The sequence below is a fragment of the Paenibacillus vandeheii genome, assembly GCF_030433635.1.
Classification (GTDB): domain Bacteria; phylum Bacillota; class Bacilli; order Paenibacillales; family Paenibacillaceae; genus Paenibacillus; species Paenibacillus vandeheii.
In genome coordinates this window covers 1-57,671 of sequence record NZ_JAROCD010000007.1, presented here as the reverse complement: position 1 = coordinate 57,671, position 57,671 = coordinate 1, and the positions used below count along the sequence as shown (strand labels likewise).

The following is a 57,671-nucleotide window of genomic DNA, read 5'->3' as shown; positions in this document are numbered from 1 at the left end:
ACAGCCTCATGCATTCCCCTAAATCCTTTAATCCAAATAGAATATGGATCAGCGAAATCATTCCCGTAATTACAGCGACCACTACAGCCAAAACCAGCATGCATTAATCCCCTCAAAATTTATTTTAAATTCAACACTACCAAACTATTCCTTTAAATTACAAATAATGATAGATTAAAAGGAGAGTAATATGGATATACATTCCAAAGGAGGATATTAATATTGAGTAAATCTATTGTTCTACGCTGTGTCTTAACCTGTCTGTTATTTCTGAGTTCATTATCTGCCCTGTCCACCCCAGCCAATGCAGAAGCTTCAGCGGCTGCCAATGGGCGCAATCCGATTGTTCTTGTACACGGTATTGGAGGCGCGGGATTTAACTTTGCCAGCATCGAAAGAGCGCTAATAAACGAAGGATATTCCCGAAGTGACCTGTACGCCATCGATTTCCTGGACAAGTCGGGAAACAATGTCACCAATTCACGTCAGTTATCTGCCTATATTGATGATGTCCTGCGGAAGACTGGCGCCAGCCAGGTCGATATCATTGCCCACAGCATGGGCGGAGCCAACACCCTGTATTATATCAACACCCTCGGTGGTGGTAAAAATATAGGCAAAGTCGTTACGCTCGGTTCTCCCAATCGGCTTGTAGCCCGTTCCGCTCCAAACGGTATTGATTATACCTCCATCTACAGTACGTCGGACTTTATTGTAAATAATACGTTATCCCCTCTGAACGGGGCGAACAATATTCGCATTTTCGGGGTAACCCATATCGGCCTGTTGACTGACCGTGGTGTTCAAAGCCATATCATGAACGCTTTAAAGTAAAAACAAAATATAAAGAAGGCGGGTATCCATACGGAAACCCGCCTTTTATTTGTACTTTTACTTTATCTGCGCTTTTCTCGGAGCATTCGGGCAGAAGGGTTCAGGAGACGTTAGCGTTATTTCTTAAAATCTCCTAAAAAAGACGCTAAAAACAGCTTCAAAATTCGATAAAGTTTACCCGCGCAGTCTCCGGGAACTCAGCGCATGATGACCATTTTGCAGGAACGTGCTTCGTGTATTCTTCATCAGTTCAATCCGGCGTTCAGCCAGACGATCTGCGGCAATATACGTTGCGATGCCTTCGGTCCGCGACGTGTCGAAGATTTTCTCCAGGTTATTGTAAATCTCCCCAACCTTGCTCCAAGCTCGATCCGCGTTATAGCCGTTCAACTCGTCCGCGATATTGATTACGCCGCCTGCATTAATCACGTAGTCTGGTGCGTATACAATCCCCATCTCATGAAGCTTGTCACCATGACGTGGCTCCAGCAGCTGATTGTTGGCACAGCCTGCCACGACCTTGGCCTTGAACTGTTTTAACGTATCATCATTAATTGTCCCGCCCAAGGCACACGGAGCATAAATATCACAATCCACTCCAGTAATGTCGGCAGGGTCTACCGCCTTAGCACCGAATTGATCCACAGCCTGCTTCACGGAATCCTTACGGATATCGGTCACAATCAGATGCGCACCTTCTTCGTACAAATGTTTGCACAGACGCATCGCCACGTTGCCCACACCCTGTACAGCCACAGTTTTGCCTTCCAGCAAATCTGTGCCGAAGGCTTCCTTCGCCGCGGCCTTCATGCCCTGATATACCCCCCATGCTGTTGCCGGGGAAGGATTACCGGAGGAGCCGTAGCTTGGCGATATACCTGTAACATAGTCGGTCTCCTGATAGATCAGATTCATATCTTCCTCAGTTGTTCCCACATCCTCTGCGGTGACATAACGTCCGTTCAGTCCCTGAATGTATCGGCCAAAGGCCCGGAACATCGCTTCATTTTTGTCACGGCGCGGATCTCCGATGATTACGGCTTTGCCTCCGCCCAGATTCAGTCCGGATACCGCATGTTTATATGTCATTCCCCGCGCAAGGCGCAAGGCATCTTCAATGGCAGCTTCCTCCGAAGCATAGGTCCACATCCGTGTGCCTCCCAGCGCAGGACCGAGTGTTGTATCGTGAATAGCAATAATTGCTTTTAATCCAGAGGCTCTATCCTGGCACAGTACCAGTTCCTCATAATCGTGATGTTCCATTGCTTCAAACCAGTTCATGTGTTAACCGTCTCCTCCAACCATTTTTGCGATCCATTCGCCTTCTTCAGTTCGTCTTCCATCCTCTATTGTACCCATGAATATCAAGTTTGTGCAAAATCACATCTGGATGTACAAAAAGACCTTTCTCCCTCCACAGGGAAAAAGGTTCATATAATCCAGCACAGCATGGAATTTGTAAAAAGGCGGTATCAACATGTAATCATGACAAGGTTTCAACCACGTTAATGGGATGCAAATCCCCACTCACGGCGAATGACGCTTGCCCGGTCTCTTCCGAGACCACCAGTACAACCGCATCCGTCAGTTCACTCAATCCGAGAGCAGCCCTGTGCCTTGTGCCAATCTTCCGTTCACGGGCAATCGCCTGTGACAAAGGCAGTACATTACCGGCAGATACAATCTGATTGCCTCGAATCAGTACAGCCCCATCATGCAGAGGTGCACCCGGTATAAATAAAGACTCCAGCAACGCATGAGTAACCCGGGCATCGACTGCAACTCCTGAATGGATAATCGGTTCAAGCGGCACTTCCCGTTCAATCACAATGAGAGCACCATATCTGCGATCAGACAAATGCTGTATACTGGCAGTCAGTTCGGCAAATTTCTCCGTGAAGGGTGACAGATAACAATCCAGATAAAAGGAAGACGCAAGCACCTCGATCTGCTTGATCTCGGCCCGAATCTCCGCAAATTGGCCCAGCAAACACACACTGTCATTATCAAAGGTGGATAACGTCAGGTTCATTCGCTCTGCCACACGATGAAGATCTCTTTTGAGTTTTTGCCTCATGGACGAGCTGTCACAATCTGCTTGCCGATTCATCATGGTCTTCCTCCTCACCTTGGCATCTCGCTCATCATTCATCATTACCCATACGTTTCCCTCAGCTCCGGGCATTTATGCAAAATAAAGCCTGTCCGCAATGATTGCGGACAGGCCGATTATCCGTATATTTACCTTACTGCTTATCTTATTGCGCTTTACCGTACGAACCTGCCTTGAACGTTGCAGGATCATACCATTTGTATCCGGCAGCCGGTACAGCCCATGGCTCCGTTTGCGGCTCGGTGGATGAAGCTGGAGCTTCAATCGCAAGCAGACTGGTCGGTGTATCCAATGTCAGTCCAGACACCTGAGCCAGACTCGTATAGCTTTCTTTTACAGCAAGCCATTTCACGGTATTCACAAGGAATACACCGTCATTCACTTCCTTGAAGCCGTCATACGTTGTTTTGGCAGCGCCCGTTTCCTCACGACGATATTTTGGAGTGGCATCCTCAACAGGTGAGGAGTCACCAATAAATGCCGCTTTACCTGCTCCTACCTTGGCAATCGCTGCGTAGGCTCCTTCAGCCCGTCCGCCGCCATTGTATACGCCCTGATCGACCGCGTTGCCCCATTTGGATACACCGCTAGGCACATATACCAGGCCTTTAGCTTTGTTTGGATCAATAATGGCAAGGGTAGAACCTGCATGCATGGCTACAGCACTCACTCCGGTTGTAATGCCGAACGACTGCGAAGGTGCAACGATATCCGTTGCATTCACGTCACCCAGTGCATTGTAGCGGAAGCGAATACCGAAGTTGGATGCCAACCAGTCGGAGCTGGTCACGCCTTGCATGGCTGGAGATTCGGCTTCTGCCGACGACATGCCTTTGGCCGGATTCAGGAATGCACCACGGCGATAGCCGTTGAACACTTCGGAGGAATCCCAGCGGTTTTTGTTCCGGTCTGCATTATAATGATCGGCAATGAAGAAGACACTGCCACCATTCTGCACATATTGCAGCAGTGCTGCCTGCTCAGTAGCTTTGAACGGTACGTTCGCTTCGCCGATAACGAAGACATCATAATCTTTCAATTTATTAAAGGTGATGGCTTGCTCACCGAAGGTATACGGGATGCTGCGTTCCAGCTGATCCACGGTAAAGCCTGCGTTTCGCAAACCATTCGCAAAGTCCGAAAATGCCCCATCAATAACCCAGTCCGCAGCCCCGGCTGTCTGAGCATGCGCATTGTCGAACAATACTTTCTTGCCTGTACCATCCGGCAGTGTCGTGCCTGGATCAGGATCAGGATTGGTTGTTCCAGAGGAGAGCGCGATGGAGGTAGGATTCTTCACCCCGGCGTAGCTGTTATACGCACCCAGCGTTCCGGTTACGATCACCTTCTGCCCTATAAGATTCGGATTGGAAGCCAGTCCATATTGCGAACGGTACGACGCTGGAATTTGCACGTCGAGCAGCTTCGCGTTAGTCTTCTCTGTCGCTGAATCTGCAATCAGGAAGTTGAAATCATTGGCGTATGGAGATGTAAATTTGGCTGTAAGCGATCCGGTAGCATGTCCAACAATATATCCTTCCACCGTTGCTGTTGCTCCGCCACTCTGGGCAGCGATGGCCTGCGATACCGTAATTGGTGCTGCAGCCGCCTGAACAGGACCTTGCGAACCAGGTTGAAGCAGTGCTGTTGCCATCATAATAAAGATCAGGAATGCGCCGATCCAATGCTGCCATACCGCTTTCTTCATACTTGCCTTCTCCTCCTCATAATTACCTGATAATGGGTTATCCACCTTTAATTTAATCGTTCATATGCTGAATTCCTCTTTCTTTTTGTAAAATCTTTGAAAAAACTTTTGGAAATCATGACCATTGCCCATACTGATTAACAAAAGACGCCAAAGGAGATTTCTTATAATGAAGCTTCTATTCCTTCTGCTTCTGCTGATTGTTCCACTTATTATGGCTTTTGTTGCGCTTCGATCCCGGACGGTGACCCGTATTTTTCACGTACTTGCCCTGCTCTGCTTTTATAGTGCAGCCACAGTCATTGCAGGCGATGTGTACGCTACAAATGCCCATATGACAACATTCACCACGGAAATCCATCATTTTCTGTTGAATGGATGGTTTCTTTATCCGTCCGCATACCTGGGTGTGTACATTCCATATTTGCTGTGGATGAGCCTTTTTTCGAAAAAAAATTGAGGAAATTCAAGCTTGGCATTGCATTTTGTCAACGTTCATTGCATAATGATAATATAACTGTGATAATGATTATCATTCTTGAGCTTGTCTCAACTCTTCTGCCTACTGTACATGACTTAACGATTTTATAGATAAAGGGGAACGAACATCGAATGAACACAACTCTGCAAAAAACTGATCTGCAGCTCGACGATTATTTGGATCTTCTGAACCTGGCAACCAATTTGGGTGATACCAAATGGCAAAAGGAAATTATTCGTAAGCTGGCTTATACTTATCCCGCAGTCGAATGTAAACAACCACAATAGCATTTCTACATTTCCATAGCTCATAACCCCTCCTTTACACGGATCGGTTATTGGGCTATTTTTGTTTTACTAGGAGGGGACAGCGATGCAATTGGAAACAGAGCGACTTATCATCCGGGATATTCTGGAGACTGACTGGGAAAGCATACATAGCTATACATCCATGACAGAGGTTACTCAGCATACGGCATGGGGACCGAATACGGAAGAAGATACGCGGGCTTATGTGGAGTCTGTTTTGGATTCTCAGCACATGCAACCACGAGAGGGCTTCGAACTGGCGATATGCTTGAAAAATGAGGGCATCCTAATCGGCGGTGTTGGCCTTCACATCGAAAAGACGAACGCAGAGATCGGTTATGTCCTCAATCCCGTTTATCAGGGGAAAGGGTATGCTGCCGAAGCAGCCCGAGCCATACTTGGCTTTGGCTTCAATACACTTGGCATACACCGGATATATGCGAAATGCCGCCCGAACAACAAGGCTTCAGAGAACGTTATGCAGAAGATTGGCATGCAGCGTGAAGGTCTGATGCGGGAGCATTGGTTCTACAAAGGGAAATATCATGATTCGTGTCTATATTCGATTCTAGTAAAGGAATATGCGGGCGCGAATGTTGGACGCTAATCCCCCGTGCGGCGGGCTGCTATCTCAATCGGGGGCTGAGTGAATAACCTGGGTATGATGCAGGGAGGGCGATAACGCATCCTCGTGCCCTCCTTTTTATCATGTATTAGTTGTCTTGGATGGGAGTCATTAACCATAAGAAAAACCACCTCATGATCAGGTGGCTAATACGGCTATCGTTTCCCGTTACTTTAATGACGTTTCGCTTTGCATGATCTCTTCTAATATTTTTTTACCTGTAAAGTCTATCATCATTCCTTGAGAAGGTTCTTTTTTAGTAATCCATTTTTTTAATTGAGCAACATAATTATCTATAAGAGAATTTGAGAAAAAAGAATAATTGGATAGCAATACAACTCCTACACGGAGTTCCTTGTTGAAAGCTAGATAACTATTAAAACCAGCTGAACCCCCGTTATGCCAAAGGATACCTTTATCTAGAAGTTGATCCTCACCCCAGCCAAAATAACGGTTTGAATCCCCGATCCATATAGGGAGATGACTTTTTTGTAGTGTAGAGGCTATCGGACTATCATCATTTAGATTGGCTTGGACAAATAAACTCAAATCCCTAACCGATGACTTAATCCCCCCAGCTCCTTCATGTATAGAAAGATCCCAATGAGGGACTCTTTTCCCAGTTGAAGCATGTCCATTCAAAAACCTGCCATTCTGTTCTAAATCAAGCATAACGGCTGTCTCATTCATCCTTAATGGGCTTGTGATATATTTTTTCAACAAATCGTCATACGTACTTCCTGACACCTTACATAATATGTATCCTAATAAACCCACACCGATATTGGAATATCCAAACGAACCAATGCTATCCGTGTAATCAGCATTCGATAAAAAAGCAGTTAAATCTTGCTCGGTATACATTGAATAAGGATTCGATCTTTTTTTAGCCAAATTGTGGTTGGTTGCCAATATCGGTAATCCAGAGGTATGAGTAGCAAGGCTTCTCAAGGTAATCTTGTTCAAATAATCGTTTTCAACGTTTTGCACGAACTTACCAACCACGTCATCCGAGGAAAGCAGTTTTTCTTTTTCCATCTCCAATAAGAGTATGGATGTAAAAACTTTGGTTATGGAGCCGATTTCAAACAACTTATTTTCAGAAGGGATCAACCTTTTCTTTTTATTATTATTAAATGAGAAGTATTCAATATCTCCCTCCCTAACAACCCCGATAACAAGCTGTAAATGTTTCTTATCTTTTGTGTAATCTGAAACACAACTTTGTAAATCCATCATAGTAAAATTTACTCTTTTTTTATGAATCATTCATTACTAGAATGTTGAAATCAGGTTAATCAACCTATTTTGGGCAAGCAAACTATGTATTCGTTTCCAATTCCTGATTTCCCTGCCCCGTTAGCTGAACCCTCTAAACTTTTTGATTCATTACCACTGCTTCAAGCCACTCATATCACGCCAAAAAAGCTGACCCCGAGTAAATCGGACATCAGCTTTTTCCACCTCTCCGTAACGACCCCAATCGCCATCGAAGGTACAACCCTATTCACATTGCTTCCATTACAATCGGCACAACTCTACCGGGCAGCTTGGGAATGTGGGACATCCGCACATGCAGCGCAAGGCTGCCAGGTCCCGAATCATCAACTTTCCATCCATGGTGTCCAGCGTCCCCTGTTCTTTCCAGGCTCCCAACATACGCGTTACACTCTCCCGCGTTGCACCAATCATCTCCGACAACTCGGTATGATTCAGCTTCATGTCGAGCACGATGCCATCCGGCGTAACTCTGCCATACGAGTTGCTGGCACGAATGAGCGTCGATGCAAGCGCACCTGCCTTGCCATAGAGCAGCAGATCCCGGAAACGCGATTGGGTGATGCGCTGAGCGAGCGCCATCCATTGCAGGAATTTCAAGGCAAGATCGCCATGTTTGCTAAGCACACTTTCCAAGTCACTGAGCGATACGATCCCCAGCTCTCCTTTGCCTGTCATCTCTGCACTGTAGCTATGAGTCAACCCGCCGATACCGCCAAACTCTCCGATCAGATCCCCGGTTTGCTGAATCGATAAAATAATTTCTTTGCCGTCTTCGGTCGACTTGGTCAGCTTCACTCTTCCCGAGCGAATGTAGTACAAGTATCCGGCTTCATCGCCTTCCAGAAAGAGACTGTACCCCGACTTTACCCGTTTTGGCTGCATCTTCGCCTCGATCAAGCCCCATTGTTCAGCTGTCACGAACGAAAGGATTCCACCTGTCTCCCGTGTCATCTTGCTCGCCTCCGTCTGTTCATGTTGTGTCGCCTGGGTTGTTCTTTCTTTAAATACCGTACCCATTACCATCGTCCCCCTCGGTGTTTCCTTATGTATCCATCATACCGCGGATTTAGCGTGGTGGTTATCGGGGGATTACCTGAACCTCACCGGGAAACTCCCTGAATTTGCTGTGAGATAAATCACACTTATGAGGTACCTTTACGACTCCGCAATCGAAAAAAGCCTTACCCTACAGGGCCTGGATGCCTGTCCACACACAGGATCAGCAAATTGCAGAACGGAAATAGGGGTTTTCCCTGAATTACATTACGGAAGAAAGGGGCTACAATAGAAGCAGTGGCGAAATACCCTTATTTTAAGATGTTCCCTGACCACAGGTTAACGATATTGATAATGATTACACCGTAACGCACGGTATGATTCCAAAAAAGGAAGTGTCCTCTCATGCATGATGAACTGCCATCTGGCATTCAGGAGATGATCGACGGCCTACGCCTGACTACCTCCAGCGATTTTTGCGGACTGGCCTGCCTGTCCGGGACGATGCTGCGCTGGAAGTATACATCCGGCGCCAGCAACGAACGGGTGAAACGCATGGAGATGCGTCCCGGACAAGACCTGGTAGGCACAGCCCTTCGGACTGGACGCACCGCTCTATCTGATGCACAATCCACCGGGGAGCATACACCCGGTCGTTGCCCGTTAATGCTTGCGGAGCGGTTGGTCTGTGCCATAGCAGTCCCTGTGTTCCAGCAAGGAAGCGTACCTGGTGCTGTGCTGCTCGTTGGCAGCAGACTGCCTTGCACGTTCTCCCCGGAGATCGTCCGTCAGACTGAACAGGTCGCTATACACTTGCAGCCAAAAGTATTTGGATAAATACAGCTGTCTGTAATACGCTAAGAAGTCTTGTTATTTCCTTATGGGAGTAACGAGACTTTTTTGATTATGGTTTATTCTTAGTTGAACAAGCCTTAATTAATCAAATTGCCATCGCTCCTCTGTGTAACTCGACGTCACTCACACAGATTGATATAATCGAGTCCATACATCGATATGTTCAAGATAGAATATATCGCTAGGAGGCTACTAATATGCTCGTACTGACAAATGCCCGTGTGATTCCTTCGGAAACAGCCCAGCAAACGGGCCCTATTTCCATAGAATCTCCTTCCCTGGTAACCTGTACAGCCACGGTGAATTTTCGTTATGGTCAGGTGCATGGGGTTTTACATAAAGGCCATACTCTTTTCTTGCATCCCCCATGCTCCCTGGAGCTTATACACACTAACTCGGCTTCTACCTTCACGGTATATCATATCGGCTTTCTCGAATACGGATTAACGAAAGAGACTCATGAGAAGCGTGTCTATGAACTTACAGCAGAAAATTTGCCTGTACATGGATCAAAGACTGGAGCAAGTTCACAAGGACTGCGGATTCTTGCCATTATCCAGGAACTTACCAACAAATGTTCAGGTAGTATCCAAACCGAAGAAGCCCGATCCCATTTTCTACTGAGTGAGCTGCTTGAGTTGTTCAAACTGGCGGTTAAACCAGCCACAGAAATGGTGGACAGTGTAATTCGGGATGCTCTTTACTATATTAATCATCACTACGGCGATCATCTCACCCGGGACGACATTGCCCGCATGACCGGATTTAACGCAAGCTATTTCTCCAGATTTTTTCAAAAACAGGTGGGGCGCAGCTTCCAGGCTCATCTGACCCGTGTTCGGATGGACAAGGCCAAGCAATATCTCCTATCCACGCAGTCCACATTGAATGAAATTGCCTTGCTGGTAGGCTACGCCGACGGTTTATATTTAAGCCGCAAGTTCAAGCAATTTACCGGAATCAGCCCAAGTGAGTATCGATTACAGCCACGTGCGAGTCGGATTGCAACTGTTCAATATACTGGGGATCTGCTTGCCCTTGGCATTCAACCCGTTGCCGCTTCCTTTCTTCCCTGGGCCCTGTCTCCATTGATCCAAGGTGAGCTGCATGATGTAATTGATCTGGATGAACATGGCGTGGAAGAATTACTGCGCGCTGAACCGATTGATTTGATCATCGCACCGGATTATCTGTACTACTTGCCGCACAAGCTCGAACAACTTGAACGTATATCCCAAGTCATTGTTCTGCCTTGGAACCAACTGGATCGACTGGAGACGGTTCGTCTGATTGGCCGAATTGTAGGACGAGAACAGGCCGCCGAGGATTGGATCGAACATTACACAACACGGGCTAGAAACGAATCTGATCGACTAAAGGATTTGATTAAACCTGGAGAAACGGTTGGTCTGTATGAGCTGTGGGAAGACGGCACCATTTGTATCTGGAATGCAACCGCCAGAGCGGCCTACAATGTGTATTATGGACTTCATCTTACTCCCCACCCCAACATCCTCCGTGATGTTCTGGAACCTGACATTCATCAATACATCGAAGAAGACCAGTTAATAGAGTATGCAGCAGATCATATGTTTCTTGTTCTTCCAGCACATGAAGGTGGCTTGTATCACGATTCAGCAGATAAACTTAGAGAGCGCCCGGGCTGGCGCAAGATTATGAATAACGGAAATAGCCGCATTTACCCTCTCCAGCTGGAACAATTCTGGTGTAATGATGCCTTGTCTCTGGAGAAGCAGCTTGAAATTATGGTAGGTATTCTGATTCAGGAGAATAGCGTTAACGCCAGGTAACATTTGTCCATACTGAATTGGTCACATTTTGAGATGGACGATCCTTGTGCCCAAAAGCTACGATACATAGGAGGGTTTATTGAGAAAGATAATCATTATTGATTGGGGAGAAGCAGAATGACAGGGGTTAGATCAAAATGGTGGACCGGGCTTATGATCCTGGTACTGGTGATAGGAATTATTGGCTGTTCCAGCCAAGCGGAAGAAACAATAGAAAATAAAGCTTCCGCACCTGCTGTAACAGAAGAACAACCAGAGAACAGCGCAGCAGAAACACAAGTCATATCGACGGTAAACGGAGATGTTGAAATTCCCGTGAATCCTAAGCGTATCGTTACACAAGGTTATCTTGCTGATTTTCTGGCACTTGGTGTCAAACCTGTAGGCGCGCCAGATTATGAGCTAGAGAGCCCTTATGTGCTTGATCTGGTTGAGGGCGTAGCGGACATTGGTCGGATTGACGGCGGCTCAGTGGAGAAAATTCTGTCGATCCAGCCCGACCTGATCGTTACCGTAGGTGGAGATGAGAAACTGAATGAACAATATCGTAAAATCGCACCGACACTCATCATCCCTTACGGAACTTATGACAATGTTCATGAGGAAATCACCGCTTTTGGTAAAATCATTAACAAACAAAAGGAAGCCCAGGATTGGTTATCCCAATTCGAAGTAAAAGTGAAGACAGCCAAAGAGTCCATTCAAGGGCTGGTCAAGGAAGGTACAACCTTTTCCAACTTCAGCCTGTTCGGCAAGGAATGGTACATCAACGGGGATGGGGTCAATCGCGGTGGACAGGCCATCTATCAACAGCTCGGACTGAAAGCACCAGATATTGTGCAGAAAGAGCTTATTGATCAGGATAAAGATACCGTAGCGATATCTGAGGAAAAGTTGGCAGATTACGCCGGTGACTATATCTTCCTGGATTTGTCCAACGGAGGCTCACTGGATGAGGGTTCACCCGTATGGTCGTCTCTGGACGCCGTGAAGAACAATCGCGTGTTCAAGCTCGACGGAGAACGCTTCTGGCCTTATGATCCACTTGCCGTGGAGGCACAGGTTCAGGAAATTGCAGACATGATTAAGGAGCGTTTCGGTAAAACCGAGAACTAAATTGTATTTCCTCTTGTCCGATCTATAGAGAAATAAACTATAGAGAATCGAAGCCATTCAGAGATTAACCTCTGAATGGCTTTATTTTTTGGTATGATAAAGAAAGAACTGTGGAACGGACAGGAGGAAAATGATGTGATTCAATTATTAGTTGTCGACGACCATGTGGTTGTACGCTCCGGGCTGATTGCCCTGCTCGACGGAAAGAATGATATACATATTGTTGGAGATGCAGCAGATGGCGATGAAGCTATCGCCAAGGCACAAGAACTGAAGCCGGATGTGGTCTTGATGGATTTCAGCATGCCACCAGGCAAAGATGGTCTGACCGCTACCGCTGAATTGAAGAAATTGATGCCGGATATCTCCATTCTGATACTGACCATGCATGACGATGAAGAATATCTGTTCCGCGCCATCCACGCTGGAGCCTCCGGATATATTCTCAAGAGTGCGCCGCATGAAGAATTGCTCGCCGCTATTCGTTCCGTAGCAGAGGGTAGCGCCTATCTCTACCCAAGTGCAACCAAGCGGCTGATGAGTGAATATCTGGACAAAGCCAAGCAGGAGAACGCGGGACCGTATGACACGTTATCCGAACGGGAGAAAGAGATTTTATCCTGGATTGCCAAGGGTTATGCCAACAAGGAAATTGCTGAACTTCTGGTGATCAGTGTCAAAACGGTCGAATCCCACAAAAGCAATCTGATGGAGAAGCTCGGTCTTCGAACCAGACCGGAACTGGTGAAGTTTGCGATGAAAAAGGGGTTGCTGAACTTTGAGTAGCACACGTGAAAACAGACTTAGCGGTTTTGCCGATCAGCCTGTGCATCAATTATTGGAGGAAATCGACAGTCACATTACAGATACGGAATTCCGGAGCAGACTGAAAGGTTCTCTGCATCAGCTCAGTGATCTGAAGTTTGCCCTGGATGAATCGTCCATTGTAGCCCTCACAGACCGCAAAGGAAAGATCCAGTATGTGAACGATAAATTTTGCGAAATCTCACAATATGATCGGGAAGAATTGATCGGTCAGGATCATCGGATCATTAATTCGGGTTATCACGGTAAAAATTTTATGAAAAATCTGTGGGAAACCATCTCTTCCGGACGAGTGTGGAACGGAGAAATCCGCAACCGTGCCCAGGATGGCAGCCATTATTGGGTGAATACAACCATTGTGCCTTTTCTCGATAATGATGGCGAGCCCTATCAGTATTTGGCCGTACGTAGTGAGGTCACCAAGCTGAAGCGGGTCGAAGCCGAGTTACAGACGATGATGACCCAGGTCATGAACATTCAGGAAGAAGAACGACGTCGCATCTCACGCGAGCTGCATGACGGCATTGGACAGAGTCTCTTCTCCCTCGTCATTCAGATGGATCGGCTGCTTGCGGATCAGCCCCAATCTGGTGTGGAAGCACTGCGGAAACAGGTCACGGGTATTATGGAGGACGTACGCGGTATGGCATGGGAGCTGAGACCGTCTGTACTGGATGACCTTGGTGTCGTTCCGGCCATACGCACGTATATCGAGAACTATACCCGTCACTACGGAATTGAAGTGGAATTGGAATGCAATCTGCGAAAACGACTGGAGATGAACCGGGAGATCGCGATGTATCGTATTATCCAGGAGGCTTTAACCAATGTGGCCAAATACGCCGATGTGTCAGAAGCTCATGTGACGGTGAAAGATTCGGAAGAGGGCACTCTTGTGAAAATTGAGGATCGAGGCGCAGGGTTCAACGGTACGACAGCTGGTAACGGCGTTGGTCTGTTCAGCATGGAAGAGCGAGCCCGCGGAGCCGGAGGTACACTAACGATATCTTCGGAGCCTGGGGAAGGAACTGTGGTCACCCTTTGCCTACCCAAAACCGTTCATTAACTCGATCCAACCTGCACTTTATATAGAAGACTGTTTACGGATGAGCTCCGTGAACAGTCTCTTTTTCGCTTCATGACTGCATACCGCTCCCGTTTCATCATCTTCCGATTGGTAAAAATGACAAAATGAAAGCTCTGAATCAGATAAAATCAACATTCACAATAAATATATTGACTTCAATTACGATTCGTCATTAAAATATGAATGCTACATACACATTGTACGTAGATCCTTTCATAATTTTTTATTCTATATAGTTAAAAAAAAGGATGGTCAATCATGTCAGAGAAACGCTCCTCCAAAGGGGGAGAAATCCCGCAAATGCACAATCTGGATGCAATCGATCGTAAAATCATTGCCGCTCTTCACCAAAATAGCCGGATATCCTACACCGATCTGGGTGCACAGATCGGCTTGTCCCGTGTGGCCGTTCAGGCCCGCATTAATGCTTTATCCGAAAAGGGAATCATTGAACGCTTCACCGTGGTCATCAATCCGGGCAAAGTTGGACTCCAAGTCTCTGCCTTTTTCAATGTCGATGTAGAACCGCAATTTCTGGATGAAGTGGCGGCGAAACTGGACGAAGAGCCCGCAGTAACCAGCCTCTATCATATGACAGGCCCGAGTACCCTGCACATGCATGGTATTTTTGCAGATATGGAAGAGATGGAGCAGTTCCTGCTGGAGAAGCTCTACAAGATGCCGGGCATCGTCAAGGTAGAGTCACAGCTGTTGTTAAAACGATATAAAAGCCGAATGGGTATGAGACTCTAGGAGGAAATCAGCATGAGTTGGAAAGATTACAACGGTCTCGTCATAGGGATGGTACGAACCGGAATTTTGGGATATGGCGGTGGCCCTTCGGTTATTCCGCTGATCCGTTATGAAGCCGTTACCCGTTATAAGTGGGTAAGCGATGATGAATTCGGCGAGATTTTGGCCATTGCCAACGCCCTGCCGGGTCCCATTGCCACCAAGATGGCCGCGTATCTCGGGTATAAAACCAAAGGTGTGCTGGGCGCTATTGTATCCGTCCTGGCCCACATTTTGCCGACGAGTATCGCCATCATTGCGCTTCTTGGTTCCATGTACGCGTTGCGTGAATCAAAAATCGTAGCAGGCATGGTGGCGGCCGTGCGGCCGGTTATTTTTGTCATGCTCGGCATGATGGCTTACGAATTTGCCAAGAAAGCATGGAAGGGACTCGGCACGGCCTTTGCCGCCCTATTCGGTGTCCTTGCATTTGTACTGTTGCAGCTGCTCGATATTCACCCCGGTATTGTCATTGCCGTCTTCCTCGGATATGGCGTCTTCCATCTGGATGTGGTCCAGCGTTTCAAATCCAGGGGCAACAATTCCGACAAGGGGGTGTCCTAAACGATGCTTCAGACATGGTGGGAATTGTTTTGGGGATTTTTTGTAGCCAATATATTGGGATACGGGGGCGGCCCCGCCTCCATTCCGTTAATGCAGGAAGAAGTGGTCAATCACTATAAGTGGATGACCACGGAACAATTCGGGGATGTACTCGCCATCGGCAATGCACTTCCCGGTCCGATCGCGACCAAAATCGCCGCATTTGTCGGTTATCAGGTGGCTGGCTGGTTTGGTGCATTCATCGCCAGTTTTGCCACCGTTGTACCTTCGGCTGTTGCTCTAATTTTGCTGCTCCGCTTGCTGAACAAGCATCGTACTTCTCCAAAAGTGAAAGGCATGACCTTGCTTGTACAGCCGGTTATCGCTGTACTCATGATCTTACTTACATGGGAATTCGGTCAGGTATCCACTAATTCTATTGGCATTTGGCAGACACTGATCATTGCAGGTATCTCGCTCTGGGTCATGACCAAAACCAAGTTGCATCCAGCCATCCTCATCGTCATTGCTTTTGCATACGGTGCGCTGGTTCTGTCTCATACGATGTAATTTATTGATTATTTAGATTCGGGGAACGTCTTGGAACAACGTGTTTTTATATCCAAAGTGGATATATGCACATGTTTCAGGGCGTTTCTTTTTTGCATTGTTAGTTTCTTTGTATTTTTCCCATTAAAAAAAACGGTGATGCCAGCATTTAAGCTGTCATCACCGCACATAGAATTGCTTGTTTTACCTTCATACTTGAAGATATTATTTTGCTTCAACGACTACAGTTACTTTGGTTTTCACACCTGCATAAGTCACAGTAATGGTAGCTTTACCTTTACCATTGGCCTGAATGACACCATCCTTCACCGATGCTGTCGCAATACGGGATGATTTCCACAGTGCCGGCTTGGATACGTTCGCTTCGCTGCCATCGGCATACGTCGCTGTAGCAACCAGGGTTGCCTTGTCACCAGGCTTCATGGTCAGGGTTACTTTATCGGTTTGCAAATATTTCAGTGTATCTACATCGACTGCAATGGTTACCGTCTTGCTGCCGTACTTCGCTGTAATTTTTGCTTTACCTGAACCTGTCGCTTTTACTTTACCTTTGGTTACCTGAGCTACTTTGTAGCTGTTGGTTTTCCATTCCGCTTTGTCCGTGACATCACGCTCACTGCCATCACTCAGATAAGCAGTAACCGTAAGATCAGCAGAATCACCAGTTTTCAGGGAAAGAGCAGGTTCGGATGCTTCAATGCGTGAAATAACGTCCACTTCAACCTGAATGGTCACTTTGTTGGAACCATATTCAGCCGTGATATTGGCTTTACCGCTGCTGTTGGCAGTGATGACCCCTTTTTTCACGTCGGCTACGCGCGAATTGCTTGATTTCCATGTTGCATCGGATGATACGTCCTTAGACAAGCCATCTTCATCCGTTGCTGTGAGTACAATTTGCTGTGTTTCCTTGGAGGACAACACTACAAAGTTCACATCTGCCTCCAGCCCGCTTGCCATACCTACTTCAACAGGCAGAGTTAACGTTTTACCTTCAATTTTGGCTGTGATGGTTACTTTACCTGTTGCAATACCCGTCACGACACCTTTGCTGTCCACTTCAGCGAGTTTTTCACTGCTGCTGCTCCAATCCGCATCTTCGGACACGTCTTTGGATGTATCACCGTATACGGCCAATACTTTCACAGACAATGTGCCACCAACGGCTACAGAACCTTTTTTCTTGTCCATTTCATATTTGTCTGGAACATCTACATTTACGGTGAATTTAACGGTTTTGCCGCCGTATGCCGCAGTGATGGTCGCTGTTCCTGATTTATAGGCGATCAAGTCGCCGCCAGATACATATACAACATCCGCATTGCTGGATGTCCAAGTTGCTTTGGAAGTTACGTTCTCTGTACTTGCATCAATATATTCTGCATTGGCTACCAGTTTCTTGGTTTTGTTATCCCCTGTAACGCTCATAGCCAATTTATCTTCGACACCCGCAATATCCAGATATCTTGCCGTATCCACGTCAACCGTGATTTCCACCGTTTTGCCGCTATACGTTGCCTTGATTGTCGTAGAACCCGCACCAATTGCTGTAACCTGTCCCTTGAATACCGTCGCAACCTTCTCGTTGCTGGATGTCCATGTTGCCTGATCCGTTACATTCACATCAGCACTATTCGGGTAAGAGGCAGTCAAAACGACATTTGCTGTTTTATTGGACTCACTCAAACGGAAGAAAATGCTCTGTTTCTCCACACTCAGTTTGCTTGTCAAATCCACATCCACATCGACCGATACGGATTTTGTTCCGTATTTGGCGGTAATTTTGGCAGAACCCGCCGAATAACCTGTGATTTCACCTTTTAATACGTCTGCTACTTTTTCATTGCTTGACGTCCACTCGGCCAGATCCGTTACATCTTTGGTTGTGCCATCTGGGTAGGTGGCTGTCAGTTTTACAGTTTCACTTTTGTTCAACAGCAGATTGACCTGCTTCTTGTCCATATCCACACGTTTAACAACCTCAACGTTAACATCCACAGTCACACTTTGACTGCCCACTTTACCTGTGATAACGGCTGTACCGGCGCTTTGTCCAGTAACTTTACCATTCACAACCGTTGCCACTTTCTCATCATCGGATGACCACTCAGCAACTTTGGATGCTTCTGCATTCGTCGTGTTATCACTGTAGGTTGCCGTCAAAATAATGTCTTTGCTATCTCCTGTGCGCAAGTCCAGCGACTGCACGTTTTTGGAAAGGGCTTTGACCTTTTTGGTTACATTCACCTGAACCGTCTGACTCTGACTCTGATACGATGTTGTAATGGTCGCCGTACCTTCCTTTTTGGCAGTAATGGCACCATTATATACAGTCGCTATCGAAGTATCACTGCTACTCCAGGATGAACTAATTGTCACGTTAGCCGATGTATTATCGCTATATACTCCTGTCACCGTAACCGAACTGGAATCACCCACTTCGAGCGACAGCTCATTTTTGGAAACTACAATTTTGGACAGTTCTTTATCTGCCGCAGCGGCCAAGCCTACGTTGGAAATACTCAGCACCAATACCAGCATCATCACCATGTACTTGGTCAATCTTGGCTTTAACATCATTTCCCCCCGATTCTTATCATTTTGTTCCTTAGGTTTAATGTCGGTAAGTTCTTTCCAGATGTTTAGACTTTCAGGGAATTTTAAGGGGAATTCGCGGGAATTCATCCTTCCGACCTATCGAATTCCAAAGGATTCATACCCGCAAATATTACGCATAACCTATGTATAGTTACTGAAATTTGGACTTTATTTCATAGGATCGGGGGAGAAACATGAGTCAGTCTTTTGATTACAAAGGATATTGGGAACAAACGTATAGCTCAGGCAAAACATCGGGAAGAGGTTCATATGGTGTACTGGCTGAATTCAAGGCAGAGGTAGTAAACGGACTGATTCAGCGTGAGGGTATCTCCAGCGTCATTGAATTTGGTTGCGGGGATGGAAATCAACTGCAGTATATGAATTATGAGACGTATCTGGGTGTCGATGTGGCAGGTTCGTCGGTACGACTCTGCGCCTCCAAGTTTGCTAACGATACCTCCAAGAGCTTCATGTTATATACCCCAGGTCTGTGGATTAACCGCGGTTTCCTGCAAGCGGATCTTACCATCTGTCTGGATGTGCTCTACCATATTACAGATGAAACGGATTTTCGCAATACCCTTTACGACATCCTGCACGCTTCGTCAGAGTGGGTCGTGCTGTACACTCGATTGAAAGAAAACGGGAATCCAGGGGTTAGCACCATTCAGGACCGAAATATTTTTGATTATCTGTTCGACTATCCCGAGTTTAAAGTGCAGGAGATTATTCCTCAACGATATCCCGATCAGTCCTCGGCCGACTTTGTCATCTTAAGACGCACACCTGAAATCAAAAATCAAAATAAAGCTGTGTGATCTAACATGTGAATTTGAACCATTGAATCTCTACCAGGTCATTTCTAATAGAAACAGAGAATTAGCCCGGTGGCCTATCTATGAGATCCCTTCCATTACAGCTTCTTCTTAGGTGTGCTCCGCCTCCAAGACAGGAATACCTTTTCCCCTGGGAGGCAGGCACACTCGAGCAGTTGTATGGCGGGCCACATACTCATCCCCCTCACGCATACTCGCTGCTCGACGTGTGATGTTCTTAAATTTTGTTCTCTAAAATAAACCCGGACGACCACGCAGCTTCGCCAGCGCCTCCATATAGAAATAATCGCCGTATATAATCGGCACATTCAAGCCCCGTCCCTCCGGATAATGCACGGTGCCCTGCATGATCAGTCCTTCTTCCGCCGCCTCACCAGAGCTGTAGTTCTCATGCAGCCCGCGAAGGATACGCTCTGCCGCGGCTCTGTATTCCTCCCCGCGCGGCGACAGCTTCGCCAGCTCCAACAGGCCGCTGGCGGCAATCGCCGCAGCGGACGAGTCCCACGCCACCTGATGCTCGGCAGGTGCGCGAAAATCCCACAGCGGCACGATGTCTTCGCCAAGCATGGCGAGGAAGAAATCGGCCGCTCGCTCCGCTGTCTCCAGATAGCGGGCTTCGCCCGTATACCGGAAAGACAGCGCAAACCCGTGCAGCGCCCAGGCGGTGCCCCGCGCCCAGGCGGAACCTGGAGCATGGCCCTGCCCGCCATGCTCCTGCACCTTCTGCCCCGTGAGTGGATTGAACTCCACCACGTGGCAGATGGACCCGTCAGCGCGGACGAACTCGCGCGCCACGGTGTCCGCATGCGCTTCCGCCAGCCAGCGGAAGCGCGGGTCGCCGCTCTGCTCGGATGCCCAGTAGAGGAGCGGCAGGTTCATCATGCTGTCAATGATGGCTACGCCGCGCGTATCCATGGTTGACGAGCTGAAGTTCCAGGCGCGGATATATTGACCGCGCACGTTGAAGCGGGCAGCGAGCAGATTGGCGGCGAGCATTCCCCGCCGCCGACCATCCGCGCTGCCTGTCTGGCGGTAGTTGGCTACGCCACTAAGCAGCCAGATGAACCCCAGATCGTGATCCACCGATTCGGGATCACGCAGACACCCTTCCAATTGCCGCTCACAGCTTTCGGCATAACGGTATAACGGGGCGACAGCTTCGCTCTCCGGCGACTCGCCATGGACAAGCCATAACAGCCCCGGCCAGAAGCCAGCGGTCCACCATTCAGGATCATTCCGGTCATACATGCCCTGAGGGGCGGTGTGCGGAAATGTATCCTTAATACGTTGCGCATTACGAATGATTTTGGCCGCTCCTTGACGCCATGCCTCCTCCAGCCATGTCACGGATGTTGATGTATTCATAAACCTATCCCTCCTCTAATCGATTCCCAATCTGATCGTAAACGTAATACTTCGCCCATCGCTCACTTCCATCCGTGCTTCCTTCAGTAATCCGTTGCGGGACGCCATCGGCTGTTCTTTGAGATGAATGGTAGCTCCTTCGTCCAACACGGTGGATTCCACATATGCTCCACGATACTCGCTGCGCACAGCCTGACTGGAAAGTGTAATGACAGCCTGTTCACGGCCATCACTGAACATTAATGGAATGAGTGCTCCGACAGCCTCAAGTTCACCTTCGAATTCATATGTCACGGTCAGCAAATCCGTCTGCTGTACATAACGGGTGCGCAGTGAATCGATCCCGGTTAACGGGCCGATCCATGTCACTGTAAACGCATTGAGCTGATCCTGACGATTCCCGTCATCTCCCCCTGGAGAGCCTGGATTATCTTTCACCTCTTGATCTACCGTTTCAAGCAAAATCGAACCCCCACCATCGGCAGGATTAATCCCCGCATCCCGGTCATAGTCAACACCTGACGGAATGCCTCCCGCTAGACTGTGCCATTTCCCATCTGCCGTTTTCCAGGCAGGACAGTAGCTCAGCGGACCAACTTCCCCTTCAGCAAACTCCGTGAATCCGGATTGCACATGTCCGGCAGCAGAAGGACCGATCAGCCCCGGCAATCCCGCCTGTTGTATCCGCACAAGACCGGGAACCGTGTATGGATCATTCATGGCCGTATGCAGGATCATTTGTTGACCTGGTACAGAGGCAATAATCGTTTCAAACCATCCATCGGCCTGCAACACCCGGCTGCCTACCTCGGAAGGAAGGAACATGCCCGTTACATCTTCACCAGGATTGCTGAGACAGGCATGGGCCAGTGCCGCTGCCGTCCACAGGTTGTAGGCGGTATAATTCGTATAGATTTCGTATCCGTGGCGTGCCTCGGGCGGGTACTCGTTGCGAACAATTTTCAGACGCCCATCATCCATCTTCCAGCGCTCCACAGCTTCGAAGCACCGATTGGCCGCGCGTGCGAATGCGCCAGCCATTATCGCATCTCTAGCCTGCAAAGCCTGCGCTGCATGGGCAGAACATACATATGCTGCTGCCGCTTCATTCCATTGATGCTGGGAGCTGCGTCCACGTGGAGGAATCTCTCCCAGCGGCGACAGTGTAAGCAGCGTACTGAATGCACCATGACGTAATTGTTCCTTCAGCTCACCGACACATGCCCCGTCATATCCCGCTTCAAGCATGACATCCAGATGATAGCGCGTCGCAATGTCATAGGAAAATGGACAATTTGGTCGGTCCAGCGGTCCGTCCTGATACAGTCCAAGCGCAGTAAATCGTGGCAGATGATACTGATCCAGATAACGGTCCATCCACGCCGTATCATCACTGGCAAGCTGCTCTCTCCAGCGCAGATACTCCCCGGAGATCATAATTGCGTTCCAGTTAATCATGCGATTGGGGTTGTTCATTTTGCTCATTGTAAAGACATAATCTTGTTCAGGCTGAATTTTCTTAAGGGCACCTGCCCAGACTTTTGCCTGCTCAGGCATATACGGCTTCAACAGGATGTATGCTCTCATCATCAACACGGGGAAAAAGTCCGGGTGATGATCCGGCGCACATCCCTTCATGACAACATCGATGCTGTGTGACAGGGCCGATGCCGCTGAAGGAAGCAGATCCGTTAGGCCCGCTTGAACAAGAACCGATGCGGCCATTGCATAAGCTGGCGTGGAATAATATCGCTCCGCCTTCGAGAATGGGTCAATAATGGCGCCTTCACTGTCCTGATAAGGTGTATAAGCCCGAACAACACTCTCCACAAGGGACAATTTGCGAGCCTTATTCCAACCATCTGAAGGAGCAGGCCCCGCCTGTTCCGCTAGTGTACGGTAATCTTCGAGTGCATCTCTCCATGGATATGTTGATGCGGACGTATACTTACTCACGTATGCTCACCTCCATCTTTCACTTGGGTTCAACCGTGAACTTCAGCTCACACACCGTTTCCAGCGGATTAACTTCATCACTTCCACTTCTTACATTTCGGTTATCAGGCTGGTCTCGCCATTCAAGGGAGGTCCGATAGAATGTAACTGGCATATTATCATGATCAACTGTATTAATGATCTCTATATCAGCCTGCCATTGGTTTGCATCATACGTCATCCCTACCGTCGCTTGTTCACCCTGCCATTGAATCTGCCCCTCATGTACCCTTTCAGGTACCTTTCTGCTCATAAACCGCTCCGTCACACTCGGCCGTTGCTGTTCTCCCACCGAAAATAACGTGCTTGATGAAGACGCCGCTCTGCTTTTCCATTGAAATCGATCCTTCAGACGCAGTTCTGCTACGGTCCCGAAATCTTTAGTAGAACCGCTCCAATGCAACTGACGTGTATAGCAGGCGAGTGAAGCCGCTTCAGGATAAGCTGCTGTCAGTTCCAAACAGGCATCCAGTGTACAGTCATCGTCCGAAACCTTCGCCTCAAGAACCAGTGCTTGCGCCTGACGTCCCGAGCTTTGCTCCTTCCCTTCTATGCGGGGAACGTTATGCCCGGACGAGCTAATGTGGAACAACTGCTCTCTGCCCGGAGAAAAATAAGCTTGTGTGTACAGCCCCGCTCCCGGATCACAAAGAATGTTTTCGCCACCACAATGGAGTATAAATTGCCCAAGATCATTATGGTTATGGGGTTCCTCGTTATGCCCGGCCTTGACGGAAAAAGCAGTAGTGAGAGGTTCATCTCTGGTAACATCTGAGCTCGCAGAATCAAGTACTCCCTTAGCAATCATCCAGCCCAAATCATCCAAAATAATCCCTCGTTCCGCTGGAACAACGCCCGCTTCTTGAAGGACCATTGCCGAACTGCTCCACAGCACGTTGCGCAGCAGGTGACCCCAACGATGACAGGGATCATCAGTAAACAAAGGGATATGAAACGGCAAATCCACCTTTATACCGAAACGGGATGCCAGAAGTGAAAGCAAACCCGAAGGAATCTCTTGCTGCTCCGCACTATCCGAATAATTCACGAAGGTTCCTCCCGACAGATGAACCCGCAGTGGGAAGGCTGCGATCGCCGCTATCTTCGAATCATTCAGCAGATCCAACTCACCTTCACTGTATTCGCGCAGCATGTCGGCATAATAGACGAAATAGCCGAACCCATATACCCAGTAACCAATGCCTTCTGCACAACCACCATCCATGCCATATCCACTCAGAAATGCCTGCATGGATCGAATCGTCTGAACCACCGATTCCGTCAGAATTGCTTCTTCCTCCAGCAGTAATAGTCCAGCCATACCACAGCATCCGCTGCACACAGCAGACCAGTTATGATCTGCACCTTGCCAGTGATAGGCACGTTTCTCCCGATAGAGCGGAGCGAAAATGCGTCGCTCGGCCTCAGCCCTAATTCGTTGGATAATGCGGGTATCCAGTCGATCCGCGTGAATCGTCACGATTTCGGCCAGCATATGTACCGTCTCCGCGGCAAACAGATCAATATTGCCGTTGACCTGTTCCACTCCCCCCGTACCCAAATGTGCAGGCAAGCACCATGTATACTCGCCACATACGTCCCACAACATATCTTCCAATGTCTCTATCCATCTCGGCGCATTTGAATCCACAGCGAGCAGCGCTATTGCCGCAAGACGTCCCCTGCGTTCAAAGTACGCATCCTCATACAACTTTCGTTCCCCTGTGTCCCCAAACTTCCGATAAAGACCAAATGATAGCGAAGGCAAGCTTTCGTTCAGGGCACGTTCCCCATAAGCTTTCAGATCGATATAAAAAGAAGCCAGCTCCGGTTGGAGTAACGCCTGTTCGATGCTATCCGTAGAGCTGACTGAAGCTCGTGTTGGTGCTGGATAGATATGCTGATCCCCCTGTCCCCCGTTCGTTATCCGATGTACCACCCGTTGAATGACCGAAGAATCTGGCATCTGGATGGAACTTTCCTTACTTTGATTGGTGTTTTCCATTGAATTCACCCTAATCTATATGGAATACAAAACCTTTATTATATGTAACCGATTTCATTTTACCGGATAATGCTTTACATTTGAAGAGTTATCCATCATATCCAACCAAATTAACCATAGAATCCCTATTTCGAGATATAAAAAAACGAAGAACCCCCTGGGTTCCTCGTTACATCAAGCTTTTTAGTGCGTACTTGATAATCCAATTCAATCCAATGTCTATTAACCAATCGCAAGCGGAGAATTCTGTACAACAGACAGCCACTGACGTGCGATCAGCTCATGGCCCGCTGCCGTTGGATGCACACCATCCCACAGCCAGTAAGCAGCGTCAGCCTGTTCGAGAGCATCATTGAACGTTTGCTGCAAAGGTACCCAGACTGCCCCGAACTCACTGGCGAGTTCACGAACCAGATTTTGATACTGCCCGATACGCTCCTGCCAAGTGTCCCAACGCTCCACTGTAGCTCCGGTTTTAAGAATGAACGGCTCCATTAAAACCAGCCCGGTATTCGGCATCACTTCGCGTGTTTCCTCCAGCAAATGACGATATGCACGTCCAAGACGATCCGTCACTCCACTGGGTTCACCATTTATAGTGCGCCAGGCATCATTCACACCGATCAGAATGCTGATCAGATCCGGGTTCAGACTAAAGGTATCCTCATTCCAGCGTGCATATAGATCGGAGGCGCGATCCCCGCTGATTCCTCTGTTGTAGAACGTCGGCTGTTTGGCTGCCAGTTCCACGCCCAGTTTGCTTGAGATCAGATACGCATAGCCATGCCCGAGAAAATGATTCGGATCATCATTGCGCGATCTTCCTCCGTCTGTAATGGAGTCTCCCTGAAAAAGTATAACGGATGAATGTGTACTCATGATCAATACCGTTCCTTCCTGTATGTAAAATGAAAACCTCAACCCTTCAGTCTTCATTTTATCCCTTTCGGACGCAATAGAAAATAGCGTTTTCAGAACGGTACTTTTCAGTCTTTCGGGTCTTTCGCCACATATCCTCCACCCTGATATTCCGTCTCGTCTTGCTTATCCGGCGTTCCCTTGCGTTTCGCTTCGTCCCACAACTCTGCCGCATCATCCTCCGGGTGGTACCCAATCATCTGCTCCAGATATCCAATATCATAATAATTGTCCGTGTTCGCTGAAGTGCCATATAGATTAACATATTTCATGCTCGAATCCGCCTCAATGCAGCACTCGGCAAGCTGCACCATATCTCTGGGCGAGATCCAGATGTGTGCCGAACGCTCAGAATGCGGATACGCATCGCCCGAGAAATTGCCAATTCGAATGTTGAATGACGATAGGCCATGCTTATCCACGTAATATCGTCCAAGCAGTTCGATATAACATTTGCTGAGTCCATAGAAACTGTCTGGCCGATATGGATCATCCACTTCAATATCTTCTCCTATTGGATAAAACCCTGTCGCATGATTTGAACTTGCAAAAATAACCCGCTGTACACCGTTCAACCGTGCAGCTTCATACACATGGTAGGCCCCTGTTACGTTGATCGGCAGAACTTTGCCCAGAAAATCTTCTTCGTCCTTGGCCCAAGCAATGTGCAGCACTGTCTGAACACCCTGCATAAGCTCGTTCAGGCGTTCTCCATCTGTCACATCCATTGCTACAATGCCTGATTGAGGATCATCCTGAAGATCGGCAGCCACGATATCATACTTGCCCTTTTCCCTCAGTCCCTCCAGCAGACTGCGGCCAACGACTCCCGCCGCTCCCGTAATCAACAATCTGTGCTTCGATTTGCTCATGGATCTAACCCCCTTCGCCCTATTTGCTATGATCTTATAGGACATTATTAACCGTAAGGGCGAAGGATTTACCTGATCCAATAAAGACCCCGTATATTAACCCATCAAGTACCGCAAAATCATCATTGCCACCATACCGACAAGTACCGTTCCGAGCAGACTCCGGGTCCAGATTGCCACGGCAATGGTAGGTAATGCTGCCCATAGGGCTGCATTTTGCGTAATCGGCACCAACTGATTGTCTGCCATAAACAATTCCTGACCGATCAGTGCCGCCATCACCGCTACGGGTACATATTCAAGCCAGCGTAACAGCCACATCGGAATCTGTATAATGCTGAACAGCATGAGTGGCAATACACGCGGAATGAACGTTAACAAAGCAGATCCCATAATAATCCAAAATACATCCCATCTTACTTCCATCGTTCCATCACTACTCCCATCGTTGCCGCAATGACCGCAGCCACAATGACACTCATGCTGCCAAGCGAAGCCATGCTGGCGAAGATTACACAGACAACAGCAATGATCGCCACATTGATGTGTAATTTTTTATTTTTGCGCTGCATCAGCTGAAGTACGACCAGACCGATAAACATCGCAGGCAAGGCAAAATCCAGCCCAAGCCGCTCTGGATTGGTTATCCAGCGACCAAAATAAGCCCCAGCCATATTCGCCACAAACCAGTTCAGATATGCTGTAATGTTCAGACCGTGCATCCAGCGCTCACTCAGCGTTTTCCGGCCAATCGCACGCGTCATTGCCACGCCAAAGGACTCGTCGGTGAGCAGCGAGCCGATCCACATATTTTTAAGCGGCGTCAGATGACGGAAGTACGGCGATACGGCTGCACTCAGCAGCAAATGACGCAGATTCACGAAAAATATGGTGAAAATAATGGCCATCGCTGAACCATTTGATGCCAGCATGCCTGCGGCAATAAACTGGGCCGATCCCGCATACAGAATCAGACTGAGCAGAGCCGTTTCCGCCAGGCTAAGACCTGCTGTCATTTCAATGACACCCGCTGCAAAGCCAATACTCAAATAGCCAAGCAGGGTTGGAATACAATCCTTGACCCCTTGCATAAATGTAGCATCATCCTGCACCTCTTCGGTATTTGCGGGCCCGGATGTCAGTGGTATTGATTTGTCCAAATCCGGTGCATCCCCTTTCCATTTCAATCCACATCCTGCGGATTACTTTTAATTTAGAAATATACCACAGGATGAGACGTTCCGGGAGAGACAGATCCCCTTTTACAGAACAGATCCGCTACGAATCTTCATAATTCGATGATTAACGAAGTACACCAACAAGAAAAAGACTGCAGGGTTATACCCCACAGTCTTCTTCGAGAATGCCTATTAAACTATAACTTGAATCGTTCAATCACGCTTTGCAGATCCTCAGCCATACGGGACAATGCCGCAGAGGACGCCGCAACCTCTTCCATTGTAGCCAGCTGCTCCTGTGCAGCAGCTGAGCCATCTTCCGTTCCTGAGGCAATCTGATTGGATAATTCAATCGTCTCATTGACTTCCTTGGTCACATAACTCATCCCTCCATCAATCTGACGGGAAGCTGTCGACACTACTCCAGCTTGGGCAGCGACCAACTGTACGGCATTTCGGATATTTTTGAAGGCCTCTCCCGCTTCCGTAATCATTTGGGAACCCTTGATCATGCCTTCTCCCGTACGGGCAAAGGTAGATTGAACCGCATTCGTTTTCTCATGCATCTCACGCATCAGTTCATTAATGCGCTCAGCCGCACTGCCTGAATTGTTGGCCAGCAACTTCACTTCATTGGCAACCACGGCGAAGCCCCGACCCTGTTCACCTGCTCTGGACGCTTCAATGGATGCGTTCAAGGCAAGAATATTGGTCTGCTTCGCAATAGCAGTAATTTCGGCTACAATCTCAATGATCTCTTCATTTTTCGCTCGAAGATCCTGAATGACCACAGCCATGGCCTCACTCTCATTATTCACCTTCTGAATATGAGCAACCGCCTCTTCCACCGTAACCATACCCGCTTCGGACTTGGTAGATGCTTCAACAGCGATGCGAGCGGCCTCTTCGGCACTCGATGAGATTTCTTTGACCCCAATAGACATTTCTCCCACGAGTTGCCCCGTTGCGGCGAGACTGGCGTTTTGTTTGTTCGTTCCTGACGCTGCATCCTGCATCAGTTCAGCAACCTGTTCGGTTGCCCTGGATGTCTGTTCAGAACTCGCCATCAGCTCCTCCGAGGATGCCGCCAGCTGGCTCGATGTATCATGTACTTCGCCCAAAACATTGCGCAGCGAGGAGGTCATAGTATCGAAGCTTGCCCCGAGTTGTCCGAACTCATCGCGACGCTGCAAGCCCACCCGAACTGTCAGATCCCCTGCGCTCACTTTCGATGCTGCCTGTGTTAGCTGCAACAATGGACGGTGTATGCTGCGAATAATGAACACAAGCAGAATAATGCCAATGATCAGTGACGTTCCAACAAGAGTGTACGCACGGATCAGGATCGGTCTTACAGCATCAGCTGCTTCGGAAGGAACGATCTCACCAACAATTTTCCAACCCGTCGCGGGATTCGTAAAGAACACAGCTTCCAGCTCTTGTCCATCATACGTGTACTTTACAGTTCCTTGGTCTTTCGTATACATCTCATTAATGTAGCTCTCATTGGACTGCACACCGGATTCGATATTGTAATGGAATAGAAACTTTCCGCCGTTGTCCAGCATATACAGTTTTCCTTTTTCACCAATATGTATCTTATCAACAGATTCTTTTAAGTGGTTGAGACTTACATTGGCTCCGAATACTCCTTTGCCATCGGACAGTTTGGCAGCTGCGGTGACAACCCATTCTCCCGTGGTTACCGACTGGAACGTATCTGAGATAATTGGCTCATCCTGTGACATCCCCATTGTATACCAGCTGCGTTCCCGTGGATCATAGATCTGCTGTCCGGGGTCAGGGGATTTCATCCAACTGCCATCTTCGGCACCTGCGGTTAGTACACCCAGTTCTTTGTGGTTCTTGGACATCCGGTCCATCTGCCTTTGAAGAGCAGGGGATTTATTAATAATATCTGCTGAAGTAATACCGGCGGCGAACTGCGCTGCGTTATCCTTCTCCATATCCAACATCTGACTAATCTGCAGACTGAGCATTTCCGTTTTGGCCTGTGCAGAAAGAATGATTTCTTCCCTGACCTGGTCTGCTGCTTTTAAATAAGACAACCATCCCACGCTTATGCTCGGTACAATCAGAAACAGAAGCAGTGCAGCGATCAGACGTTTCTTAACCGTTAATGTAAACCAATTGCGAATCCTTTTCTTCATTTAAATATCCCCCATCATCATCTTCACCCCTTTTTTATCGGACAAACGTAGTAAAAATATTATGTATGAATACTAAATCAATCGAAATTACATTATTTTTGTTAGGATGCGGCCGTATTTTACTCCTTCCTCGTTTTGACCCTCTCTACGAGATCGTTTACAATGCTCATAAGCTGGTTATCTATGAAACGATTGGAAGGAGAGGATTCGAATCTTACGCAAGTCACATGTGCAACAACCTGTATCCAGATTATATTTATCCATATTCCGTATTCTGTTCGCCCTCATTCTTTGTGCAGGACCTGTTCTAGGACAAACCAGTTTCACAGCAGCCGCAGCACAAGAGACGCAAACAGTTCACATTGAAGTGAATGGTCAAGAGCAATCGTGGAAAAACGCCCCACTTGTATTAAAAGGTACAACGTATGTTCCACTGCGAGATGTTGTTACCTCTGTAAATGGCACCTTGAAGTGGGAAGCTCGTACTAAAACGGCTACCATTACCGTTGGTCAAGACAAGCTGGTTCACCAGGCGGGCAGTGACTTCATCCAAGTTAACCATGTTCATCTGTCCTCCGGTGTCGAATCTCGCACGATTAACGGCACTCTGATGTTACCTGTCCGCGCACTTGCCAATGCACTCAAGGCAGATATTAAAGTACAACGTGCAGCCTCTGGTCAGATGAGTGTTAATATTGAGACGGACAAAGTAAGCCTATTAAACAGTCAAGTCGCCAGTGTAAACACCTATTTGCGCGAAATCGATTTTCCAGGCATGGCTCTGATTGCCCGCAATGGAGAAGTCCTTCTTCGCCAAGGCTATGGACTGGCGGATGAACAGACGCTCAATCGTCCAGATCAGAAGACCAGAATCGCCTCTCTGAGCAAATCTTTCACTGCAGCCTCCATTCTCAGCTTAGTGGAAAAAGGAAAGCTAAATGTGCAAGATCCGATCTCCAAGTATATCACCGGTATACCCAAGGGAGATCAGATCACACTCCATATGCTGTTATCCCAGACTTCGGGTCTTCCATCCGCCTTCGGACGGGGTGAAGGCACTTCATTGGAAGAAACGGTAGAAGAAATTCGGCACAAAACATTAAAATTCGAACCCGGTAGTGCCTATTTGTACAGTAATAGTGGTTATGTTCTGCTGGCCTATGTTATTGAACAGGTGTCCGGGATGAGTTATGCCGACTATGTGCAGCAGACCATTTTGAAGCCGCTCGGCATGAAGAACTCTGGCGAAGCTTCCCGTAAGGTCCATACGAATAGCGGATTCGTTGCGAAGAATAAACAGTGGGTGCCTGCGCCTTATTATGTTTCACAATCAGGTTCAGGAACAATTTACTCCACCGTGGACGATCTGCTGAAGTGGGATCGGGCAATGTACACAGACAAAATTCTGAGTCAGGATACGATTGAGCAGATGTATAAGCCCTATTCGGATAAAAATTATGGCTACGCCTGGATTCTCAAGGAAAACGATCAGAATCGTACCGTCTTCCACAACGGCAGCGGTGGTGGTTTTGCCACAGCCTTCTCACGTAATTTAACAGATGATATTACGATTATTCTTCTCGGTAATCATGCGGGTATGGATATGACTTCGCTTATGGATGAGGTCGAGGCTAAGACAGCTCAGGCACTGAATCTGCAATAATATCCTTTTAATCATTAGATAATAGCAGAAGGGATGGTCCATTATTGGATCGACCCTTCTGCTATCTATGTCTTCAAATCCAGAATCATACTTTCGCTTCGCTCGTCATTCAACGTCTGTCTATTTTATGGATACGGGAAGCTTCCCCGCAAAAGGAATACGCCCCATCAGCGCCCGAGCGACACTTTCCATGGCAAGCGGACGGCTCTCGTAAGCCGCTACATAGACCTGCGCATCCGGGATCGCCAGCAGATCATAGGGACTGCGGAGCGCCACAACAGCGAGCGGCTTGCCCAATTGCTGCAGCCAGCCGATCAGCCTGCATTGCGGATCACCAGAGGCACTGCCTGCATTATACGTTCCCACTATAATCTGGCGAATGTCATCCTCTTCCGCAGCTTGAAGCAGACGGGCAGAACGAATGGCAACTTCCTCTGGCGTGACGGTTACATCGACCACATCCAGACCGCAATGCGACAAAGCGGAGCCTAGGGTAACCACCTGAGTCAGCTGTTCGTCGGCAATCGTCGTTACAGCTGTAGCGACCGTAATGACCAGTGTACGTTCCGGCTTCAAAGGCAGCATATTCAATTGGTCACGCACCAGCGTGATGCTGTTCTCACTGATTCGTCGGGCCACCTCTTGGTGTAACGAATGGTTTCGTTCTTGGTGCTTAATTGAAGCTGGATCAGTTAAAGCCTCAGCGGAGAGCGAAGTCGCTACCTCATCATGCACTTCATCATTACCTGCGCCCATTCCATTATCCAGCAGACCTCGTTTCGCTTTGTACTTCAGCAACCGAGTTACAGATTCGTCGATGCGAGCCTCACTGATTCGCCCGCTCTGGACAGCTGCCAGCAGTGCTTCAAACGCCCCTGCCTGAAGATGAGCTGTGTGGCTGATCAACACCAGATCCGCGCCGGCCTCCACCGCCATCACAGCTGCATCAACAGTGCCATAGTTGGCGGCAATCGCGTCCATCTCCATGCAGTCTGTCACAATCATACCTTCATAACCCAGTTCCTGACGAAGCAACCCACTTAAGACCGCTCTCGATAGCGTTACAGGCAGACGCTCCGGTTCCAGAGCCGGAAAATAAATATGTGCCGACATCATTGCATCGACACCTGCCGCTATGGCAGCCCGGAACGGAATCAGTTCCACACGCTCTACCCGTTCCCGAGTATGGGTGATGACCGGAAGATCCAGATGTGAATCCGTGTCGGTATCCCCGTGGCCCGGGAAATGTTTGGCTGTCGCGGAAATGCCAGCATCCTGTACTCCTGCAATGCTCCTGGCTCCATACTCTGCGACGGACTGCGGTGATTCCCCAAATGAACGCACACCAATTACCGGATTGGCGGCGTTATTGTTTACATCCAGGACCGGAGCAAAGTTCATGTTAATGCCCATGGATCTCAGCTCCACCCCACTGATATAGGCTGCCTGGTATGCATCCTCGATGGAACCTGCTGCGGCAATCGCCATCTGTCCTGGCATCAGGGCAATCCCTTCAGTAATCCGGGCTACCATGCCGCCCTCCTGATCAATGGATATCCAGAGCGGCACATTACCGCTATCGACAGCAATCCGCTGCAGGCCCGACGATAGCCGCTCCACCTGCTCCGGTGACTCCACGTTACGCGCAAAATAAATCACACCGCCGATGGGATACTTTCGGAGAAAGTCATCTACATCACCAGCAGCTTCAGTGCCATGAAAGCCGCAAAGCAGCATTTGACCGATTTTCTCGCGCAGGGTCATCTGTTCCAGCTTCAATGGGTATAGCTCGTTTTGCCCACTCATTCCATGCCCCCTCCCAATGACAAGCATCCATGATTCATTACAAGATATCCTTCCCATGGACCTTACTTTTATGGATATAGCAAAAACGGCTTCCGCCGCTCCTTCCATTCCTCTGCTTGAACTCTCCACGATTTAATTAAGCCAATTACTCTCTCCCGGTCATGAATGATTTCCCTAACTTCCCTACCTCCGGTCAGCAAATCAATAAAATAGCGGGACCCCGGCTGCGGCGGCTCAAGCCAGCAGAATTGCTCTGGATAAAGCGAAGCCAGTTCATGCAAAAGAATCAGCCCTGCATCTACCGCCCGGAATACGCTGCTGTCCGTTACGAATATCCTTACACCTCCGCACAACTCCCCTGCATGTTTGGAAAAGGTCGGCGACATGTACACAGGGTGCACATGCACTCCCTCCAAGTGGTGATCAAGAAAACGTTCCGCCAGCCGTTCACCATCTACCCATGGGGCTCCAATCCACTCGAATGGACGGGTCGTGCCTCTGCCCTCCGATACATTGGAACCTTCAAACAGACACGTACCCGCATACACCCGCACACTGTCCAGTGTAGGCATATTGGGAGATGGCAGCATCCAGGGCAAATCGCAGTCCGTAAACTCCATGGAGCGCTGCCATCCTTCCATCGCGATGACATCCAGATCACAGGGTATCTCCATCTCGCTGTTCACCAGCAAGGCCAGCTCACCTACCGTCAACCCGGTACGGACGGGAACACGCCAAGCTCCAACGAGCGATTCATATCCCGCGCTCAGCACGCCGCCTTCCACCGCATCCCCGCCCAACGGATTGGGACGATCCAGCACGAGCAAGCGTTTGCCCGCTTCAGCACAGGCCTCCATCATCTGAAACAAGGATGATGCATAGGTGTAATACCGGACACCCACATCCTGAATGTCATACAATACGGTATCCACCCCACCCAGCATTGCAGGCGTGGGCTTCTTGTGTTCACCATAGAGGCTGAACACAGGAATGCCCAGACGCGGGTGCACCGTATCCCCGAATCGGACACCAGCTTGAAGCTCACCCTCCAGCCCGTGCTCACAGGCATATAGCGCTGTCAGCTCGGCACCGGACAATGCGGCGCACACATCCACTGTCGAGATAAAATCCGCGGTAATTCCGGTCGGATTCGTCATCAGGCCAATACGTGTATCCGTTAACCACGGGTGCGATAATCCCCTGGACAATAGATCCGTACCTGTACTAACACGGGATTCCCGCTTCAATCTTTCCCGTTTGATGCCATCCCTTATCCTTTGTTTATTGCAGCTGCTTTGGTCATCGAACTGGTCCATCGTTTCCTGCGTATTGATTCTGTTCATTACACATTCCCCTGGCTGATCCACCCTGTATGTTGGTGGTCATTGCCGCCAGAAGTGGCTGGTTCCTCTTCGGGTTCCAATACATTAAGGGCGACCTTATGCTGATAGATGGCAAACATGCCCGCAAACAACGCTCCGAAGCCAACAACCGTCAGCATCAGCAGAGCCGTCAGACACAGCGCCTGAAAACAGGCTGCCATCGTGTACCCCGGATGACGGAAGAATAACTTCACACTTTCCCCCATCGCCTGAATGATGCCCATGTTCTTTTGCAAAACGAGCTGCCACGTATAGAACTGCGACATCAGCGCCATGAGAACGAAGAACGTTTGGAACATGCTCACCGCTGTACCTGTAATCCCGCCCTGTCCGCCGTAATACCACCAGGTTGACCACAGAATGAAGCCAAGCACCGCGAAAAGCACACCTACTGCCCCTCCCGGGATGAATCCCTTCTGCGTTCCGTTCCAAATATCCTTGAGCCCGTTGCGGCGTTCCTTACGTTCCAGCCTGTGATGCACGGCATAACTGACGCCGAATAGGATTGGCATATAAATGACGGCCAAAAGCAGCACCGCGATCGGTAGCGGAGCAAACATCAGAATGGGCACCATTATGATGGAGCTGACAACACTGTACAGGGCCACCGGAATAATATCCCGATAGATTTCCGCCCCAGACTTGACCAACACTTCACTCAGCTTACGCATTTTTATTCTCCCTTCTATATAAATTGGACTAAACATTTACACGATAACGGAGAAGGCAGAACCATTCCAAAGAAGCGAAACATTTCAGCCGATATAGCTTATTCCCGTCCAATCGCCAGTTCCGTCTCCGGGTCAAAAAAGTGCGCCTTACGCAGGTCCAATACAAAATTTTTGTCCATTCCTACATAAGCATGCGTTTCCGGGTGAACCTTGGCTGTAACGGTACGGGCACCGGAATGGAAATACACCAGATTCTCGGAGCCCAGATGCTCCACGACTTGAACCCGCGCCTGCAGCATATGGTCTGTCGGAATATTCGGAGCAACATCGTCACCAAAAATATGCTCTGGACGCAGACCCATAATCACTGACTTGCCCTGATAGCTCTGAAGACGAGCGAGTACATCTGCTGGCAAGGTGAATGATGCTCCCTCAATAACAACCTGCGTGCCTTCAATCCGTGCATCAATGAAATTCATTGCGGGGGAACCAATAAATCCGGCAACAAACATATTCCGCGGACTCGCATACAGTTCTTTCGGTGAAGCCACCTGCTGAATATCTCCATGATTCATGACCACGATGCGCTCCCCCAGTGTCATGGCCTCCACCTGATCATGCGTAACGTATACAATTGTGGCACCGAGCCGTTTATGCAGCTCGCCCAATTCTACCCGCATCTGCACCCGCAGCTTGGCATCCAGATTGGAGAGCGGTTCGTCGAACAGGAATACCTGCGGATCACGGACGATCGCCCGACCCACCGCCACACGCTGACGCTGACCACCGGACAGCTCGCGCGGTTTGCGCTCCAGCATCGCTTCCAGCCCCAGAATGGAGGCAGCGTTCTGTACCTGTTCATCAATAAAGGACTTTGACTTCTTTAGATTTTTCAGGCCAAAAGACAGATTTTCACGGATCGTCATATGTGGATACAGCGCATAATCCTGAAATACCATCGCAATATCCCGATCCTTCGGATGCAGATCGTTCACAACCCGTTCCCCGATGACAATGTCTCCACTCGTCTGCTTTTCCAGTCCCGCAATCATCCGCAATGACGTTGTCTTGCCACAGCCCGAAGGACCCACAAAAACCACGAATTCCTTATCTTCTATAACAAAGTCCGAGCCGGCCACAGCCGTGAACGTTCCTTTATGATCGTCTTTGAATTCTTTGCGCACTTGGCGAAACTCCACGCGTGCCATAGGTAGATCCCCCTTTACGTTGTCGCTTGTCCTGAACTAACCGTCCACCTTAACCTTTAACCGCACCGATCGTAATGCCCTGTAGGAAATAACGTTGCAGTGAGAAAAACAGAATAATCATCGGCAGCGCACCAATTGTCGCCCCTGCCATCATGGCGCCGAAGTCCGTTGATTCGGCAAATACGAACGAGGCCAGCCCCACCTGAACGGTGCGCATCTCGTTGGAATTGGTAATGAGGAACGGCCAGAAAAATTCGTTCCATGAAGCGACAAATGTGAAAATCGCCAATACCGCGATCCCCGGCTTTGCCATCGGCAGAATCACTTTCCAGAAGATGCCGAATTCGCTGCAAGCATCAATACGTGCCGCATGAATCAGCGATGTAGGGAGCGTTGACATGAACTGTTTCATCAAGAAGATATTGCCCACGCTGACGGCAGCAGGCAGAATAATGGCCGTATACGTATCCCCCAGGTCAAACACGTTGACCATCAGAATGTACAAAGGAATCAGCGTGACCTGTGCTGGAATCATCATGGTACCCAGCAGGGTCCAGAATACCGCCTGACTGCCTGGAAACTTCAATTTGGCGAACGCATATCCCGCCAGGGAGGCGAAGAACACATTCGTCACGGTCAGAATGACCGCGATCAACAGCGAGTTATATAGCCAGCGCCAGGCATCGGTTTTGGCAAAAAAGCGCTCATATGGTGATAACGACAACTGCTCCGGAATCATCTGCGGTCTAAATGAAGCCGACATCGCGCTATCCTGCACCGAACCGACGAGCATCCAATACATCGGAATGACCGTCACCAGCGCCCAGGCCACCAGCAGAATGGATGCAACGACAAGCAGTGTCTTTTTCTGTGTTGATTTCATGGATTTCATTCACCCCCGGATGCTTAATGCAACATGCTCTAATAGTACGTGTTCAAAAAGACCGGTATTCAGTACCGAGAAGATGGGATGAAGCTAGAAATGGAGTAGCGGAGCGTAGGGAAAACTACGTGAGCAACCACAATGTTTCCGAAGGAAACATACTTCGTAAGCCCCCCACTTATTTCGGCTAAATTCCATATTCGATGCTGATGATGCCACTAGGCATCCTTCGTAATCAAAAGCGGACTTTTTGAACTACCTCTAATACTCAATATCGCTGGAGAAATATTTGAACTGAATGACGGAGATGACAATGATGATGACTGCCAATACAAACGATTGTGCCGAAGCCAATCCGAATTCATAGAATTTGAATGCCGTCTCGTATATCAGATAAGCAATCGTTGTTGTCGCAAAGTTCGGTCCACCTTGTGTCATCAGATATACCGAGATGAACACCTGGAAGGACGTAATCACACCTGTCACAAGTAGATACAGCGTCGTTGGTTTGAGCAGCGGCCATGTAATCTTGCTGAACTGGGTCCAGCCGCTGGCATGATCAATATCCGCCGCTTCGTACAGCGATTTCGGAATACCGCCCATGGCTGCCAGATACAGAATGATACCCGCGCCGTGCGATCCGAGCCAGTTCATCAGAATGAGTGAAAAGAGTGCAGTACCTGACTGACCCAGCCAGATTACCGGATCAAGGCCAAACAGGCCGAGAAAGCGGTTTAGCAGTCCCGAATCCGTCGGGTCAAAGATCGCCAGCCATACGATGGAGATGGTTACCCCGGATGCTACCGCAGGCAGGTACAATGTTGCTTTGAAAAAAGTCTGCCACTTGCTTTTCATCTGGAAGATGAAGTAGGACAGCACAAATGTAATAAGAATGTTGACCGGTACCGTACCCACAGTAAAGATAAGTGTGTTCTTAATCGACTTCCAGAACGTCTCATCCTTCACCAGTCGCTCGTAGTTATCCAATCCAACCCACGTCGAATTCATGATGTTGTATTTCTGGAAGCTCATCACGAGAGCCGTCAGAACAGGATACAGTGTGAAAATGAGAAACAGCAGGACAGGCGCCAAAATGAACAAATACGCCCACCCGTAGTCTCGCCAAAACCGGGCAACCCGGGAAGTCCGGGGTACAGACGGTTTTGGCGCAAGGGCGGTCTGCATGGCGAATCCTCCTCTCCTAATCAGTGTGGTTTTACGTTATGTTATATGGTCAGAGTTATTGTCCAAACATCTGCTGGCCTTTGTTCTTGAAGTCTTCTGCGATCTGCTCCGGTGTTTTCTCACCTGAGAACAGCGCCTGAATGTTAGGCTTCACCACTTGTTCCTTGAATTGTTTTTGCTGTGATGCTTTGTCGATATCCAGTTCCAGTACAACCGGCATGGCGATGTCCTCCGCCATCACTTTCGCGGCATCCAGATTATCCGGTTGACCCAGTTCTTTTCCTTTAAACAGATCCGCCTGGGATTGTCTTACGAATGGGAGCGCCAGTTCATTGGCCGAGTTCCCTGCTTTGGCACCACTAAGCGCCTCCATCACGAGGAAGGTATTTTGGGCATGCTGTTCGCCTTTGTCCTTCTTCTGCTTGAAGGCTACGTACCCTTCGCCACCCATCGTTGTTGCCGCAGGTTGATCGTCGTTATGCGGTACAGGCAGCAGGACAAAATCAATTTTCTCCCCTTGTACCTTTCCGTCATCAATATCCTTGTTGCGGTTCTGAATCATGACATCATAATAAGGAATCGCTTTGGAGATGATTGCCGTTTCACCCGCGTAGAACATATCCGTCCGTTTTGCTGGAGCAAGAGCTGCCGTTTCCTTCGGCATATAACCTTGATCCATCAGGTTTTTGATAAAAGAGAGAGTGTCCAGAATGCGGCCATCATTCCATTGGAACGTGCCGTCTTTGTCAAGAACGTCAATCATGCCGTTGTTCCGGGACAGCATTTCAATGAAATCAAGCGAAGTTCCGTCGGTAACCAGTGCATACTGTTTAGCCCCGCCATCCATCGTTTTCGTCAGCTTGGCTGCAGCAGCATTGAATTCGGACCAAGTCCAGCCATTTTGCTGAATGGATTTCCAGTCAATACCCGCTTCCTCCAGGATGCGTTTGTTACCACCCCATGCCCATTGGAATTGATACAACGGCAGACCGTACTGCTTCCCTTGGATCTGGCCCAATTCAAGCGTACCCGGCAGATAGTCATCCTTGATCTCAGGTGTCAGGTAGCTATCCAGCTCAAGTGCCAACCCCGTATTCACATATGTGCCATCTACACTATGAAAGTAAAGATCCGGCGGGTTGCCCGCGTTCAGAGCGACATCGAATTTTTTGGGCCCTTCCGCCCAGGAGAGCATTTCCGTCTTCACGGTAATGTTCGGGTGTTCTTTATTGAAATCAACGATCAGATCCTTCAGTTCATCTTCATACGTCCCATGCACCGGATAAGTCCATACCGTCACCGTATCTTCCGCATTGGGATCATCTGAAGCAGCACCACCGCTATTCCCGCAGGCAGTAACCCAGACCATCATCAACAACATTGCCCATACCAGACCCTTCTTTTTCATCCCTTCATCTCCTTCGCGTGTCGTCTCCCGATTATTGCATTGCCTAACCATGCTACCCCTTTTGAAATCATCCATCCTTAAACGGCATAACTGACTAATGAACGTGGCAGTAAGGAAAATGCACCTCCTTATGGATTAGACCTGAACGTACGCAGGATTAATCTCTTAAATGCAATATTAACGTCAACTTAGTTGACATTAACAGTATTAATTCCTTCCAAAATTGTAGATTGAATTCATTATATGAGCTATGAAATAAAAATTCAACATTATTTTTTATTATAAAATTTAATTTTACTTTTTCTTTTTATGCCTCTATACTATGTAAAAAGAAAACTCAAGCAAGCGAGGTGAGCCACTTTGCGAGTATTTGTAGGCGTAGATGGAGGCGGTACCAATACTGATGCAGCAATCATTTCTGAATTTGGAGAAATTCTTGCCCGGCTCAGCGGCGGTCCCACGAACCCTCACAGCGTACCACCTGAACAGGCCCTTTCCGAACTGCAACAAGTGCTGGAACAGCTATTTAATCTAAGAAGTGACTTATCGACAAATTGTGAAGGTATATGCCTCGGCATGTCAGGTGTAGATACAATCCAAGAACGGCAACTTATAGCCGACACAGTAAATAACTATATGAAGAACCGTAATCGACACAGATCAGATGTCTGTCCAGTCTGGGTGGTATCCGAAGGAGAGATTGCCCTGATGGCTTCTCTCGGACAGACTCACGGTGTACTGTGCATCTCTGGAACAGGGTCCATCGTGTACGGTTTTACGCTGGAAGGAGAACGATACCGTGCGGGAGGCTGGGGTCATCTGCTCGGAGATGAAGGGAGTGGCTATCGCATTGGACAACGTGCACTGCAAGTGGTCATGCAGAGTTATGACGGTGTTCTTCCTCCAACCGGTTTAACTCCGCTTCTTATAAAGAAGCTGAACCTTCGGGATATATCCGAGCTAAAGGCGCGGGTGTACCAGAATGATTGGGGCAAAACCGAGACCGCATCCATCGCCCGACTTGCCATAGAAGCTGCTGAATCCGGGGATGAGGCTGCCCGGGCACTGATCATCGATGCAGCTGCACAATTGGCAGATACCGCCAAGGCACTGATTGCCCGTCATCCGGAATTTGCAACCACTCAGGTTGTCCTGTCTGGATCACTGTTCCGATACGCTACACTTTTCCGAAATACATTTATCCAGAAGCTGTCAGGATATTATGAAAAATTGGACTTGGTATATCGTGAAGATGCCCCTGCTCCAGCAGTAGGTGCAGCACAGCTGGCAAGAAGACGCTGTTCCCTGAATGAATCATTTTGAAAGAGAGAAGGAGGCCATACGGATGAACCACATGCTGAACTCATTATTAACGGAACAACCCAATCCACTAACGGATCATATAGATGAATTGCCATCGGCAGAAATTATGGAACTGATCAATAAGGAAGATCAACGAATTGCGGAGCTGATTCAGCCCCTAATCCCGGTCATTGCCCAAGCGGCGGACCTGATCTTGGCAGCATTTCAGTCCGGCGGTAGGCTGTTCTATGTAGGTGCAGGTACCAGTGGACGATTGGGAATACTTGACGCTTCTGAATGCCCGCCTACCTACGGAACCCCTCCCTCCATGGTGCAGGGTATTATTGCAGGGGGATTCCGGGCAGTGAAGGATCCGGTAGAAGGTGCTGAAGATAGCGAGGAATTGGGAGCTGCGGACCTGGATGAGCATGGATTAGACGAAAACGATGTCGTGGTTGGTATCGCAGCTAGTGGGCGAACGCCATATGTGCTGGGTGCGATGAGACACGCCAAAGAGATCGGGGCTACTGTGATCAGCCTGAGTAACAACGCAGGTACGCCGATGACCCTTTTGGCTGATGTGAGCATCGAGGCTGTTGTAGGTCCTGAGGTTGTCATGGGGTCAACACGCATGAAGGCAGGCAGCGCCCAGAAGATGATTCTGAACATGCTCACTACTACCGCCATGATTCGTCTGGGCAAGGTCTACCGTAATTTTATGGTGGATCTGAACCCTTCGAACGAGAAGCTTGTTCATCGGGCCAAACGCATGATCCATTTGGCAACCGGAGCGAACGAAGCGGACATTGAACAGGCTTTTGCCAGCGCAGACGGTCATGTGAAAACAGCAATCGTTATGCTGATGGCAGGCGTGGACGCCGTGGAAGCTCAGCGCAGACTGGATCTGGCGGACGGATTTGTCCGCAGTGCCATTGGGGGTTCTTCCTGAATCATGCAGGGCGCATAGCCCTTGAAGTTGAAAGAGCCCGATATAGGTGTCTGGGCTCTTTTTTTGATTTTTTCATACTATAAGCGGATATCATCCGTCAAAAAAATCCCCTCCTGTATAAACAGAAAGGGATACATACGGTTCTACTTCACTTATGCTCCAAAATAGCCTGCCGACTCTTTTCCAAATATTCCACCGACTGGTTGTAGTCGCGGCTGGCAATCGCCAAATACAAAATGTCGATGACGTTCAGCTGTGCAATGCGTGACGACGTTGCTCCGCTCCGGATATCGCTTTCGGTGGAAGTAATCATCAGGGGTACATCCGCCAGACTGCTGAGCGTATTGCTGCCCCACTTGGTAATGCTAATCGTTGCAGCGCCGCCTTCACGGGCATGCTTCAGACAGGAGATCACGTTCGAAGTCTCCCCTGAGTATGAGATACATACCACCGCATCATCTTCGCGAAGCGTCGTTGCGGACGAAATCTGCATATGCGGATCGGCGAACGAAAAGCTTGTACGATTGATTCGCATGAACTTGTAGTGTGCATCCAGCGCAATCAGGTTGGAGGCCCCCACCCCGTAGAAAAAGATTCGTTTCGCCCGATGAAGCACGTCCACTGCCTGTTCCACCAGACGCGGATCCAAAATATGAACTGTATCCTTCACCGATTGAATATTGTTTGCGGACACATGCTGAATAATGCTCTCCATGGAGTCCTGGGGACGAATCTCCGTATATTGATATTGCTCACCTGTCTGCAAATCTCCGGCAATCTTCAGCTTCAGCTCCTGAAAACCCGTTACACCCAGCGATTTGCAGAGACGGATAATGGCAGCCGGGCTGCCACCGCTCCGTTCAGACAGCTGTGCCACCGAGGACTGAACCGTCTCTTGGGGATGATCCAGAATATAGGCCCCAATCTTCCGTTCCGACGGAGTTAAGTCGTCCATTAATGCGCGTAAACGTACAAGTCCACCCTTCATGCCTTCCATCCGCTCCTCCTTTCCGTACTGCATTCATGTACAAGCATTTTATCCTATAATTGCAATGGAGTCTAATCGGTTAAACGCTCTTGCATAGCCAAATCATTCGAAAACCAGGACTCACTACAGTGTCAGATTGCCCGATATTACTGCGTGTTTCGCGCCGGTTACTGCCGGGAGTGTGTTGGTTCTGCCCATAAGTGCCTCATGGCCAAGGAGGGCAAATCCGATCGCTTCGCGGGCATCATCCGGTATGCCATAATCCGCGGTACGTTCCAAACGGATGCCTTCCGGGAGTCGCTGTCGGATCATCTCCATCAGCGCGGCATTGGAAGTGCCGCCTCCGCAGGCCAGCATGGCCGATATTCGCACCTTCGGCAGGATAAAATCCTCCACTGCCCGCACGATCGTCTCCGCAGTTAGACAGGTGGCGGTAGCCAGCGTATCTTCCAGGGATAAGGAACGCGCAGCGGCCATATCCATCAGGCGCGCTGCATATGCCGCACCGTATACTTCACGTCCGGTGCTCTTGGGGGGAAGTCTTTTGAAATAATCATCGTCCAAACACAGATTCACCAGCCTCTGATCAAACGTCCCTTGTGCGGCCATGCTTCCATTTGGATCATAATGCTGCCGCCCACCTGTCGCCTGGCGTACAATCGCGTCCATCACCATATTGCCAGGTCCTGTATCAAAAGCCGAAATACCTGCGGCAGATGACGCCGCCGGGAGCACCGTAACGTTGCCAATGCCGCCGATATTTTGTACCAGCCGCCCTTCCGTTGGGCTGCGAAACATTAACGCATCGGCGTAAGGAGTGAGAGGCGCTCCTTCCCCACCAGCCGCCATATCCCTTGCACGCAGATTGCCGATCACCGGCAGTCCCGTTCGTTCACGGACAACGGCGCATTCGCCAATCTGGAGCGTGGACACCACGGGAAGGCTCCCACCAGTTGGCCCCGGAAAATCCGAAGCAACGGGTGCGTGCCATACGGTCTGCCCATGCATGCTGATCGCATCCACCTGCCCGGATGAGATTCCTGAGGATCGAATAAGCTCTCTGACACTGTGTGCATACCACTCCGATACGCCAAAATGTGCAGCCGTTAGCTCATCCACACGTGCCGTCTCCGGTGAGCATAGTCGAATCAGCACTTCTCTCAATTCATTGGAGTACGGTACGCAGACGAAGTCAACCAGATCGATCTTTTGCAATGCCCCGCTGTCATCTGTCAGAATCCGCACTAATGCCGCATCCGTCCCGTCGAGGGACGTGCCTGACATCAATCCAATGATGTAATGCTCCCGCTTCAAGCGATATTGCTCCCACATCGGATAGCTGCCTGTATCCATCCATTCACAACCTCCCGCCAGACCCGATGAACACGTCATCCTGCCATAATTTCACCCAGTATATGATATAAAATTTCACAAGTCAAATATTTTATGAAATTTAATTACACCCTTCCAACCATAGCTAGTCTTTGTCCAAACTGGAATGCTCACAAGATGTTTTTTGTGATATGAATATTTAGATTAAACTAAACAATTTACAAGATAACGGAGAGGGCAGAAATAACCTGAAGAAGCAAAGCGTTCGCCTAAAAGCTTTCTAAAAGGAAGCTACATCGGAAGCATACGCTATCCCCGGATTTTCCCTTTTTAAAAGGAATCGAAAAAATCTGGGGATAACAGCGATCGGAAGGTTGTTCTGACCGCGTAGTGACCAGTGTAAATATTTTTCAGTTGAATAAAAACAGATAAATAACGATCAAAAAAGAAACATTTTTACAATTTTACCGTTTATATAATGAAGGTATATTTTGGAATCGACATTTTGAGGGTTAGAAACCGTCACAAGCGGAAGGAGATACCGAGATGAACAATGCTGCTATTTGGTTTTCAACGGTACTATTACTGGGGGGATTGACGACTACATCGTCATCCATTGTTGGTGCCAAACCAGCTGTACCAGAACTAATTTCACAACGTTCCGTTGATGCAACTTCTGTAACTCCTTCCATCTATGCAAGCATCAAACCATTTAAAAAGAATAACAGTGCCAACAAAATCATCTGGAAAGGAGGAAGTATTACTTTAACCGCTACTACAGTGAAGTTGGAAGATAAGCCCACATTTGAACAAAACGTAATTCAATCCATTGTCGTCACCAAGGGGAGCCAGAAACATACGATTGAAACGAGTGATTTGGAGGATAATTGGCTCGATATCTCAAGTGTTGTTGCCTCCAACTCCAATACATGGCTTGCTATACATGCAAAACGTAGCGCAGGAAACACGCTGATGCTGCTTAACCTTCAAACGGGTGAAGTGACGGAATTAAATGACCGATTGAAAAAAGCAGGCAAGAAAAACATAGAAACCATTGCCACCTATAACTGGGCACCCCACGAGGATCAGATAGCCTTCTCTTACGGAGATCCCTCCAAGAGCTCACTAGCCATCTACAATGTTCAGAAAGAAAGCTTTATATACCTACCCAGAGCAACCAATTATATTAGTACCAATCTGATTCTGTGGCAAAAAAACGGAAAAATACTAGATTACATCAGTGAGTATCCGTCTGATCAAATGATACTTTATAGATATAGCATAGATAGTAACAAGGTGAAGCCTGTTAAGAAAATCAGCCGTAATGAGTTTACCGAGTGGTTCAAGCTGGATAAGTATCCCATACAGTAACGATCTAAATAGTAGAGGTGCATAATGAAAAAAACGATTTTACTTCTGTTTTTGAGTCTGTTCTTTCTGGTTATACTCCCTAACCAGGGAAATGCCGCTGTGAGCACGTCGAAAATTGTTTTGGACGGTGAGGAATTAATCCTCCCAAGTGACGTTCAGGTGACCATCGTGAATAAGAACGTCATGATTCCGATTCGTGTCGTTGCCGAGAATTTGAAATTCAAAGTCGATTGGAATCAACAAGCACGCAATGTAAAAATCCAGCAAGATGACCAGACGATATCTTTAACCGTAGATCAAAAACAAGCCATGGTAGCTGACAAGCAGGTTACCCTGAACACAGCCCCACTTATTTTGAATAAAACTCTGGTGGTGCCTATTCGATTTGTCAGTGAACAAATGGGGCTTACGGTGAAATGGGACAACAAGGAGAAAGTCGTATACTTAACGAACACCAATAAGGAGCCTAATAGCGAACCTGGCAACAGTTCAGGAAACAGCAACCCAACATCGCTAACCCATGTTACGGATATCCAATTTGCTAACAATCAGCTCGTCGTGTCTATGGATGGTCAATCCAAACCCGTGATGACGACTTTGAAGAATCCCGATCGTCTGGTCGTGGATCTGCCCGGAGCCGTGTTTGGTGATCTGGCGCAACCTTTGAATCAAAACATGAATGGCAAACTGGATGTGGACGCTTACCCCAATGTAACGGAAGTTAGATATTCTCTTTTTAAACAAGACCCTGGTCAAGTCCGAATTGTTGTTGAATTGAATCAAGTGAAGGATATCCAATACAGCCAGAACGTCATTGCCGATAAACTAATTATTGATCTGAATGTTTCGGGAGATAGCGTCACATCCGTTCCCGTAACTCCTGTAGGGGATTCAGGGCGCAAGGTTGTTGTCATCGACCCCGGCCATGGTGGTAAAGATCCAGGAGCAACCAGCATCACCAACAAACCCGAGAAAGAATATAATTTGGCATTGGCTCTCAAAGTACAAGCACTGCTTCTGAATGAGCCGGATATCGAATTGGTGATGACTCGTGACGGTGATACTTATCCCACCCGCCCGGAGCGTGTTCAGCTCGCCAATCAATTAAACGCGGATGTATTTGTATCTATCCATGGCAATAATGTGGAGTCCTCACCCCAGGCGACAGGTACGGAGACGTTCTACTATCAACGTAGTAGCAGCAAGGAATTAGCCAATATCATTCACCAGCGTTTGGTTAAAGCCATGGGGCTCAAAGACCGTGGTGTGAAAAATGGTAACTTGGAAGTGATCAGAGACACAACCATGCCTGCAGTACTTTTGGAAGTGGGATTTCTGAGTAATGTTATGGATGAAGAACTGATGTCGTCCGATGTCGTTCAGATGAAAGCTGCTCAAGCGATAGCAGATGGGATTAAGGAATACCTGGGTATAAATTAAAAGATAAAACATAATGTAAATACGCTGGAGGATGTGATCCATTGAAAACGAAATTGGGATGTGCACTCGTCTTATCCTTCTTCATGATTGTTGCCATTGGTTGTGCTCAGAAGCCAGTCAGTGAATCCGGATCGGCCGAACCTGCTGTTCAGGGGGGACAGTCACCAAACCCATCCGAAGCCAAGGTGGACCTGGGCACAATGAACACACAAGCGGTTGATGTGTATTTCGCAGATTCACAGGTACTGGAACTGGAGAAAAAAGAGCAGGAAATTGAATATAAGGACGATTCCGAGAAATATAAAAAAACATTTGAAGCTTTACAAAATAATACCGATTCGGAGCTCGTATCCCTCTGGGAGAAGGTCGAATTGCTCTCCATACAGTACGGCGAGGGCAAAGTCACTCTGGATATTCATATCCCGGATGAGGCCAAATTGGGAACCAGTGGCGAACTGCTTGCATTGGATGCACTGACCCAGACGATGTTTCAATATGATGAAGTAGAAAGTATTGATATCCTAGTGGACGGTGAAGCCCTGGACAGCTTGATGGGCCATTCAGAGCTGGAGCATCCTATTCAGCGCCAATCCTAATTTTAAAAAAGGCACCAGATGATTCTCTCCTTGAATCATCTCCCTTGCATGATGAGAAGCATAATTTCTCATCATGCATTTTTATTTTTATAAAAATCAACATTCAAAAAGACGTCCCCAGGGACGCCCTACATAGATCCAATCCTTATAAAATTCCTATCTACAGATACAGCTCATCTCCGGGAGATAGCGAATGCAGTATTTCCTTCCCCGAGACCCATTTTTCGCTGAGTAAGCCTTCTCTCAGTTTATCCGTCTCTGCCCGATCCGCATGCACAAGCACCGTATGCCTTGCAGGAACCTGGTGCAGCATCGTCTCAACATCCTTCCAGCCCTGGTGTACCTTATAACGTATTTTACGTACTTCGCACGCGCCGTACTTTGCAGGATTATGAAAAAGCCTGTGAGCGTATGTGCCAGCAGAGACATGTCCGGTGAGCAGCACCAGATTATTTCCACCGTCCGCAAACTGGCTATAGTACCAGCGAGCAAGAGACGACTGCATCATCCCGTCCGGAATGAACCACAAAGAAGCCGCATGGTGATTCAGTAGCCGCTCTCGTTCTTCCTTTGTCACAGGCAGCTCCCAACCCTGACCACTCAGAAAACGCCCAATCGTATCCTGCACAGGGTCAGGTAAGTGTTCTTCCTCTTCCTTTAGCCAATATGGGGCTCGTAAAAGCTGCTTCAGTCCGTCCACCAAGCCTTGTTCCACTACAATCGGAACGTCCGGGAACTGCTGCTGTGCCCACAGCATGATTTCCTGACCACGACCTACCGAAGGCATAGGCATCAGCACCTTTCCACCCCGGGCAATCGCCTCACGGATGACATGCTCCAGTTGCTCCAGCTTGTTGCCCTGTGTATCGCGATCTGTACCGTATGCGGCATCCACAATCGCCAAATCCAGCAGGCTGATTGGAGATGCCGGGGTCACTTCCGCTTCCTTCGATGTGGCATAGGCAAACTGTTGCTCCACAGGCCTTCCTGCTGATACCGATGATCGCAACACCCCTTCGGATGAAGCAGAGGCCAAGGTATGCGATGCGGATGGCTCTCCTGCCACAGCATGCCCACCATTCACGGCGGTTAGTGTATCCAGCTTCCAACGTGTATTAACTGAAGCATCAAGGTCCCGCTTGTTACGTGGTAATCTTGCGTGCCAGAACACATCGGCTGGACAATCCTCCTGTAGAAGCATGGACTCCGACGTGTAGTCACCGGAATAAAATATCCGCTTATCTTCCATTTCCAGCCCGAACCATACCGATCCTGCAAGGTGTCCGCTGCGCCCCCAGACCGCCGAGACGCCAGGGAACAGATCAAACCAGGTTCCACCCTCGGCTTCGTCCTCCAGAAATCGATAACGAATCAATTGTTCATCGCCTTCTTCGTAAGGCAGAGCATGCCCTGCTCGCTCCATATTTCTTCTCCAAGCTCTGAAATAGGTGTCCAGCTGCTCCCTGGTTTCCCGCGTTGTCCATACTTCGCCCTGATACCCCAGCCTATAGAGCAAGGGAATAGCGACAGAATGATCCTCATGGGCGTGTGACAACAGCACTACATCCAGCTTCTTAACGATTTCCGGTTCGATCAGCGGATACTCGCCGGCTCCTTCTTTTTTCACGCCACAATCCAGTAAAAGCTGAACCAGGCTCCCACTCAGCAGATAGGCGGAACGTCCATGTTCCCCAGCACCGCCCCATACCTTCAGTTTGATCATGATGCATTCCACTTTCTCTTCGAATTCAGAACTTCAATACCAAGCAGCATCAGTACCGTCATGCCGACAGTAACCACGGCCATCGCCATCCCCAATGAGACCTGACCTTGTTCAAATTGTGCAAAAATATACGTAGCCGAGGTCTGCATCGATGGAGGTAAAATCAACAGCGACCCTACCAGCTCCCGGGTGGCAATCGTGAATGTCATCATCCACCCGGCCAGCATGCCGGGAATGATCAGTGGTAGAAGAATGCGCCGCAGAATATACAGCGGTTTTCCGCCAAAGACCTGCCCCGCTTGGAACAACGTTCCGTCAATCTGGGTGAAGCTTGATTTGACATACTGCACCGTGTAAGGCAAGAAGAGCACCACATACGTCAGAACAACCATTCCGTACGAATTATACAGCGTAAACGGCATCCATGGTGAATTCCAGAACAGGATGAGACCCACCACCATGACAATGCCTGGTACCGTATTCGGCAGCAGACTGAACAGGTCAATGACACGCTGCATAAAGGAAGATGATTTACCAATCGTCAGTGCAAAACCTGTACCGATAATAACCGCAACTGTCGAAGCAGCCAGTGACAGTCCCAGACTGTTCCCGATTGCTTTCATACTGACCGATCCCCAGGACAGTAATTCCCGGTAATGATCCAGCGTCAGATTATCGAAGGATAATCCCGCCCCGCGCAGCTTCATCGTCGACGCCGCAATAATGGAGAAATACGGGATGCCCACTGACAGAATTAGCAGCAACGCGAGATACAACCCGCACAACCAGCCTGCTCCGCCGCGTAGGGAGTACCGTTTGGAACGCTGCCCTTTGCCCCCTACCAGTCGGTACGTGAACTTACGACTCATGGCAGACTGCATGTACCACATCACCAGACAGACCGACAGCAGCACAGAAGCAAGCGAAGTCGCCTTGCCAAAATCAATCGGCCAGCTGGAGATATACTTGTGGATTTCAGAGGTCATGACATAATAGCCAATCTTGCGTCCAAAGGTTGCTGGCGTTCCGAATTCTGCAATCGTTTTGACAAAGACGAGCATGATCCCCATGCCGTAGGAAGACAACAGCAGTGGTAAAATAATGCGTCTGAATCGGTATCCCGCACGTCCCCCGTGCACCGCTCCCGCTTCTTCCAGATTGCCTCCAATACGAATGATTGCATCCCGAAGCAGCAGGTACAGGAAGGGGAACAGGTGCAGGCTCATAATGAGCACCATGCCCCAGAAGCTGAAGAACAGCTCACTCCAGCTTGCAGCGGAGGGCACCCATTGCTGCAGGTATCCCCCTTTTTGCATAAACAGAATCCAGCCCATGGAGCCGATATACGGTGGAGTCATGAACGGAATCATGAGGATTACGTCCACCCAGCGATGTTGACCCATGCGGGTCTTCGCCATCATCCAGGCCAGTGGCAATGCCAGCAGCGTTGTTACAGCTACTACGCAGATCCCTAACCAGACGGAATTCAGCAGCACCCCGGATAAATGCTGGCCGGTAATGGTCCGAATCGGAGCCATCCAATCCCATTGCCCATCCGGGTACACACTCTGCCAGAAAATCAGCAAGAGCGGTACACCAATGCTTATCGTTAGCAGAAAGAGGGCCAGAATCACGCCCACTCTCCGAAAAATACGGTTGTTGTCAACTACAACTGGTTTCACTACGTTTTCACCTCACATGACTTCCACAAGACACTCTCTATGTTGCTTACTCTCATTACTCTCAAGATCCAGTCGTTATATCTAATTCATAGATGCTCGGGAAGAATGCATAATCTTATTTAAAAGTCTCGGAGAAACGTGCCGCTGTCTCATCTCCGTGTTCACTCATCCAGTTCCAATCCACTTTGAGCTGCGGGATGTCTTTCACATTCGCCCGGTTAGTGGCCTCGATATCTTCACGTCCCGGAATCAGGTAAGCATCTGTAACGAGCTTCTGTGCCTCATCGGACAACAGGTAGTCGATAAACGCCTTGGCATTCTCCACATTCTGACTCGATTTCAGGATCGCTGCCGGTCTCGGACTGATTACAGTCCCTTCCTCTGGATATACAATATCCAGTGGTTCACCTTTGGCTTTGGAGGAATACGCCATGTAATCCACACCAGCTGCTACGATGCTCTTCGCTCCGGTAATAACCGGATCAAGCGCTTCCTGATTTGCTCCTGCCATCGCTACACCATTTGCTTTGTAGCTGTCCAGCAAGTCCCAGCCCTTATCTCCGTTCGCACTCAGGTATCCTGTAATGAAGTCCAGCGCCGAACCAGACAGCGTAGGATCCGGGATGTTGACTAGGTCCTTCCAGGCAGGTGTTGCAAGTTCAGCCCAACTGGTTGGTGGCGTGGACACCAGCTTGGTATTGTAGACAATGCCGAGCGCAGAAGCACTGGAGCTAAAATAGTTACCTTCGGCATCCGACCAATCCTTGTTCAGCTTGTCTGCATTCTCGGCATCAGCATACGGGAGTGTCAGACCATCCGCTTTCAGTGCTTGTGCTGAAGGCAGGGAGGCCAGAATAACGACGTCCGCTACCGGATTGGATTTCTCAGCTTCCATGCGAGCCAGAATTTTACCTGTTGTACCTTGGAACATCTCTACTTCAATGCCCGTCTTGGCTGTAAATCCGCTGATGATGTTATCCGCCAGCTTCTGTGGTCCTGCACTGTACACTACCAGCTTGCCGCCGGCTGGTTTTGTCGTTTCCGCCGATGCAGTAGCAGCACTGCCTTCCCCTGCAGCTTGACCCGCATTCCCGGTGGTTGAATTACCAGTGCTGCATCCGAACAAACTGATACTCATTACCGCTGATAATAACAGCATTGCGCTTCTCTTCCGTGTCTTCATACCTAACATTTCATTCCATCTCCCTTGGTTTCTGATTATATTGGTATTCAAGTTTCTGCAAACTCAGGCTGTCCATATTGGTTAGTTAGCTGCTGCTATGAATTCTCGCTGCTTCACATTCGGGCTATCTTGCCCGTTCATTCGGCAGATCCGCTCCGGGGATACATAGAGCTGAATCTTCTCCCCTACACGCACTCTTTGATCCAGATAGGCTGTCCATACCCCCAGCCCTTCCATCTGCACCCGAATTTCATAACGTTCTCCTACATAACTGACGCTGAGCACCACGGCCTGATAACACAGATCATCATGACCTGTTTTGCTCCAGGAGACATGTTCCGGTCTCACCATGGACTGATTAGGCGTAAGCCAGTTGGACTTTCCGATAAACGAAGCAACAAAGGGATCGCTTGGCGATCCGTAGATCGTTTCCGGGGTTCCTTTTTGCAATATCCGCCCCTTCTCCATCACCACAATCTCATCCGACATCGACATCGCCTCAACCTGATCATGGGTGACGTACAGCGCGGTCAGTCCCATATCCCGTACCAAGGACATCATCTCAATCCGCATCTCTTCCCGCAGTACGGCATCCAGTGCACTTAGCGGCTCATCGAACAGGATAATCCCCGGTCTCACCGCTACCGCTCTGGCAAAAGCAACCCGCTGCTGCTGTCCTCCCGACAGCTGATGAGGATAGCGATCCTCCATGCCTTGCAGGCGAACCATACCAAGTGCTTCGGTCACCTTCTGGCGCAGATCCGATTTTTGCTTTCCGGCCTTTAGGCCGAACGCCACATTTTCGTACACTGTCATATGCGGCCATAATGCAAAATCCTGAAACACCATGCCCAGATTACGCTTATGTGTCGGTACATCTATTCGCCTCGTCGCCGAGTAGAAACTCTTGCCATCCGCGACGATTTCTCCCGCATCCGGCTGCTCCAGCCCGGCCAGCATGCGCAGCAGTGTCGTTTTGCCGCAGCCGGATGGGCCAAGCAACGTCGTAAACTGTCCATGCTGAAGCGTTAAATCCGTGGGCAGCAGTGCGGGAGTGCGATTGAATGATTTTTGAATTCCCGTAATTTCCATTTTCATAAGCATCCCTGCCTGTCTTCTTGTACTGTTCTCAGTCTAACGTCCGCTTTCGCGAGTTGTATGTTAGAAATGTAAAATTGGAATTAACTTTTTAGATGAATTCTGTTGATCTTCATAGATTAAATCTATATAAGGTGATTCAAAGTTACCTGAGAGGAGTGTTGAGTTCGTTGAACCTGATTAAACTGCAAATTGTTGAACTCATTGATAAGCATCATCATATGACCAGTGTGGCCGAGCTTCTCGGCATTAAGCAGCCTACCGTTACCTTTCATATGAAGTCTCTGGAGGAAGAGATGGGGGTACGATTATTTGAATCGCGTAGTGGAAAGACGTTTCTGACCGAGGCTGGACAAGCCCTTTTACATTATTCCGTCAAAATCAATGCCCTGACCCAGGAAGCACGCAGAGTCGTACAGGAATATGACAGCCTGTATCGGGGCACCCTGCACATTGGAGCGAGCTATGTACCTGCAACATATCTGTTGCCACCTATTTTGAACACATTTTCTCAGGAATTCCCCGGTATTCGAATTATGTTATCGGTCAAGCCTTCACCCGTTATCCGCGAAATGTTGATCCGTCACCAGATTGATCTGGGTGTGATCTCTTCTGAACCATTTGTGGGTCCGGTACTGCAAGCAGAAACGCTGTGTGAAGACGATCTGGTATTAATCTGTTCTCCACAGCATGCCTTGGCCCAAAGGGATGTATTAAAACCCGAGCATATGGCACAGGTTCCTTTTGCGCTCCACGGGAATGAATCCAGCACTCGCCGTTTAACCAACCAATGGCTGGAGCAACACGATATTCGTCTGCGGAGTACCGTGGAGATGGATTCTCTGGAAGCAATCAAGCAGCTGGTTTTACTCGGTGGTCATATCTCGTTCATGTCACGAATGGCCGTACAGTGGGAGGAGCAGCATGGACTGATCAAGGTACTCCCCATTCCTGGGGAGCAGGCTCCGCGGCATATTTACACCGTCCACAACAAGGATCGTCATCCTTCAGTTCAGGTCAACCGCTTCAAGGAAGTGCTGCGGGACAAGAGCCATAGCTTCTCTCTTTTCAGTTCATAATCCCGCTATCCCATATAAACTATCGCTTGGCATTCATCAAATCTATGCAGGGTTAACGCAACGAGTCCTTCCATTTAATCGCTTTCATATACTCGGACGATAAAGTGGGTCTGTACGTTAATCCAGCCTAGGGAGTGATTGGTTTTGAAAAAATGGAAAAAGGTAACCGCCTCATTCATGTTGAGCATCGTGACATTGGGAAGTGGACTGACGTTTCTGGAAGCACCACAGGCTTCAGCAGCAGCTAATGCTGTTCCTGCCTATGAAGTGAAGTTTCTGGCTAAGCCGGAGCTGGTATTGAACACAGATGGGACGCCACGCAGTGAAGTCATTCAGACGCTTGGCTTAAGTTCCACAGCAAAAAACATTAGTGCAGAGTATTTCGACACCAACGCATTGAATCTTGATCAACAGGGATGGAACGTCCGTTTTCGGAAGAAAGATGACAAGAACAATTATGAACTGACTTATAAAAAGCGCTATCCTGTTATCAATGGTGATGTTAATGCGGCGCTGACTCTGGCTAATCAAGAGGGATTTGATGCGTCAGACGATAATTATGAGGCTGAAATTGACTGGGGATATGGCAAACAAACATTGAGCTTCTCCAACACCAAAAAGGTGGATACCACAGCTACAGGCGTACAACTTCCATCACAGCAAGAAGCATTGAACATGTTATTGGACAAACTGCCAGGCAAATTAAAAAATTGGTCCTCCTCCAACTGGGGTAAACAACAACTCACACAATCCCGTGCCTACGGCCCAGTAACGTTCCAACGTTATGAAGGCACATGGAATGGACAAGAACTTACCCTTGAAGTATGGCCTATTCGTAACGCAGCAGGCACAGGAGTAGAGAATATTGTAGAGATTTCATTCAAAACAACAGATACTTCGGCTGTTTCCGGACTGCGTACCCAACTGATGCAAGTGCTTCAGAACAAAAACTGGCTCATTCCTGCCGATGGCCTGAAAACTCAGCTGATCTTGGAAAGATACTAATTGGTAGTTGTTGTCTATACCTTATAAGTCTACGTAACTGCCTCTAGCGGCTTAAAGGGCAACGGGGAAAATGGGCATAACTATGTTCTTAATGAAAAGAAACAGATCATGTCCGTTACCCTTCTCTTACCGTATCGCTTAAACATACAATAATATGCTTGGTTTTATCTGCCCATTAGAGCCTAAATCCCATTTCATCCAAAACAAAAGGAGATCAGCAGGAATATATTGCTGATCTCCTTTGTATTTATTATGCTTTACAGTTAGTATATTTTAAAGGTTTGGGCGGTTTCGATCCCCAGCGCACTCTGGATAAATGTATTGGCGACCCGCTCCACAGGCACCGGATTAAATCCAATAAACACACCCTTATATTTCTCTGCGGATTCAACAAACAGGTTAGGGCTAACGGAATTCAAACGTATACCTCGAGGAAGCTCATACGCTGCTGCTTTGGCAAACGAATCAATTGCACCATTGACCATAGCACTGGATGCGCCTTTCAGTATGGGATGGTCCTGTATAATGCCGCTGACCAGCGTAAAACTCCCCTTATCGTTGATGTAATGCTGCCCAATCAAGACGATATTCACCTGACCGAGTAATTTGCCCTGTACACTAATCATGTTGTTCTCCGGGGTCAGTTCCTCCAACTTCGCATAATGAGTCTGACCTGCTGCAACAATGACATAGTCAATATTAGTCACCCTTTCAAAGAGGGCTGTAATACTCTCTGTCGAGGTCATATCCACCTGGTAATCGCCGGACTGCCTGCCGGCTGTAATAACCTCAACGGAATATTCCTGAAGCTTCGCAACAACCGCCTTGCCTAATGTGCCATTTCCTCCAATAACCAGAGCCCTTTTCATACTACGCCTCCTTTTTATCAGTGAAAGCATGAAATTATCCATTCGTTGATCTCTTCATTTAAACAAAGTTCATTCACATAATCAAACTCACTTCACAATTAAGCCTAATAATCCAACAAAAGAGGCTGCCTGAGAATCTGAGATGATGCATCCGTCCAGATCCTCAATATCTACATGTAACCTTTCAAAGCTACAATCACTAAGGTCCACTCCCTTAAGTTTTACACCTGACAAAAGAGCTTGGTCTATATTGCATTCAGAGAACTCCAGTTTTTGAGGTGTAGCTTGAAAGAAATCGCCACTCACCAGAGAGGATTCGGTGTACTTCACCTGTTTAAACTTGGAGAAACGGAATAAAGAAAGGTCAGCGACACAACCCTGAAAGCTTACATTCTGGAGCCTGCTATTTGCAAAATTGGTACCAAGCAATTTACAGTTTCTAAATTCCGTCCGGTGGAGGAAAGAGCCGTTAAAGTTCATATTAGACAAATCACATTTATCAAAAATTACATCGGTAAGCTCGACTTCCGGTAATGAGGACTCACTAAAGATCACGTTCTCAAAAACCACTTTATCGAATGATACCCTGCTGGCGCTCTGATTCTCAATAGCGATATTACTGAATCGCCCATGCTTAATTTCTTCTTTGCTCTCCCATGCTTCTAAAGCCAACGATAAGTCTTCAAGCTCCAGAGGAATCTTTGGCGTTTCCATTTTAGTTTTCATAAGTCCTCCCACTATTTTCTTATATAAATTACTATATCAAAAAGAGCCCTTGCAGTAAGCAAGAGCTCTCTTTGATGTTACCATGAAGCGGGTGATGGGAATCGAACCCACGCTATTAGCTTGGAAGGCTAAAGTTCTACCATTGAACTACACCCGCATATAAAAATCGGGATGACACGATTTGAACATGCGACCCCCTGGTCCCAAACCAGGTGCTCTACCAAGCTGAGCTACAT

At 48.5% G+C, this 57,671-nt stretch carries 50 protein-coding genes and 1 tRNA gene; 21 read left to right on the top strand and 30 right to left on the bottom strand.

Going from position 1 to position 57,671, the window contains the following annotated elements:
• Positions 1 to 222: 222 nt before the first annotated feature.
• On the top strand, positions 223 to 834 hold the full coding sequence (locus P5G61_RS14940; protein ID WP_301247276.1) for an esterase/lipase family protein: 612 nt from the start codon (positions 223 to 225) through the stop codon (positions 832 to 834).
• Between the two features lie 174 nt (positions 835 to 1,008).
• On the opposite strand, the gene P5G61_RS14935 is transcribed toward P5G61_RS14940, so the two are convergent.
• The 3 genes from P5G61_RS14935 to P5G61_RS14925 form a co-directional block, all read right to left on the bottom strand.
• Complete coding sequence (locus P5G61_RS14935; RefSeq protein ID WP_301247275.1) at positions 1,009 to 2,115, bottom strand: Leu/Phe/Val dehydrogenase; 1,107 nt, start codon at positions 2,113 to 2,115, stop codon at positions 1,009 to 1,011.
• Positions 2,116 to 2,317: 202 nt separating this feature from the next.
• A complete protein-coding gene (gene cdaS / locus P5G61_RS14930) occupies positions 2,318 to 2,947 on the bottom strand; it encodes a sporulation-specific diadenylate cyclase CdaS (RefSeq protein WP_301247274.1) in 630 nt (209 codons plus the stop codon).
• Between the two features lie 145 nt (positions 2,948 to 3,092).
• Positions 3,093 to 4,601, bottom strand: coding sequence for a DUF6359 domain-containing protein (locus tag P5G61_RS14925; protein ID WP_435874195.1), 1,509 nt, complete (start codon positions 4,599 to 4,601; stop codon positions 3,093 to 3,095).
• 223 nt (positions 4,602 to 4,824) lie between these two features.
• Between P5G61_RS14925 and P5G61_RS14920 the strand changes: the two genes are divergently transcribed.
• The 3 genes from P5G61_RS14920 (at position 4,825) to P5G61_RS14910 (ending at position 6,051) form a co-directional block, all read left to right on the top strand.
• Complete coding sequence (locus P5G61_RS14920; RefSeq protein WP_079348592.1) at positions 4,825 to 5,115, top strand: hypothetical protein; 291 nt, start codon at positions 4,825 to 4,827, stop codon at positions 5,113 to 5,115.
• A gap of 152 nt (positions 5,116 to 5,267) precedes the next feature.
• On the top strand, positions 5,268 to 5,423 hold the full coding sequence (locus P5G61_RS14915) for a hypothetical protein (protein ID WP_179132754.1): 156 nt from the start codon (positions 5,268 to 5,270) through the stop codon (positions 5,421 to 5,423).
• Positions 5,424 to 5,508: 85 nt separating this feature from the next.
• On the top strand, positions 5,509 to 6,051 hold the full coding sequence (locus P5G61_RS14910; RefSeq protein WP_301247273.1) for a GNAT family N-acetyltransferase: 543 nt from the start codon (positions 5,509 to 5,511) through the stop codon (positions 6,049 to 6,051).
• 186 nt (positions 6,052 to 6,237) lie between these two features.
• On the opposite strand, the gene P5G61_RS14905 is transcribed toward P5G61_RS14910, so the two are convergent.
• Positions 6,238 to 7,338, bottom strand: coding sequence for a serine hydrolase domain-containing protein (locus tag P5G61_RS14905; protein ID WP_301247272.1), 1,101 nt, complete (start codon positions 7,336 to 7,338; stop codon positions 6,238 to 6,240).
• Between the two features lie 252 nt (positions 7,339 to 7,590).
• Positions 7,591 to 8,367: a Crp/Fnr family transcriptional regulator gene (locus P5G61_RS14900; protein ID WP_024632329.1), complete on the bottom strand. Its 777-nt coding sequence runs from the start codon at positions 8,365 to 8,367 to the stop codon at positions 7,591 to 7,593.
• Positions 8,368 to 8,751: 384 nt separating this feature from the next.
• On the opposite strand from P5G61_RS14900, the gene P5G61_RS14895 reads away from it, so the two are divergent.
• The 8 genes from P5G61_RS14895 to chrA all read left to right on the top strand — a co-directional run bounded on the left by P5G61_RS14895 (position 8,752) and on the right by chrA (position 15,945).
• Positions 8,752 to 9,183: a GAF domain-containing protein gene (locus P5G61_RS14895; protein ID WP_301247271.1), complete on the top strand. Its 432-nt coding sequence runs from the start codon at positions 8,752 to 8,754 to the stop codon at positions 9,181 to 9,183.
• Between the two features lie 215 nt (positions 9,184 to 9,398).
• Positions 9,399 to 11,012 (top strand): helix-turn-helix domain-containing protein, encoded by a 1,614-nt coding sequence (locus P5G61_RS14890; protein ID WP_301247270.1) that lies wholly within the window; start codon positions 9,399 to 9,401, stop codon positions 11,010 to 11,012.
• A 117-nt stretch (positions 11,013 to 11,129) separates the two neighbouring features.
• Positions 11,130 to 12,128, top strand: coding sequence for an ABC transporter substrate-binding protein (locus P5G61_RS14885; RefSeq protein ID WP_301247269.1), 999 nt, complete (start codon positions 11,130 to 11,132; stop codon positions 12,126 to 12,128).
• Positions 12,129 to 12,263: 135 nt separating this feature from the next.
• Positions 12,264 to 12,914 carry a response regulator gene (locus P5G61_RS14880; RefSeq protein WP_301247268.1) on the top strand — a complete coding sequence of 217 codons (651 nt, stop codon included), beginning with the start codon at positions 12,264 to 12,266 and terminating at the stop codon, positions 12,912 to 12,914.
• Positions 12,907 to 14,019, top strand: coding sequence for a PAS domain-containing sensor histidine kinase (locus tag P5G61_RS14875; protein WP_301247267.1), 1,113 nt, complete (start codon positions 12,907 to 12,909; stop codon positions 14,017 to 14,019). The genes P5G61_RS14880 and P5G61_RS14875 overlap by 8 nt, the downstream gene beginning before the upstream one ends.
• A gap of 279 nt (positions 14,020 to 14,298) precedes the next feature.
• Positions 14,299 to 14,793, top strand: a complete 495-nt coding sequence (gene chrS / locus P5G61_RS14870) for a chromate efflux transcriptional regulator ChrS (protein ID WP_079348581.1) — start codon at positions 14,299 to 14,301, stop codon at positions 14,791 to 14,793.
• A gap of 12 nt (positions 14,794 to 14,805) precedes the next feature.
• Entirely contained in the window at positions 14,806 to 15,396 is a 591-nt protein-coding gene (gene chrB / locus P5G61_RS14865; RefSeq protein ID WP_301247266.1) for a chromate efflux transporter ChrB, read from the top strand.
• A 3-nt stretch (positions 15,397 to 15,399) separates the two neighbouring features.
• Entirely contained in the window at positions 15,400 to 15,945 is a 546-nt protein-coding gene (chrA, locus tag P5G61_RS14860) for a chromate efflux transporter ChrA (RefSeq protein ID WP_053780063.1), read from the top strand.
• A gap of 204 nt (positions 15,946 to 16,149) precedes the next feature.
• On the opposite strand, the gene P5G61_RS14855 is transcribed toward chrA, so the two are convergent.
• Entirely contained in the window at positions 16,150 to 18,522 is a 2,373-nt protein-coding gene (locus P5G61_RS14855; protein WP_301247265.1) for an Ig-like domain-containing protein, read from the bottom strand.
• A 215-nt stretch (positions 18,523 to 18,737) separates the two neighbouring features.
• On the opposite strand from P5G61_RS14855, the gene P5G61_RS14850 reads away from it, so the two are divergent.
• Complete coding sequence (locus P5G61_RS14850; RefSeq protein ID WP_301247264.1) at positions 18,738 to 19,364, top strand: class I SAM-dependent methyltransferase; 627 nt, start codon at positions 18,738 to 18,740, stop codon at positions 19,362 to 19,364.
• 249 nt (positions 19,365 to 19,613) lie between these two features.
• Here P5G61_RS14850 and P5G61_RS14845 read toward each other — a convergent pair whose 3' ends face one another.
• The 8 genes from P5G61_RS14845 to P5G61_RS14810 form a co-directional block, all read right to left on the bottom strand.
• Positions 19,614 to 20,747 (bottom strand): glycoside hydrolase family 88 protein, encoded by a 1,134-nt coding sequence (locus P5G61_RS14845; RefSeq protein ID WP_301247263.1) that lies wholly within the window; start codon positions 20,745 to 20,747, stop codon positions 19,614 to 19,616.
• Between the two features lie 15 nt (positions 20,748 to 20,762).
• On the bottom strand, positions 20,763 to 22,703 hold the full coding sequence (locus P5G61_RS14840) for a glycosyl hydrolase (protein WP_301247262.1): 1,941 nt from the start codon (positions 22,701 to 22,703) through the stop codon (positions 20,763 to 20,765).
• 19 nt (positions 22,704 to 22,722) lie between these two features.
• A complete protein-coding gene (locus P5G61_RS14835; protein ID WP_301247261.1) occupies positions 22,723 to 24,747 on the bottom strand; it encodes a heparinase II/III domain-containing protein in 2,025 nt (674 codons plus the stop codon).
• Positions 24,748 to 24,969: 222 nt separating this feature from the next.
• A complete protein-coding gene (locus tag P5G61_RS14830; RefSeq protein ID WP_301247260.1) occupies positions 24,970 to 25,626 on the bottom strand; it encodes an SGNH/GDSL hydrolase family protein in 657 nt (218 codons plus the stop codon).
• Between the two features lie 107 nt (positions 25,627 to 25,733).
• A complete protein-coding gene (locus P5G61_RS14825) occupies positions 25,734 to 26,537 on the bottom strand; it encodes an NAD-dependent epimerase/dehydratase family protein (RefSeq protein WP_301247259.1) in 804 nt (267 codons plus the stop codon).
• Between the two features lie 96 nt (positions 26,538 to 26,633).
• The gene (locus P5G61_RS14820; protein ID WP_301247258.1) at positions 26,634 to 26,963 is read right to left on the bottom strand and encodes an AzlD domain-containing protein; all 330 of its coding nucleotides are present in this window, start codon (positions 26,961 to 26,963) and stop codon (positions 26,634 to 26,636) included.
• On the bottom strand, positions 26,954 to 27,628 hold the full coding sequence (locus P5G61_RS14815; protein WP_301247535.1) for an AzlC family ABC transporter permease: 675 nt from the start codon (positions 27,626 to 27,628) through the stop codon (positions 26,954 to 26,956). Before P5G61_RS14815 ends, P5G61_RS14820 begins: the two co-directional genes overlap by 10 nt.
• A 284-nt stretch (positions 27,629 to 27,912) precedes the next feature.
• Positions 27,913 to 29,886 carry a methyl-accepting chemotaxis protein gene (locus tag P5G61_RS14810; RefSeq protein WP_301247257.1) on the bottom strand — a complete coding sequence of 658 codons (1,974 nt, stop codon included), beginning with the start codon at positions 29,884 to 29,886 and terminating at the stop codon, positions 27,913 to 27,915.
• A 229-nt stretch (positions 29,887 to 30,115) separates the two neighbouring features.
• Between P5G61_RS14810 and P5G61_RS14805 the strand changes: the two genes are divergently transcribed.
• The gene (locus P5G61_RS14805) at positions 30,116 to 31,549 is read left to right on the top strand and encodes a serine hydrolase domain-containing protein (protein WP_301247256.1); all 1,434 of its coding nucleotides are present in this window, start codon (positions 30,116 to 30,118) and stop codon (positions 31,547 to 31,549) included.
• Positions 31,550 to 31,669: 120 nt separating this feature from the next.
• On the opposite strand, the gene nagZ is transcribed toward P5G61_RS14805, so the two are convergent.
• The 7 genes from nagZ to P5G61_RS14770 all read right to left on the bottom strand — a co-directional run bounded on the left by nagZ (position 31,670) and on the right by P5G61_RS14770 (position 40,143).
• Positions 31,670 to 33,355, bottom strand: a complete 1,686-nt coding sequence (gene nagZ, locus P5G61_RS14800) for a beta-N-acetylhexosaminidase (protein WP_301247255.1) — start codon at positions 33,353 to 33,355, stop codon at positions 31,670 to 31,672.
• A 68-nt stretch (positions 33,356 to 33,423) separates the two neighbouring features.
• Positions 33,424 to 34,698: an exo-beta-N-acetylmuramidase NamZ family protein gene (locus P5G61_RS14795; RefSeq protein ID WP_301247254.1), complete on the bottom strand. Its 1,275-nt coding sequence runs from the start codon at positions 34,696 to 34,698 to the stop codon at positions 33,424 to 33,426.
• Positions 34,698 to 35,408, bottom strand: a complete 711-nt coding sequence (locus P5G61_RS14790) for a hypothetical protein (protein WP_301247253.1) — start codon at positions 35,406 to 35,408, stop codon at positions 34,698 to 34,700. Before P5G61_RS14790 ends, P5G61_RS14795 begins: the two co-directional genes overlap by 1 nt.
• A 98-nt stretch (positions 35,409 to 35,506) precedes the next feature.
• On the bottom strand, positions 35,507 to 36,616 hold the full coding sequence (locus P5G61_RS14785) for an ABC transporter ATP-binding protein (RefSeq protein ID WP_301247252.1): 1,110 nt from the start codon (positions 36,614 to 36,616) through the stop codon (positions 35,507 to 35,509).
• A gap of 49 nt (positions 36,617 to 36,665) precedes the next feature.
• A complete protein-coding gene (locus P5G61_RS14780; protein ID WP_053780049.1) occupies positions 36,666 to 37,499 on the bottom strand; it encodes a carbohydrate ABC transporter permease in 834 nt (277 codons plus the stop codon).
• Positions 37,500 to 37,760: 261 nt separating this feature from the next.
• Complete coding sequence (locus tag P5G61_RS14775) at positions 37,761 to 38,684, bottom strand: carbohydrate ABC transporter permease (protein WP_301247251.1); 924 nt, start codon at positions 38,682 to 38,684, stop codon at positions 37,761 to 37,763.
• Positions 38,685 to 38,739: 55 nt separating this feature from the next.
• Positions 38,740 to 40,143: an ABC transporter substrate-binding protein gene (locus P5G61_RS14770; protein WP_301247250.1), complete on the bottom strand. Its 1,404-nt coding sequence runs from the start codon at positions 40,141 to 40,143 to the stop codon at positions 38,740 to 38,742.
• Between the two features lie 309 nt (positions 40,144 to 40,452).
• On the opposite strand from P5G61_RS14770, the gene P5G61_RS14765 reads away from it, so the two are divergent.
• Together P5G61_RS14765 and murQ are read left to right on the top strand one after the other, a co-directional pair.
• Positions 40,453 to 41,415, top strand: a complete 963-nt coding sequence (locus tag P5G61_RS14765; RefSeq protein ID WP_301247249.1) for an N-acetylglucosamine kinase — start codon at positions 40,453 to 40,455, stop codon at positions 41,413 to 41,415.
• 22 nt (positions 41,416 to 41,437) lie between these two features.
• The gene (gene murQ, locus P5G61_RS14760) at positions 41,438 to 42,343 is read left to right on the top strand and encodes an N-acetylmuramic acid 6-phosphate etherase (protein WP_301247248.1); all 906 of its coding nucleotides are present in this window, start codon (positions 41,438 to 41,440) and stop codon (positions 42,341 to 42,343) included.
• A gap of 148 nt (positions 42,344 to 42,491) precedes the next feature.
• Here the strand turns inward: murQ and P5G61_RS14755 are convergent, their stop codons facing one another.
• Positions 42,492 to 43,331, bottom strand: a complete 840-nt coding sequence (locus tag P5G61_RS14755; protein WP_079348896.1) for a MurR/RpiR family transcriptional regulator — start codon at positions 43,329 to 43,331, stop codon at positions 42,492 to 42,494.
• A 123-nt stretch (positions 43,332 to 43,454) separates the two neighbouring features.
• Positions 43,455 to 44,684 carry an anhydro-N-acetylmuramic acid kinase gene (locus tag P5G61_RS14750; protein WP_301247247.1) on the bottom strand — a complete coding sequence of 410 codons (1,230 nt, stop codon included), beginning with the start codon at positions 44,682 to 44,684 and terminating at the stop codon, positions 43,455 to 43,457.
• A gap of 525 nt (positions 44,685 to 45,209) precedes the next feature.
• On the opposite strand from P5G61_RS14750, the gene P5G61_RS14745 reads away from it, so the two are divergent.
• The 3 genes from P5G61_RS14745 to P5G61_RS14735 are packed head-to-tail and all read left to right on the top strand — an operon-like array spanning position 45,210 to position 48,070.
• Entirely contained in the window at positions 45,210 to 46,034 is an 825-nt protein-coding gene (locus tag P5G61_RS14745) for a hypothetical protein (protein ID WP_301247246.1), read from the top strand.
• 24 nt (positions 46,035 to 46,058) lie between these two features.
• Positions 46,059 to 47,474 carry an N-acetylmuramoyl-L-alanine amidase family protein gene (locus P5G61_RS14740; RefSeq protein WP_301247245.1) on the top strand — a complete coding sequence of 472 codons (1,416 nt, stop codon included), beginning with the start codon at positions 46,059 to 46,061 and terminating at the stop codon, positions 47,472 to 47,474.
• Positions 47,475 to 47,515: 41 nt separating this feature from the next.
• The gene (locus P5G61_RS14735) at positions 47,516 to 48,070 is read left to right on the top strand and encodes a GerMN domain-containing protein (protein WP_079348543.1); all 555 of its coding nucleotides are present in this window, start codon (positions 47,516 to 47,518) and stop codon (positions 48,068 to 48,070) included.
• Between the two features lie 160 nt (positions 48,071 to 48,230).
• Here P5G61_RS14735 and P5G61_RS14730 read toward each other — a convergent pair whose 3' ends face one another.
• The 4 genes from P5G61_RS14730 to P5G61_RS14715 all read right to left on the bottom strand — a co-directional run bounded on the left by P5G61_RS14730 (position 48,231) and on the right by P5G61_RS14715 (position 53,756).
• On the bottom strand, positions 48,231 to 49,793 hold the full coding sequence (locus P5G61_RS14730; RefSeq protein WP_301247244.1) for an MBL fold metallo-hydrolase: 1,563 nt from the start codon (positions 49,791 to 49,793) through the stop codon (positions 48,231 to 48,233).
• Entirely contained in the window at positions 49,790 to 51,475 is a 1,686-nt protein-coding gene (locus P5G61_RS14725) for an ABC transporter permease (RefSeq protein ID WP_301247243.1), read from the bottom strand. Before P5G61_RS14725 ends, P5G61_RS14730 begins: the two co-directional genes overlap by 4 nt.
• A 115-nt stretch (positions 51,476 to 51,590) precedes the next feature.
• Entirely contained in the window at positions 51,591 to 52,667 is a 1,077-nt protein-coding gene (locus P5G61_RS14720; protein ID WP_301247242.1) for an ABC transporter substrate-binding protein, read from the bottom strand.
• Positions 52,668 to 52,739: 72 nt separating this feature from the next.
• Positions 52,740 to 53,756, bottom strand: coding sequence for an ABC transporter ATP-binding protein (locus P5G61_RS14715; protein WP_301247241.1), 1,017 nt, complete (start codon positions 53,754 to 53,756; stop codon positions 52,740 to 52,742).
• A gap of 170 nt (positions 53,757 to 53,926) precedes the next feature.
• On the opposite strand from P5G61_RS14715, the gene P5G61_RS14710 reads away from it, so the two are divergent.
• Positions 53,927 to 54,835 (top strand): LysR family transcriptional regulator, encoded by a 909-nt coding sequence (locus tag P5G61_RS14710; protein ID WP_301247240.1) that lies wholly within the window; start codon positions 53,927 to 53,929, stop codon positions 54,833 to 54,835.
• Positions 54,836 to 54,979: 144 nt separating this feature from the next.
• Positions 54,980 to 55,840 carry a CYTH domain-containing protein gene (locus tag P5G61_RS14705; RefSeq protein WP_301247239.1) on the top strand — a complete coding sequence of 287 codons (861 nt, stop codon included), beginning with the start codon at positions 54,980 to 54,982 and terminating at the stop codon, positions 55,838 to 55,840.
• 263 nt (positions 55,841 to 56,103) lie between these two features.
• On the opposite strand, the gene P5G61_RS14700 is transcribed toward P5G61_RS14705, so the two are convergent.
• From P5G61_RS14700 to P5G61_RS14690, 3 genes are all read right to left on the bottom strand, one after another.
• Positions 56,104 to 56,709, bottom strand: coding sequence for a short chain dehydrogenase (locus P5G61_RS14700; RefSeq protein WP_301247238.1), 606 nt, complete (start codon positions 56,707 to 56,709; stop codon positions 56,104 to 56,106).
• 87 nt (positions 56,710 to 56,796) lie between these two features.
• Positions 56,797 to 57,435 (bottom strand): pentapeptide repeat-containing protein, encoded by a 639-nt coding sequence (locus tag P5G61_RS14695; protein WP_301247237.1) that lies wholly within the window; start codon positions 57,433 to 57,435, stop codon positions 56,797 to 56,799.
• 86 nt (positions 57,436 to 57,521) lie between these two features.
• Positions 57,522 to 57,592 (bottom strand) — tRNA-Gly (locus tag P5G61_RS14690).
• Positions 57,593 to 57,671: the final 79 nt, after the last annotated feature.

What these genes read in the sequence shown, in the direction of transcription:
- murQ (WP_301247248.1), top strand. Translation starts at nt 41,438, where the DNA reads ATGAACCACATGCTGAACTCATTATTAACGGAACAACCCAATCCACTA.
- nagZ (WP_301247255.1), bottom strand. Translation starts at nt 33,355, where the DNA reads ATGAGTGGGCAAAACGAGCTATACCCATTGAAGCTGGAACAGATGACC.
- P5G61_RS14795 (WP_301247254.1), bottom strand. Translation starts at nt 34,698, where the DNA reads ATGAACAGAATCAATACGCAGGAAACGATGGACCAGTTCGATGACCAA.
- P5G61_RS14695 (WP_301247237.1), bottom strand. Translation starts at nt 57,435, where the DNA reads ATGAAAACTAAAATGGAAACGCCAAAGATTCCTCTGGAGCTTGAAGAC.
- P5G61_RS14750 (WP_301247247.1), bottom strand. Translation starts at nt 44,684, where the DNA reads ATGGATACAGGCAGCTATCCGATGTGGGAGCAATATCGCTTGAAGCGG.
- P5G61_RS14830 (WP_301247260.1), bottom strand. Translation starts at nt 25,626, where the DNA reads ATGAGTACACATTCATCCGTTATACTTTTTCAGGGAGACTCCATTACA.
- P5G61_RS14720 (WP_301247242.1), bottom strand. Translation starts at nt 52,667, where the DNA reads ATGTTAGGTATGAAGACACGGAAGAGAAGCGCAATGCTGTTATTATCA.
- P5G61_RS14740 (WP_301247245.1), top strand. Translation starts at nt 46,059, where the DNA reads ATGAAAAAAACGATTTTACTTCTGTTTTTGAGTCTGTTCTTTCTGGTT.
- P5G61_RS14925 (WP_435874195.1), bottom strand. Translation starts at nt 4,601, where the DNA reads ATGGCAACAGCACTGCTTCAACCTGGTTCGCAAGGTCCTGTTCAGGCG.
- P5G61_RS14810 (WP_301247257.1), bottom strand. Translation starts at nt 29,886, where the DNA reads ATGAAGAAAAGGATTCGCAATTGGTTTACATTAACGGTTAAGAAACGT.
- chrS (WP_079348581.1), top strand. Translation starts at nt 14,299, where the DNA reads ATGTCAGAGAAACGCTCCTCCAAAGGGGGAGAAATCCCGCAAATGCAC.
- P5G61_RS14825 (WP_301247259.1), bottom strand. Translation starts at nt 26,537, where the DNA reads ATGAGCAAATCGAAGCACAGATTGTTGATTACGGGAGCGGCGGGAGTC.
- P5G61_RS14920 (WP_079348592.1), top strand. Translation starts at nt 4,825, where the DNA reads ATGAAGCTTCTATTCCTTCTGCTTCTGCTGATTGTTCCACTTATTATG.
- P5G61_RS14755 (WP_079348896.1), bottom strand. Translation starts at nt 43,331, where the DNA reads ATGAAGGGTGGACTTGTACGTTTACGCGCATTAATGGACGACTTAACT.
- P5G61_RS14935 (WP_301247275.1), bottom strand. Translation starts at nt 2,115, where the DNA reads ATGAACTGGTTTGAAGCAATGGAACATCACGATTATGAGGAACTGGTA.
- P5G61_RS14770 (WP_301247250.1), bottom strand. Translation starts at nt 40,143, where the DNA reads ATGGTTAGGCAATGCAATAATCGGGAGACGACACGCGAAGGAGATGAA.
- P5G61_RS14785 (WP_301247252.1), bottom strand. Translation starts at nt 36,616, where the DNA reads ATGGCACGCGTGGAGTTTCGCCAAGTGCGCAAAGAATTCAAAGACGAT.
- P5G61_RS14905 (WP_301247272.1), bottom strand. Translation starts at nt 7,338, where the DNA reads ATGATTCATAAAAAAAGAGTAAATTTTACTATGATGGATTTACAAAGT.
- P5G61_RS14820 (WP_301247258.1), bottom strand. Translation starts at nt 26,963, where the DNA reads ATGGAAGTAAGATGGGATGTATTTTGGATTATTATGGGATCTGCTTTG.
- P5G61_RS14855 (WP_301247265.1), bottom strand. Translation starts at nt 18,522, where the DNA reads ATGTTAAAGCCAAGATTGACCAAGTACATGGTGATGATGCTGGTATTG.
- P5G61_RS14850 (WP_301247264.1), top strand. Translation starts at nt 18,738, where the DNA reads ATGAGTCAGTCTTTTGATTACAAAGGATATTGGGAACAAACGTATAGC.
- chrA (WP_053780063.1), top strand. Translation starts at nt 15,400, where the DNA reads ATGCTTCAGACATGGTGGGAATTGTTTTGGGGATTTTTTGTAGCCAAT.
- P5G61_RS14790 (WP_301247253.1), bottom strand. Translation starts at nt 35,408, where the DNA reads ATGCGTAAGCTGAGTGAAGTGTTGGTCAAGTCTGGGGCGGAAATCTAT.
- P5G61_RS14715 (WP_301247241.1), bottom strand. Translation starts at nt 53,756, where the DNA reads ATGAAAATGGAAATTACGGGAATTCAAAAATCATTCAATCGCACTCCC.
- cdaS (WP_301247274.1), bottom strand. Translation starts at nt 2,947, where the DNA reads ATGATGAATCGGCAAGCAGATTGTGACAGCTCGTCCATGAGGCAAAAA.
- P5G61_RS14780 (WP_053780049.1), bottom strand. Translation starts at nt 37,499, where the DNA reads ATGAAATCAACACAGAAAAAGACACTGCTTGTCGTTGCATCCATTCTG.
- P5G61_RS14885 (WP_301247269.1), top strand. Translation starts at nt 11,130, where the DNA reads ATGACAGGGGTTAGATCAAAATGGTGGACCGGGCTTATGATCCTGGTA.
- P5G61_RS14895 (WP_301247271.1), top strand. Translation starts at nt 8,752, where the DNA reads ATGCATGATGAACTGCCATCTGGCATTCAGGAGATGATCGACGGCCTA.
- P5G61_RS14845 (WP_301247263.1), bottom strand. Translation starts at nt 20,747, where the DNA reads ATGAATACATCAACATCCGTGACATGGCTGGAGGAGGCATGGCGTCAA.
- P5G61_RS14815 (WP_301247535.1), bottom strand. Translation starts at nt 27,628, where the DNA reads ATGCAAGGGGTCAAGGATTGTATTCCAACCCTGCTTGGCTATTTGAGT.
- P5G61_RS14730 (WP_301247244.1), bottom strand. Translation starts at nt 49,793, where the DNA reads ATGATCAAACTGAAGGTATGGGGCGGTGCTGGGGAACATGGACGTTCC.
- P5G61_RS14835 (WP_301247261.1), bottom strand. Translation starts at nt 24,747, where the DNA reads ATGGAAAACACCAATCAAAGTAAGGAAAGTTCCATCCAGATGCCAGAT.
- P5G61_RS14890 (WP_301247270.1), top strand. Translation starts at nt 9,399, where the DNA reads ATGCTCGTACTGACAAATGCCCGTGTGATTCCTTCGGAAACAGCCCAG.
- P5G61_RS14915 (WP_179132754.1), top strand. Translation starts at nt 5,268, where the DNA reads ATGAACACAACTCTGCAAAAAACTGATCTGCAGCTCGACGATTATTTG.
- P5G61_RS14900 (WP_024632329.1), bottom strand. Translation starts at nt 8,367, where the DNA reads ATGGGTACGGTATTTAAAGAAAGAACAACCCAGGCGACACAACATGAA.
- P5G61_RS14910 (WP_301247273.1), top strand. Translation starts at nt 5,509, where the DNA reads ATGCAATTGGAAACAGAGCGACTTATCATCCGGGATATTCTGGAGACT.
- P5G61_RS14745 (WP_301247246.1), top strand. Translation starts at nt 45,210, where the DNA reads ATGAACAATGCTGCTATTTGGTTTTCAACGGTACTATTACTGGGGGGA.
- P5G61_RS14775 (WP_301247251.1), bottom strand. Translation starts at nt 38,684, where the DNA reads ATGCAGACCGCCCTTGCGCCAAAACCGTCTGTACCCCGGACTTCCCGG.
- chrB (WP_301247266.1), top strand. Translation starts at nt 14,806, where the DNA reads ATGAGTTGGAAAGATTACAACGGTCTCGTCATAGGGATGGTACGAACC.
- P5G61_RS14700 (WP_301247238.1), bottom strand. Translation starts at nt 56,709, where the DNA reads ATGAAAAGGGCTCTGGTTATTGGAGGAAATGGCACATTAGGCAAGGCG.